Consider the following 56,359-nt stretch of genomic DNA (forward strand, 5'->3'; position numbering starts at 1 on the left):
ATGCCGCCGCCGTTGTCACCTGCGGTGTTGTTGGTGATGCGGGACTCGTGATCCCGCTCGTGGGAGAACTCGTTCTTGCCGTCGGCCTTGCCGTCGGCCTTGCCGTCGGCCTTGCCGTCGGCGGACCCGCCCTGGCCGTGGGAGGACCAGTCCTTGTCGTCGGAGGACCCCTTGACCTTGAGTACGCCGACGTTGAAAATGCCGCCGCCGTTCTCCCGGGCGTGGTTGTTCTCGACCTCGCTGTCGTCGAGGTCGACCCGGCCGAAGTTGGCGATGGCGCCGCCGTTGCCTTCGGCGTTGTTGCGGGTCAGTTCGACCTTCTCCAGGTGGGCGCTGCCGCCGCGCTCGACCAGCAGCGCACCGCCGTCGGCATCGCCGTCCTTCTTCATCGGCGGCGCGGGCTTCTCCGGGGCCGCCGAAGGAACGTCGGCAGCCTGCGGCACATCCGCAGCCTGCGGCGCATCGGCAACCTGCGGACCGCCGGGGCCCTGCGGTCCGCCGGGGCCCTGCGGTCCGCCGGGGCCCTGGGGACCGCCGGGGCCCTGGGGACCGCCGGGGCCCTGGGGACCGCCGGGGCCCTGGGGACCGCCGGGGCCCTGCGGCGCGCCGTACTTGAACTCGGCGGCGTTGCCGTCCTTGACGGTGAGGTCCTTCAGGGTCAGGTCGCCGCCGTCGGCGACCCGGAAGATCCGGAACGCGTCCTCGGAGTCCCGCTTGATCGTCGCGTCGTTGCCCTTGATCGTGATCTCCTGCCGGATCGTCGGCAGACCCGTACCGGACTTCTTGTCGGCGAAGCTCAACTCGTAGGTGCAGTGCGGGGCCAGCTTCAACGTGCCGCCCTGGTCCCGGTTCGCCAGATCGATCGCCTCGATCAGCTTCTCATCGTCACAAGGCACCTCCCGCACCCTGCCGTGCTCATCCCGGTCCTCGCCACGCCCGTCCCGGTCCTTGCCACGCTCATCCCGGTCCTTGCCACGCTCATCCCGGTCCTTGCCACGCTCATCCCGGTCCTTGCCACGCTCATCCCGGTCCTTACCGTCGTCCTGGCCTTCGGCCTGGCCGGCATCGCTGACGTTCTGCTTCGGCGCCGCCTGCGAGTCGCTGGCCCGCTGTGCGTCGTCGGGCTTGTGGTCACGGGCAGCCAGCCCGCCCAGTGCCGCCAGACCGACGACGCCGGTCAGGCCGGCCACGCCGGTGGCGACCCACAGCTTGCGTCGCCTAGTCGACGGCGCGGCCGCTGGGGCCCCGCCGTCGGGAGTCGTTACGTCGTTGGACATCAGAGCCTTCCGCCCTTTCCTGCTACCAGACGGGCTCGTACCACTTGAGCGGCACGAGCAGCTACAAATGGGTTGCAGCCTGTTATCCACACCGTATGAGAAGGATCCTCGCGAGGCGGACTTATCCGAAAAAAGCCCGCATTCGCCTCACGTCGGTCGGGTGGGTACACCGGGGCGCAGGGCGTGAAGAAAGGCCCTGGGCAGCGCAAACAGCGACGGGCCCCGCCACCGGTGTCAGGACGACGGAAAACGTCGCTGGCACCGGGGGCGGGGCCCGCCGGGGGTCGTACCGGGTCAGCCGGGCAGGCGCGGACCCGCCTCGCGCTGCTCGGCCAGCCAGGTCTCCACCTCGTCGGAGCGGCGCGGCAGGCCGGCCGAGAGGTTCACCGCGCCGGTCGCGGTGACCAGGATGTCGTCCTCGATCCGCACGCCGGTGCCGCGCAGCTCCTCGGGGACCAGCTCGTCCTCCGGCTGGAAGTACAGCCCCGGCTCGACGGTCAGCACATAGCCCTCGCCGAGCGCGCCGTCGCGGTAGTGCTCCTTGCGGGCGTTGGCGCAGTCGTGCACGTCGATGCCGAGCATGTGGCTGGTGCCGTGCAGCGTCCACCGGCGGTAGACCGTCGAGGCCGGGTCCATCGCCTCGTCCACGCTCACCGGGAGCAGCCCGAGGTCCTTGAGCGCCTCGGCGAGGACCCGCATGGCGGTCAGGTGGACGTCCTTGAACGCCACGCCGGGCTTGATGATGTCGATGCCGGCCTGCTGCGCGGCGTACACGGCGTCGTAGACCTGGCGCTGCAATGGGGTGAACCGGCCGTCGACCGGCAACACCCGGGTGACGTCGGCGGTGTAGAGGTTGTGCCCCTCGACGCCCATGTCCATCAGCAGCAGGTCACCCGGACGGGTGGTGCCGTGGTTGTGCACCCAGTGCAGGATCGTGGCGTGCTCGCCGGCGCCGACGATCGAGCCGTACCCGACGTCGTTGCCGTCGTGGCGGGCGCGCAGCGCGAAGATCCCCTCCAGCAGTCGCTCCGAGACGGCGCGGGCGGCGGGGAGGATCCGGGCCACGTCCTCGAAGCCGCGCACCGTGGCGTCGACGGCGTCCTGAAGCTGGCCGATCTCCCACTCGTCCTTGACCAGCTTCTGCTCCGAGATGGCGATCGCCAGCTCCCGGTCGCGGGGCGGCTGCCCCTCGGCGCGGACCCCGTCGTACGGGCGGACGGCCGCGTCGACCTGGGCGTCGAACCCGCGCAGCACCCGGGTGCGACCGGGTGCCAGGTCGGCCAGCGCCGCCTCCAGGCCGCTCAGGTCGGCGGTGGGTATGCCCAGCTCGGTGGACTTCTCGCCGAGGGTGTGTCGCCGGCCGACCCACAGTTCGCCGTGCCGGCTGCGGAAGAACTCGTCGGTCTCCCGGGACGAGCGGGGCCGCATGAACAGCGTCGCGTCGTGCCCCGAGCCGTTCGGGCGCAGCACCAGCACGCTGTCCGGGTCGTGGTCGCCGGTCAGGTAGGCGAAGTCGCTGCCCGGCCGGAACGGGTAGGTGGTGTCGTTGGCGCGGACCTTCTCGCCGCCGGTCGGGATGACCAGTGTCTCGCCGGGGAACGCCGCCGAGAGCGCGGCGCGGCGCTTGGCGTAGTTGGGTGCCTCGGGACGGGGCATGACCGGGAGTTCGGTGTCCCGCCAGCCCTGCCGCATGAAGGACAGGAACGCCTCCGGAAAGTCCGGATCGTGCGATTCCGTGCCGTCTGTCGGCGTACCGTCGGTGCGTTCCTCGGTCATTGCGCCGCTCCCTCCGCGTCGTTGCTGGTCCCGACGGTACCGCGTGCCCGGTTCGTGTTGGTGGCGGCCGGGAGCGCTCCGGATCGACGGACGGCTGCGACGGGCCGACGGACCGCGTGGAAAGATGACCACCATGTGCGGACTCCTGGCCTTCTTCAGCGCGAACGGCAACGCCGCCGCGCACCGCGACCACATCGCCGGAGCATTGGAATGCCTGCACCACCGCGGCCCCGACGAGACAGGGGTCGAGGTGGTCGGCGACGCCTCCGGCCGGTACGCGGACGGCGTGTTCGCCCACAAGCGGCTCGCCATCATCGACGTCGCGTCGAGTCACGAGCCGCTGCCCTACGCGAACGGCCGTTATCTGCTCACCTTCAACGGTGAGATCTACAACTACATCGAGCTGCGCGACGAGCTGGTCCGGAACTTCGGCGCGCAGTTCGCGACGGCCGGTGACGGCGAGGTGATCGTCGCCGGCTACCACTACTGGGGCGAGCAGGTGCTCACCCGCCTGCGTGGCATGTTCGCCTTCGTCATCTGGGACCGGCAGGAACGGCGCGCGTTCGGCGCCCGCGACTACTTCGGCATCAAGCCGCTGCACTACCTGGAGACCGCCGACGGCCTCTACCTGGCGTCGGAGAAGAAGGCGCTGCTGCCGTTCGCGCACAGCAACTACCAGGGCGACGCAGGTGTCGACGCGGCCAACCTGAGCCACTACCTGACGCTGCAGTACGTTCCCGAGCCCGGCACCCTGCACAAGGGCATCAGCCGCATCGGCTCGGGGGAGTACCTGACCTGGTCCCCGGGCGGGCGGATCGACGTGCGCCGGTGGTACCGGCCGGTGTTCCGGCCCGCGCCGGTCGACGACGAGCAGAAGCTCTACCACGAGATCCGCGAGACGCTGCGCGAGAGCGTACGCATGCACATGCGCTCCGACGTGCCGGTCGGGTCGTTCCTGTCCAGCGGCATCGACTCGACAGCGGTCGTCGCGCTGGCCCGCGAGTTCAACCCGAACATCCTCACCTTCACCGTCGGCTACGACGTGCCGGGATATTCGGAGATCGACGTCGCGCAGGAGTCGGCCCGGCACCTGGACGTCACCACCATCCCCACCAAGATCGGTCCGCAGGACATGATCGACGCGCTGCCGAAGATCGTCTGGCACCTCGACGACCCGGTGGCGGACCCGGCGCTGGTGCCGCTCTACTTCGTGGCGAAGAAGGCCGCCGAGCACGTCACGGTGGTGCTCTCCGGCGAGGGGGCCGACGAGTTCTTCGGCGGTTACACGATCTACCGGGAGCCGCTGTCGCTCGGCACCGTCAACGGCCTGCCCGGCGGTGTGCAGAAGGGCCTGCGGGCGGTCTCCAAGGCGATCCCGCAGGGGGTCAAGGGCAAGAGCTTCCTGGAGCGCGGCACCACCCCGATCGAGGAGCGCTACTACGGCAACGCCCGGATGTTCACCGAGGAGGAGAAGCAGCACCTGCTGCGCCGCTACGACCCCTCGGTGCGCTACACGGACGTGACCGCGCCGATCTACGCCGAGTGCACCGAGCTGGACGACGTCACCAAGATGCAGTACGTCGACCTCTACACCTGGCTGCGCGGCGACATCCTGGTCAAGGCCGACCGGATCTCGATGTCGCACTCGCTGGAGGTGCGGGTGCCGTTCCTCGACCGCGAGGTCTTCGACGTCGCGGCGAAGATCCCGGTGGATCTCAAGCTGCCGCCGCGCTCCGACGCCACCAAGTACGCGATGCGTCAGGCGTTGCAGGGTGTCGTGCCGCCGGCGATCGTCAACCGTAAGAAGCTGGGCTTCCCGACGCCCACCCGGGTCTGGCTGCGCGGCGAGATGTACGAGTGGGCCCGGCACGTGCTGAGCACCTCGGGCGCGGGTGACCTGCTCGACCTGTCGTACGCGCTGCGGCTGCTCGACGAGCACAAGCGGGAGGAGGCCGACCACTCCCGCAAGGTGTGGACGGTGCTGATCTTCTGCATCTGGCACGCCATCTTCGTGGCCAAGACGCTCGACCCGGGCATCCAGCGCAACCAGTCGGCTCTGCTGACGAAGCCGGTGGTCGGCTCCATGGTCCGCTGATCCAGCGACCCCACCCTGTCGATCAAGAGGTTTGCGTCACCCGAGTGACTCCGGGTGACGCAAACCTCTTGATCATTTCAGGGAACCTCAGCGGCGCGCGCAGGTCACCGTCGGGATGCCGTTCGTTCCTGTGCTGCTGGCCAGGAAGCCGAACGTGGTCGTGCCCTCGGGTGCGACCGTGCCGTTGTACGAGACGTTCGTCGCCGTCACCGAGGCGCCGGACGTCGTCTGAGTGGCGCTCCAGATCTGATTGATCACCTGCCCGTTGGGCCAGGTCCAGCTCGCGGTCCAGCCGGCGAACGGCGTACTGCCGTGGTTCATGATCGTGACTTCGCCCTGGAAACCGCCCTGCCAGGCGCTGGTCACCTTGTAGACGGCCATGCAGTCACCGGTCGACGGCGGCGGCGTGGTCGGCGGCGGGGTGGTCGGCGGCCGCGTCGTGGGCGGAGGCGTGGTCGGCGGCGGGGTGGTCGGCGGCGGCGTGGTGGGCGGAGCCGTGGTCGGCGGCGGGGTGGTGGGCGGGTTCGAGCCGCCCGGACCCACACCGGTCACCTGGCCGGTGCCGCCGTCGAAGGCCACGTCGGAGCAGCCGAAGAAGTTCTCCTGCGAGTCCGAGCGCACCCAGCGGGAGTAGATGATGTGCCGGCCGCTCTTGCCCGACGGCAGGTTGCCGCTGAAGTAGTAGTGACCGTCATTGGTGCCGACGCCGCCGCGCTGCGGCGGGTTGGTCACCGTCAGGAACGGCTGCTCCTCCAGGTCACTCCAGGCCAGCGCCCGGGTCGGGCTCCAGCTGTCCTTGGTGACGTAGAAGTAGAAGGTGCCCGGGTGGTGCGCCCAGTTGCTGTACCGGAAGTCCAGTCGCGCGCCGGAGGTCAGGTGGGTCAGCGGCCAGTCGGTGCGGGGCAGGTCGTAGCCCCGGTAGCCGGTGTTGCCACCACTGCACAGCTGCCCGTCCGGAATGAAGCCGGTGGTGCGACCACCGGCGTCCGAGCGCAGCACGCTGAACCAGTTGTAGAGCGAGTTCGTCCCGCTCTGCGCCACCGCGGAGGCGCACGCGGGGTTGTTCGGCTTGATCTCGCCGGTCTGGCTGAGGCCGTCCTGCCAGCAGAGGTAGGTCCGGGCGCCCGGCGTCATCGCCGCGCCGTGCGCGGCGGCCGGTTGCGGACTGGACGCCAGGGCTACGGCGCCCAGCGCGAGGGTAAGGGCCGCGGTGAGCAACGCGGCCGTACGGGAACGGTTCACGGGTTCTCCTGACTCGCGAGGCGTGCCGCCCGAGCCGCCCCGCCGCAATCGGGTGGGGTTGTGGTGTCGTCGCAGCGCCGTGCGGGCGGTTGCGGCGATCACAGTGACGTGCCCCGGCCGAAGAGCGGCCAGCGGACACACGCCATCAACGGTCCTGTCCTGGACCGGTGCCCTCGCGTCGAACCAACCCGGCAACCGGCGGCGCGGCAGCCCTCGCACCGCCCGGTACGCGTCATCCCACCACGCGACCGTCGCCGACGCAATAGTCGATCCTCGATGTGTGAAAACGCGGGTGACGCGGCCCGTCGTGCCGTCGTCGGCTCACCCGTCTCCGGATCGGATCGGCGGGATCTCTCCTATAGTGATGGTCTGCATCCCCACGGCGACGACGGCCGTCCGGGCAGATCTCCCGCGTCGGGGCGGCGCACCTCGCCCTGTCGGTCGTACGGCGGGACCGGACGGCGACGAGACGAAGGAGGCGGCAGCGCGTGTCCGACGTGTTCGACGACCTGCACCGCCGCTGCCGCGCCGGCGAGCCGGTCGCCCTGGCCACCGTCGTCGCCACCTGGCGATCGGCGCCCCAGCCGCCCGGCGCCGCCATGCTCGTGGCCGCCGACGGCACGGTCACCGGCAGCGTCTCCGGCGGCTGCGTCGAGGCCGACCTCTACGAGCGCGCCCGCCACGTGCTCGACACCGGCGTACCCGAGCTGGTCCACTACGGCGTCAGCGACGACGAGGCGTACGCCGTGGGCCTGACCTGCGGCGGGATGCTGGACGTGTTCGTGGAGCGGATCGACGGCGGCGCCCTCGCGCAGTTGGACGCGGTCGCCGCCGCGCGGCGGGCCGGCGAACCGGCCGCGGTCATCACCTGCGTGGCCGCCGACGCCGGCGACCCCCCGGGCGCGGCCCCGACCGACCCGGCGGGGCGACTGGGCCGACGGCTGGTGCTGACCGGTGGGCAGGTGACCGGCTCGCTCGGCGACGACCGGCTGGACGACGCCGCGACCGACGACGCGCTCGGACTGCTCGCCGCCGGGCACAGCGGCGTGCTCCGGTACGGCTACCACGGGCAGCGCCGGGGCGCCGGCCTCAGCCTCTTCGTGGCCGCGTACGCCACCGCGCCCCGGATGATCGTCTTCGGGGCGATCGACTTCGCGGCCGCGGTGGCCCGGATCGGCGCGTTCCTCGGCTACCAGGTGACCGTCTGCGACGCCCGGGCGGTCTTCGCCACCGGGCGGCGCTTCCCGGACGCGCACGAGGTGGTGGTGCAGTGGCCGCACCGCTACCTGCGGGCCGAGGTCGACGCCGGCCGGGTCGACGCGCGCACCGTCGTCTGCGTACTCACCCACGACCCGAAGTTCGACGTGCCGCTGCTGGCGCTGGCCCTGCGCCAACCGCTGGCGTACGTCGGCGCGATGGGGTCACGGCGCACCCACGACGAGCGGCACAAGCTGCTGCGCGAGGCCGGGCTCAGCCCGGAGCAGCTCGACCGGCTCGCCTCACCGATCGGGCTGGACCTCGGCGGTCGTACGCCCGAGGAGACCGCGGTGAGCGTCGCCGCGCAGATCGTCGCCGCCCGCTGGGGCGGCAGCGGCCGGCCCCTGTCCGCGCTCGACGGGCCGATCCACCACCCGGGCTGACGCCGCACCGGTACCGCGTCTTCGCCGCCCAGCAGGGCGTCCGTTGTGCCAGCCTGGTGCCAGCGGACCATGTCCGCCCGATCGTTCCCTCGGCGGGCCGGCGTGCGGCACGCCGGGACGCTGCCGGCTGACGACGAAGGGACTTCGATGGGGTACGCGGTGGTGTTCGGCGAGGCGCTCGTCGACCTGCTCGACACCGAGCGCGACGGGGAACGGGTCTACCGGCAGGCGATCGGCGGTGGGCCGCTCAACGTCGCCGTCGGGGTGACCCGGCTCGGCGGTGCGGCGCAGTTCGTCGGCTCGCTCGGCGACGACGTGCTGGGCGGGCGGATCCGCGGCTTCCTGACCGATGTCGGCGTCGGTCTCGCCGGTGCGGTCACGGTGCCGGCGTCGACCGCGCTCGCGGTGGTCACGTACGACGGGCCGGAACCCGACTTCCGCTTCTACGGCGAGCCGCCCTCCTACAGCCTGCTCGGCGCCGACGAGCTGGACCTGGCGCTGCTGGAGGGCGCGGACGTGCTCTACTGCGGCTCGGTCGTGCTGGTGCAACCGCGCACCCTGGCCGCCGCGCGCCGGGCCTGGTCGCTCGCCGCCGGGCTGCGCGTCTTCGACCCGAACGTACGCCCCCACCTGCTCGACGGGCCGGCCGCGCTGGAGGGGCTGCGCGAGGTGGTGGCCGAGTTCGCCGCGGGCGCGCACCTGGTCAAGCTGAGCACCGCCGACGCCGCGCTGCTCTACCCGCGCGAGCCGGTCGAGGGGGTGGCCGCGTACCTGCGTGAGCTGGGCGCGGCCACGGTGGTGGTGACGCTCGGTGCGGCCGGCGCGGTGCTGGCCGCCGCCGGTGCGGATCCGGTACGGGTGCGGGCCCCCAAGGTCAACGCCATCGACGCCACCGGCGCCGGCGACTCGGTCATGGCCGCGCTGATCGCCGACCTGCTTCTCGACGGCGAGCCCGACGACCCGGCGGGCTGGGTCGAGCGGATGGCCTTCGCGCTGCGGGTGGCGGGCCTCGTCTGCGAATCCCCGGGCGGCGCCACCGCCATGCCCACCCGCACCGACGTCGAGCGCCGCTTCGAACCCTGACCCGCGCCGGGGTGGGGGGTCAGACCGTGCCGTTGAGCTCGTTGTAGCCGCGGCGGGCGGCGATCAGGGCGGCGCGGGCACCAAAGGGCGCCTCGGCGGCCACCCGCTCCGGTGGCGCGTCGCCGGTGTGCGCGGCGCGGATCAGCCAGGCCAGTCGCGCCAGTTCGGCGTGCTGGGCGCGGACGAACCCGACGTCCACCGGGTCGCCGTGGCCCGGCACGACCACCGTGCGCGCGGTGGTCAGCCGCAGCAGGTCCGCGACCGCGTCCGGCCACTGCAGGGGGTACGAGTCCTCGAAGGCGGGCGGGCCGCTCTGCTCCACCAGGTCGCCGGCGACGAGCACGTCCGCGTCGGGCACGTGCACCACGACGTCGGCGTCGGTGTGCCCGCGCCCCGGGTGCCGCAGCAGCACCCGCCGGCCACCCAGGTCGAGTGCGGTCTCGGTGTGCACCGTGTGCGTCGGAGCGAGCAGCGGGGTGTCGGCCAGCTCGGCTGCCAGCTCCGGGTGCTCCGTGCGCACCTCCTCGTACGCCTCCCGGCGCAGCCGCTCCGGCTCGTCGCGCAGGGCCGCGGCGGCCCGCTCGTGCGCGTACACCGGGCGGGGTGGGTCGCCGGCCAGGACGGCGTTGCCGAAGCAGTGGTCGTAGTGGTGGTGGGTGTTGACAAGCGTCAGCGGACGGTCGGTGACCCGCCCGACGGCGGCGGCCAGCTCGGTGGCCTGCCCGGCCGAGGAGAGCGTGTCCACCAGCAGCGCCTCGTCGTCGCCGACGACCAGGGTGACGTTGACCCGCAGCAGGGGCTCGCGCAGCACGTACACCCGGTCGGCGACCTCGCTGAACCCGGCGCTCACGACGACCGTCCGGCCCGGTCGACGAAGCGTTGCCGGTCCACCAGGATCCGGTCGACCCGGCCCCGGGCCACCGTCTGGTCGCCGTCCGCGACGGTGACCTCGAACGACAACCGGCGACCGTCGACCGTCGCGAGCAGCGCCTGCGCCCGTACCGTGCGCCCGACCACCGTCGGCGCGAGGTGCTCCAACTCGACCCGGGTGCCGACAGTTGTCGACCCGGGCGGCAGCGTGGCCGCCGTGGCCGCGACGGTGGCCGCCTCGGCGAGTGCGAGCACCCGGGGTGTGCCCAGCACCGGTACGTCCCCCGAACCGACCGCCTGGGCGGTGTCCGTGTCGGTGACGGTCAGTTCGACCTGGGCGGTCAGACCCGGCGCGAAGGCCGGCTCGGGCTGCTCCTGCATGGTCGTCAGCCTAGGTGCTCGCCGAGCCCGTCGCGCACGCGCCCGACGATCCGCACACCGACCGCCGTCCACGTGTGCACGGCTTCGCCGGGTGGTCCCCGTCGGTCGATGCCGTACCCGTCGTTAACCTTGACCGCGATGGCCGTCGTGACTGACCCCCAACCCCCCGCCCGGACCGACCCGCCCGCGTCCCCGGACGGGGGCCGTCGCCGCATCGTCGCCATGACGATCTGGGCGGTCGCCTTCGTCGCCGCCTGGCTGGCGATCGGGCTGCCCACCGACCCCGCGTACGCCTTCGTGTGGATCTGGCTGGCGACCATCGCCTGGAACAGCGAGCGGCCGTGGCGCAGCCACCTGCGCTTCGCCCGGGACTGGGTGCCGGTGGTGCTGCTGTTCGTCGTCTACAACCTCTCGCGCGGGTTCGCCGACAACGGGGCCACCCCGCACGCCATGGAGCTGATCGTCGCCGACCGGTTCATGTTCGGCTGGGCCACCGGCGGGGAGGTGCCCACCATCTGGTTGCAGGAGCACCTCTACCGCCCGCAGGTGCACTGGTGGGACGTCGCGGCGAGCTGGGTGTACTTCTCGCACTTCGTGGTGGCGCTGACCGCCGCCGCGGTGCTCTGGCTGCGCGACCGGCGCCGCTGGGCCGCGTACATGCGGCGTTGGGGTTTCCTCTGCGCCGCCGGCCTGGTGACCTACTTCGTGTACCCGGCCGCCCCGCCGTGGTGGGCGGCGCAGAACGGCCTGCTCACCGAGGTCGCCCGGATCTCCACCCGGGGTTGGAAGGCGTTCGGCATGCACGGCGCCGGCAACGTGCTCAACGCCGGCCAGATCGCCTCGAACCCGGTCGCCGCGATGCCGTCTCTGCACACGGCGTGGGCGCTGTTCGTGGTGCTGTTCTTCCTGACCACCACCCGTCGCCGCTGGTGGCCGCTGCTGCTCGCGTACCCGCTGGCGATGACCTTCACCCTGGTCTACTCCGGTGAGCACTACGTGATCGACGTGCTGGTGGGCTGGACGTACGTCGGGCTCACCTACCTGGTCGTCGGCCTGGCCGAGCGTGGCTGGGCGGCGCTACGGGCCCGCCGAGCGGGGGCCGCCGACGAACCACCAGGGCAGACGGTCGCCCCCGACCCATCAGTCGACAGACACCCCACACCAAGCGACCAACCAGCGATACCCGCCGACCACTGACCGACCCCGCCCTGCCCCGCCCGCCCCTGCCCTGCCCCCGTCGATCATGAAGTTATTGGCCGTCCGCTCGGCGTGTCGGGGCAATAACTTCATGATCACCGGAGGGGTGGGGTGGGGTTAGGGCGTGCGGCGGGCTTTGGTTGCTCGGGTGGTCAGCTCGGCTGCCAGGGCCCACGCCTCGGTGAGGTCCCGGTCCTGGGCGGCCGCGCCTGAGCCGCCGGCGGTGTCCGCGTACACGGTCGCCAGCCCCAGTCGGCGCTGCACCGGCCCCTGCACCACCCGCACGCTCTGGATCCGCGCGTACGGCACGATCGCCAACTGCCGGGTGAGCAGCCCGGACCGGGTGGCGAAGACCCGCTCGAACAGACCCGCCCCGAGCGCGCCGCGCCCGAGCGGGTGCAGCCAGCGCGTCCGGGGCGGTGGTGGGCTCAGCGTCAGCGCGTCCAGGCGTACGCCCGGCAGCACCTCGGCGACGATCATCGTGGCGGTCGGCAGGTCGCCGACCGGCAGCAGCCGGTCCGGCCGGTTGCGGTCGTCGGCCTCCGCCACGGAGTAGCCGGCCACCTCCAACCGCAGCCGCAGCCAGTCGTTGACCCGCCACAGCAGCGGCCAGGTGGCCCGCACGGTCTGGACCCGGTCCAGCGGCACGGTCTGCGCGCGCGTCTCCAGCAGGCCGTTGTGCACCCGCAGGGTGCCGCCGTCGCGGGCCAGTCGGAAGTTCCAGTCGTCGAGCACCCGGCGGATCGGTTGCAGCAGCACACCGGCCATCGCGGTCAGCGTGCTCGCCACCGCGACGAAGGACCACGACCCGGCGGTGACGAACTGCACCACGACGAAGGCCACGCCGAACGGGAGCAGGAACGCCTGCGGGGTGAGCAACTGACTGACCAGCAGGTTCTGGTTGCGCACCGCGTGCAGCGGTCGTCCCGCCGCGGCCGTCGGCGTCCCGGGTTCCGTCAAAGACGCGGTGACGCCGGGCGGGGGCGGCGGGGTCGTCCGCCCGGCGAGCGTCAGCAGCCGCTCGCGCAGGCGGGCCGCGTCGGCCACTCCGAGGTACGCCAGCGGCGCCTCGGTCTTGCCTCCGCCGACCACCTCCAGGCGCAGCTCGGCCAGGCCGGTGAGCTGGGCGAGCAGCGGCCGGACCACCTCCACGGCCTGCAACCGCTCCAGCGGGATGGCGCGGGTACGCCGCCAGAGCAGCCCTTCGTGCACCCGCAGTTCGCGGCCCACCACGTGGTAGCCGGTGTTGTACCAGCTGATCACCGACAGCACGGTTGCGCCGAGCGCCAGCACCACCACCATGGCGGCGAACCAGCCGAAGCCCACCCGCGACAGCGTCGACCAGGACAAGCCCGCGATCACCACGACCAGCGACTTGGCGCCGTGCAGCAGCGGGCTGAGCGGGTGCAGCCGCTGCCGCGGCTCACCGTCACCGCCGCCCGGCGACGCCGGCCAGGGGTAGACCGCCCCGGGCGGCACCCCAGACGGCCCCGCGGGGTACGGCACCCCAGGCGGTCCCGCGGGGTACGGCGGAGCAGGCGGTCCCGCGGGGTACGGCGGAGCAGGCGGACCGGGATGTGGCGGAGTGGGCGGGCCAACGGGGTGCGGTGCGCCGGCGGCAGGCGCGCTGCCGGCGGCAGGCGGTGCGCCGGCAGGAGGCGCGCTGCCGGCGGCAGGCGGTGCGCCGGCGGGAGGCGCGCTGCCGGCGGGCAGCGGAGGCCGGGTGTCCGGCTCGGCGGGACCGTCGCTCATCGGGCCGGCTCCCGGCGGCGCCGACGGTCACCCGCGCGGGCGGTCACAGCCCCTCCGCCCGGTCCTCGCCCAGCGCGGTGAGCCGGTCGCGCAGCCGGGACGCCTCCGCCGGATGCAGCCCCGGCACCCGCGCGTCACTGGCGGCCGCCGCCGTGTGCAGCTGCACCGTGGCCAGGTCGAATGCGCGCTCCAGCGGACCGGCGCTCACGTCGACGAACTGCATGCGGGAGTACGGGACGATGGACAACCGCCGCACCAGCAGCCCGTGCCGCACCAGCAGGTCGTCGTCGCGCTCGGCGTAGCCCCAGGCGCGTACCGCGCGGACGATGGCCGTGGCCCGCCACGCGCCGAGCACCACCACGAGGGCGAGGGCGAGCCCGAACAGCCAGTGGCCGCTCAGCGCCCAGCCGATCGCGGTCACCGCCAGGCCGATGGCCACCACGACCCCGAGCCGGATCAGCTCCACCCAGATCAGGTTGGTGGAGATCGGCTGCCACCGGACGGTGTCCGGCCAGGGCTCCAGCGGCCCTCGCCCCGACGACTGCGGACCGGAGTGGGTCACCGGGCCCGTGCCCGACGGCAGGAGACCAGGCGACGGCAGGTCGGACGGGGGCGGACCGGCGTCGTACCCGCCGCGCGGAGGCGATGCGGCGTCGTACCCGCCGGGCGGGGGCAGGGCGCTCGGCGGCAGCGGGGCCGGCCACGACACGTCCGGTGGGGAAGGGTCCGGGCCGAGTGTGCCGGGCGCCGGGAACGCGCCGGGTGGCGGCGCGACGCCGGGCGGCGGCGGACTGGCCGGGGAGGTGGGGTCGGGGGAGGCCGGGCGGTCGACGCGGTCCTCCGCGCTCACCGGCGGGCGCCGTTCCGCACGCCGCGACGCCGCACGATCCGTGCGCCGTGTGCCGCCGCCTCGCCCTGCCCGTCGGCGGCGCGGAGCGCCCCGCTGCCGTGCCTCATCGGTCGCTCGCTGCGCTCGCTCACGTGTCGAGGGTAGGCGATCCGGGCACCGGAGTGACGGCACGAAGGAAGCCGCGAACGTTCAGGAATTCGCCGAGACTGCCGCGGTGCTCGGCGCAGGCCAGCCAGGTCTTGCGCCGATCGGCGGTGTGCAGGCGCGGATTGTTCCACTCCAGCGCCCAGACGGCGGGGGCGCGGCAGCCCCGGGCCGAGCAGACCAGGGGCTCGTCGGCAGGGGAGGGGAGGCTCATCCGGGCCAGTCTAGGGCGGCCGGACGGAAAGCTTGAGCGCCGGGCGGCCACGGGGGGAGCCGCCCGGCGACGGGGTGAATCGTACACACGGCGGGCCGGTCCCTGTCCACCCGTGACACGCGATTCGGGCATTGGACGCCGGCGGCGAAAATAGGCTTCTCCCCACCTCGGCACTCAGGAAGGCGTGCGAGGCTTGATACCGCACCAGCCGCGACGACCGACCAACGCTGTGGAGGACCGGTGGCCCAGCCGACCACGCCCGACGCCCCGACGCCGAACGGGACGGCACCGGACACACCCGCACCGGTGACCACACCCGCGCAGGACGCCAGCCTGCTGGAGAAGGCGCTCTTCGAGATCAAACGGGTGATCGTCGGGCAGGACCGGATGGTCGAGCGGATGTTCGTCGCGCTGCTCGCCCGGGGTCACTGCCTGCTCGAAGGCGTGCCCGGCGTGGCCAAGACCCTGGCCGTGGAGACCCTCGCCAAGGTCGTCGGCGGGTCCTTCGCCCGGGTGCAGTTCACCCCGGACCTGGTGCCGGCCGACATCATGGGCACCCGGATCTACCGGCAGTCGAGCGAGAAGTTCGACGTCGAGCTGGGCCCGGTCTTCGTCAACTTCCTGCTCGCCGACGAGATCAACCGCGCTCCGGCCAAGGTGCAGTCGGCGCTGCTGGAGGTCATGAGCGAGCGCCAGGTGTCGATCGGCGGGGAGAGCCACCGGGTGCCCGATCCGTTCCTGGTGATGGCCACCCAGAACCCGATCGAGCAGGAGGGCGTCTACCCGCTGCCGGAGGCGCAGCGGGACCGGTTCCTCATGAAGATCGTCGTGGGCTACCCGACCGACGCCGAGGAGCGGGAGATCGTCTACCGGATGGGCGTGACCGCCCCGGAGCCGACGGCGGTCTTCGACACCCCCGAGCTGATCGCCCTGCAACGCAAGGCCGACCAGGTCTTCGTGCACAACGCGCTGGTCGACTACGCGGTGCGCCTGGTGCTGGCCACCCGCGCACCCGCCGAGCACGGCATGCCGGACGTCGCCCAGCTGATCCAGTACGGGGCCAGCCCGCGCGCCTCGCTCGGTCTGGTCCGGGCCACCCGCGCGCTGGCGCTGCTGCGCGGGCGCGACTACGCCCTGCCGCAGGACGTGCAGGACATCGCCCCGGACATCCTGCGCCACCGGCTGGTGCTCAGCTACGACGCGCTCGCCGACGACGTGCCGGCCGACCACATCGTGCACCGGGTGATGTCGATCATCCCGCTCCCGGCCGTCGCGCCCCGACAGCAGGCCACCCCGCCGCCGAGTACCCCGCCGCCGGGCGCCGGCTGGCCCGGGCAGCGGCCGTGACCTCACCCACCCCTCGTCCCGCCCCCGACCGCAGCGAGGCCGTGCTGTCCCGACTCCAGTTGCTGGTCACTCGCAAGCTCGATGGTCTGCTCCAGGGTGACTACGCCGGCCTGCTCCCGGGGCCCGGCAGCGAGGCGGGCGAGTCGCGAGAGTACCGCCCCGGTGACGACGTACGCCGGATGGACTGGCCGGTGACCGCGCGGACCACGACCCCGCACGTGCGGCGCACGGTCGCGGACCGGGAGTTGGAGACGTGGCTGGCCCTGGACCTCTCGGCCAGCCTGGACTTCGGCACCGGGCAGTGGCTCAAGCGGGAGGTGGTGGTGGCCGCCGCTGCCGCCATCACCCATCTGACCGTGCGCGGCGGCAACCGGATCGGCGCGGTGATCGGCACCGGTGGCGGCGCGTCCGCACCGGCGCGACGGTGGCGCGGTGGCCCGCCGCCGGTCGGGCCGGGGGTGCTCACCCGACTGCCGGCCCGCTCCGGCCGCAAGGAGGCGCAGGGCCTGCTGCGGGCCGTCGCCGGCACCGCGATCCAGCCCGGCCGGGGCGATCTGGGCGCGCTGGTCGACATGCTCAACCGCCCGCCCCGGCGGCGCGGGGTGGCCGTGGTGGTCTCGGACTTCCTGGCGCCGACCGAGCAGTGGGCCCGGCCGATGCGCAAGCTGCGCGTCCGGCACGACGTGCTGGCGATCGAGGTGGTGGACCCGCGCGAGCTGGAGTTGCCCGACGTGGGGGTGCTGCCGGTGGTCGACCCGGAGAGCGGTGAGCTGCACGAGGTGCAGACCGCCGACCCGCGGCTGCGGCAGCGCTACGCCGAGGCCGCCGCCGCCCAACGGGCCACGATCGCCGCCGCGCTGCGTGGCGCCAGCGCGGCCCACCTGCGTCTGCGTACCGACCGAGACTGGCTGCTGGACATGGTGCGTTTCGTGGCCGCGCAGCGGCACGCCCGCACCCGGGGGACGACACGATGATCCGTTTTCTGCAACCGTGGTGGCTGCTGGCCGTGCTGCCGGTGCTCGCCCTCGCCGCGTTCTACATCTGGCGGCAGCTGCACCGCCGGGCGTACGCGATGCGGTTCACCAACGTGGACCTGCTGCGGACCGTCGCGCCGAAGGGTCTGGGCTGGCGGCGGCACGTGCCGGCGACCGCGTTCCTGCTCTGCCTGCTGGTGCTCGCCACGGCGCTGGCCCGTCCGGCGGTGGACACCAAGGAGCCGCTGGAGCGGGCCACGGTGATGCTCGCCATCGACGTGTCGCTGTCCATGCAGGCCGACGACGTGGCGCCGAACCGGCTGGAGGCCGCGCAGGAGGCGGCCAAGCAGTTCGTGGGCGAGCTACCGGAGAGCTACAACCTGGGTCTCGTCTCGTTCGCCAAGGCGGCCAACGTGCTCGTGCCGCCGGGCAAGGACCGGGACGCGGTGACCGCCGCGATCGACGGGCTGGTGCTGGCCGAGGCGACCGCGACGGGCGAGGCGGTGTTCACCTGCCTGGAGGCGATCCGGTCGGTGCCGGCCGACGGCGCGGCGGGTATCCCACCGGCGCGGATCGTGCTGCTGTCGGACGGGTTCCGCACCTCCGGCCGGTCGGTGGAGGAGGCGGCGGCTGCCGCGCAGGCGGCCAACGTGCCGGTCTCCACCATCGCGTTCGGCACCGACACCGGTCAGGTCGACATCGGTGGGCAGCTCCAGCGGGTGCCGGTGGACCGGCTCGCCCTCGCGGAGCTGGCCGAGACCACCGAGGGCTACTTCTACGAGGCGGCCTCGGTGAGCGAGCTGAAGCAGGTTTACCAGGACATGGGCAGCTCGATCGGGTTCCGCACCGAGCCGCGCGAGGTGACCCAGTGGTACGCGGGGTTGGCGCTGCTGCTGGCGCTCTGCGCCGGCGCGCTCAGCCTGCTCTGGTCGTCGCGGATGCTCTGAGGGCGGCCAGGGCAGCGGACGGCCAGGGAAGAGACAGGCAGCGAACGGCCAGCAAAGAGAACGGGCCGGCGGTGGTCAGTGACCGCCGCCGGCCAGGACGAAGACGACGGCCACCCAGACGGCGGCGAGGGTGAAGCCCAGCGGGGCGACGTAGCGGCTCATGGACGGCTCCGAGTGGCGGCTGGACGGTCCGCGTGCGGGGGGCGGACCGCAGGGGGTGGGGACGCGCACACGAAGTCGTGACCGGGCGGCTCCCGGCGACCGTCCGGTGACCGGACGGCGCGGCACACGCGCCCCGGCGTCAGCCGAGGCGGTGGGGGAGCGGAGCGGGGTCAGCTCGCCAGACTGAGTCGTGGCTCAGCGGGGCTGACCATCGGCCCGGCCACGACTAGGAGGATCGCTATCTCGCACAGCGATCACCTCCTGCAAGTCGGCCGGGCCGGAACGTCGATGAGCGTACACCTGAGCCGGCGCCGGCACGCACTCGGCCGACCGGTCGGCAACCGCTCCACCGCCCGGCCGACGCCACCGGTCCGGGCGGTCCGCCGACCCGTGTCGGCGGCCCGTGCGCACGACGGTGACCAGCACCGCGGCGAGCAGGGGCAGCCAGCAGAACCGGGCCAGCACCCACGCCGGACCGTCCGGCGCGGTGTGCAGCCCGGGCAGGGCCAGGCCACCCCGGGCGGTGAGCGCCGTCACCGTGACACGGGTCGCTGGCGTCGCCCCGGGGAGCCGTTTCCCGGCTGGCCCTGTGGGACTACTCGCCGGCGGCGACCAGACCCGTCTCGTACGCCAGCACCACGGCCTGGGCCCGGTCGCGCAGCCCCAGCTTGGCCAGGATCCGCCCCACGTGCGTCTTGACGGTCTGCTCCGCCACCACCAGGTCACCGGCGATCTCCGCGTTGTTGCGCCCCCGGGCGATCAACCGCAGCACCTCGGTCTCGCGGGGCGTGAGCCCGGCCAGGTCGGTGGGGCGGGGTCGGCGGCGGTCCGGGCGGGCCGCGAACTCGGCGATCAGTCGGCGGGTCACCGCCGGGGCGAGCAGCGCGTCCCCGGCCGCCACCACCCGCACCGCCTGCACCAGGTCGGCCGCCGGCGCGTCCTTGAGCAGGAATCCGCTGGCGCCGGCCCGCAGCGCCTCGTACACGTAGTCGTCCAGGTCGAACGTCGTGAGGATGAGCACCCGGGGGCGCTGCGCCGAGCGGTCGCCCAGCAGCTTGCGGGTGGCCTCCAGCCCGTCCATGACCGGCATCCGCACGTCCATCAGCACCACGTCCGGGTCGAGCCGGCGGGCGGCGGCGACGGCCTGCGTGCCGTCGGCGGCGTCGCCCACCACGAGCAGGTCCGGCTGGGCGGCGAGCAACGCGCCGAAGCCCTGCCGGACCATCGCCTGGTCGTCGGCGATCAGCACCTTGATCATGCGTCTCCGCTCTCCGGCTCGTACGGCAGTTCGGCCGCCACCGCGTAACCGCCGTCGGGCAGCGGCCCGGCGGTGAACGTACCGCCCAGTGAGGTGGCCCGCTCCCGCATGCCGGTCAGCCCGTGCCCCGGGCTGCCGTCGGCGGTCGGTCGGGCGTCGGTCGGGGAGTTCTCGACGCGTACTCCCAGACCGGATTGGCGGGCGCGGACGGTGACGCGCACCGCGGCGCCGGCCGCGTGCCGGGCCGCGTTCGCCAGCCCCTCCTGCACGATGCGGTACGCGGCCAGCCCGACCGGCGCGGGCATCCGCCCGTCGCCAAGCGGGTCGACGTCCAGGGTCACCGGCAGCCCGGCGCGACGGGCCGCGTCCACCATCGGGCCCAGGTCGGTCAGGTCGGGCTGCGGAGCGGTCTGCGGACCGGTGGCCTCGCTGCGCAGCACCCCCAGCAGCCGCCGCATGTCGGTCAGCGCGTCGCGGGCCGAGCCGGCGATGGCGGCGAACTCGGCGGCGGCCGGCGCCGGCACGTCGGTCAGCCGGTACGGCGCGGTCTCGGCCTGCACCGCGATCAGCGACATGTGGTGGGCCACCACGTCGTGCAGCTCGCGGGCGATCCGGGTGCGCTCCTCCAGCACCGCGCGGCGCTCCTGCTCCCGCTCGCTCAGCTCGGTCTGCGCGGCGAGCGCCCGCCGGGACAGCCGGTTGCGCCGGATCAGGTCACCGACGATCGCCAGCGCGCCGAGCAGCGCCAGGACGGCGGCCCGGTTCTGGGCGTGCACCAGGGTGAGTACCGGCACCGCGGTGATCGCCACCACCCAGGCCAGCACCGGCCGGTCGACCCGCGCGACGACCACCGCGACCACCGCGACCGAGCCGAGCGCCAGCGGCGGCGTCCACGGTCCGGGCAGGTCGGCCGGCGCGTTGAACGTGCACACCAGCAGGGCCAGCACCGTGAGCCGCCAGGCCAGCAGCGGACGCCGGGGCAGCGCCAGCAGCGGCGCCACGGTCAGCGCCGCGAACAGCACCGCGATCGGAACCGGCAGACCCCAGTTGCTCTCCACGGTGAGCGTGATCCAGAAGAGGCCGAGCGCGGCGAGCAGCCCGACCGGGGCGGCGGGTCGGGCGAGCCGGGGCCAGCGGGCCAGCAGCGGTCGACCGGGCGGGGCGTCCGGGCCCCACAGGGTCTGCCGCAACGCCCGCAGGGCCACGGCGATCGGTTGCCGGTTCACCACCCGGAGGCTACGGGCAGAGCCCATCACGGGGCGTGCCACCAGGGGTTGATCCCGGTGTCGTACCACGGTGTGACGCGGCTCCCGTTAGCGCTTACCTGCCGGTAACGCCTAGGCTCCGACGCGTCCGTGCTGACCATTCGCAAGGAGGAACCGTGGCCCGTACCGTGCTGGTGACCGGGGGTAACCGGGGGATCGGCCTGGCCATCGCGCAGGCCTTCGCCAAGCAGGGCGATCGGGTGGCGGTCACCCACCGCAGCGGCGATGCCCCCGACGGGCTGTTCGGCGTGCGGGCCGACGTCACCGACGCGGCCTCGATCGACGCGGCGTTCACCGCCGTCGAGGCCGAGCTGGGTCCGGTCGAGGTGGTGGTCGCCAACGCCGGCATGACCGACGACACCCTGCTGCTGCGGATGTCCGAGGAGCAGTTCACCGGTGTGCTGGACACCAACCTCACCGGCGCGTTCCGGGTCGCCAAGCGGGCCTCCGGCAAGATGCTGCGGGCCAAGTGGGGCCGGATGATCTTCATCTCCTCGGTGGTGGGTCTCTCCGGCGGCGCGGGTCAGGTCAACTACGCCGCCAGCAAGGCCGGCCTGGTCGGCGTGGCCCGCTCGATCACCCGGGAGTTGGGCAGCCGCAACATCACCGCGAACGTGGTGGCGCCCGGCTTCATCGACACCGACATGACCGCCAGCCTCAGCGACGACCGCAAGGCGGAGATTCGCAAGTCCATCCCGGCCGGCCGCATGGCCAGCCCGGACGAGGTGGCCGCCGTGGTCACCTGGCTGGCCTCGGACAGCGCCGGGTACGTCTCCGGCGCCGTGATCCCGGTCGACGGCGGCCTCGGCATGGGCCACTGACCAGCGCTTCGACTACGTACGGAGGAAACCCTGCATGTCCGGACTGCTCGCCGGTAAGCGGCTGCTCGTCACCGGTGTGATCACCGAGGCTTCGATCGCCTTCTCGGTGGCGAAACTCGCCCAGGAGAACGGCGCGCAGGTCGTGCTGACCGGCTTCGGACGGCTCTCCCTGGTCGAGCGGATCGCCAAGCGGCTGCCCGAGCCCGCGCCGGTGATCGAGGTCGACGTGACCAACACCGAGCACCTGGCCAGCCTCGCCGACCGGGTACGGGAGCACGTCGACGGTCTCGACGGCGTCGTGCACTCGATCGGCTTCGCCCCGCAGAGCTGCCTCGGCGGCGGCTTCCTCGACGCCCCCTGGGAGGACGTGGCGACCGCCCTGCACGTCTCCACCTTCTCGTACAAGTCGCTGGCCATGGCGGCGCTGCCGCTGATGTCGGCCGGCGGCGCGGTGGTCGGCCTGACCTTCGACGCGACGAAGGCGTGGCCGGTCTACGACTGGATGGGCGTGGCCAAGGCCGGCCTGGAGTCCGCGTCCCGCTACCTCGCCATGCACCTGGGCAAGCAGGGCATCCGCAGCAACCTGGTGGCCGCCGGGCCGCTGCGTACCATCGCCGCGAAGTCGATCCCCGGCTTCGACCAGTTCGAGGAGGCCTGGGCCGGGCGGGCTCCGCTGGGCTGGAGCCTCACCGACCAGGAGCCGGCCGCCCGGGCCTGCCTGGCGCTGCTCTCCGACTGGTTCCCGGCCACCACCGGCGAGATCGTGCACGTCGACGGCGGCTACCACGCCGTCGGTTCCTGACGCTGCGCCGCGACGCTCCCTGGTCGCCGTCCGCGTGATCTACGCGTCCGGACCAGGGGGCGTCGCCGGGCCGTCGCGGCCGAGGGGCGAGAATGACCCCATGGCGTACGACGCGGTGGTGCTGGTGTCCTTCGGCGGGCCCGAACGGCCCGAGGACGTGATGCCGTTCCTGCAGAACGTGACCCGCGGCCGAGGCGTGCCGCCCGAGCGGCTGGCCGAGGTCGCCGAGCACTACCAGCACTTCGGCGGGGTGTCCCCGATCAACCAGCAGAACCGCGAGCTGCTGGCCGCCGTCCGGGCCGACTTCGCCGCGCACGGCCTCGACCTGCCCATCTACTGGGGCAACCGCAACTGGGACCCGATGCTCGCCGACACCGTGACGCAGATGCGCGACGACGGGGTGACCCGGGCGCTGGCCTTCGTCACCAGCGCGTACGGCGGCTACTCGTCCTGCCGGCAGTACCAGGAGGACATCGCCGCCGCCCGCGCCGCCGTCGGCCCGGACGCCCCGGTGATCGAGAAGATCCGCCAGTTCTGGGACCACCCCGGTTTCATCGAGCCGCACATCGACGCCGTCCGTGCCGCGCTGGGCCAGCTCGACCAGGCGTTGCGGGACACCACCCGGCTGGTGTTCACCGCCCACTCCATCCCCACCTCGATGGCGGCCAACGCCGGCCCGCACGGCGGCCGGTACGAGGCGCAACTGCGGGAGGCCGCCGCGCTGGTGGCCGCTGCCGCCGCCCCCGACCTGGCGTACGACCTGGTCTGGCAGAGCCGTTCGGGCCCCCCGCACGTGCCGTGGCTGGACCCGGACATCAACGACCACCTGGGCACCCTCGCCGAGGGTGGCACCACCAGCGTGGTGGTCAGCCCGATCGGGTTCGTCTCCGACCACCTGGAAGTCGTGTGGGACCTCGACACCGAGGCGCTGGAGACGGCCAAGCAACTCGGCCTGGACTTCGTCCGGGCCGGCACCCCGGGCACCGACCCGCGCTTCGTGACCATGGTCCGGGAGCTGGTCACCGAGCGGACCGACCCGGACGGCGCGCAGCTGCGTCGTCGCCTCGGCGAGCTGCCGATGTGGGACACCTGCCCGACCGTGTGCTGCGTACCGACCCGCCGTCCGACGCCCGCTGGGAGCACCGATGCATGACCGCAAGCCCGTGCAGAGCTGGCTCACCGACATGGACGGCGTGCTCGTGCACGAGGGCCAGCCGGTGCCCGGCGCACCGGAGTTCGTCAACCGGCTGCGCGCCTCCGGCAAGCCGTTCCTGGTGCTGACCAACAACTCGATCTACACCCCGCGGGACCTCACGGCCCGGTTGAGCCGGATGGGTCTGGACGTGCCGGAGGAGTCGATCTGGTCTTCGGCCCTGGCCACCGGCCAGTTCCTCGCCGACCAGCGGCCGGGTGGCACCGCGTACGTCATCGGGGAGGCCGGCCTGACCACCGCGCTGCACGCGGTCGGCTACGTGCTCACCGACTTCGCCCCGGACTACGTGGTGCTCGGCGAGACCCGCACCTACAGCTTCGAGGCGATCACCAAGGCGGTGCGGCTGATCAACGACGGGGCCCGGTTCATCTGCACCAACCCCGACGTGACCGGCCCGTCGGTGGAGGGCGCGCTGCCCGCCGCCGGCTCGGTCGCCGCCATGATCTCCAAGGCGACCGGGGTGGAGCCGTACTTCGTCGGCAAGCCCAATCCGATGATGATGCGCTCCGCGCTGAACACCATCAACGCGCACTCGGAGACCACCGCGATGATCGGCGACCGGATGGACACCGACATCCTCTGTGGTCTGGAGGCCGGGCTGGAGACCATCCTGGTGCTCACCGGCATCAGCAGCCGTACCGAGGCGGAGCGCTACCCGTACCGACCGTCCCGGATCATCAACTCGGTGGCCGACCTGCTCGACGAGGTCTGACCGAGCGGCGCGCTGATGATCGCGCTCGAACATGGATGTAGTGGTCACGCGCGCGCCGGAGGCCACGACATCCTGGATCGAGCGCGATCATGCCCGGCGCGGGCGATGATCGCGGGCGGCGTGGGTCAGGGGCGTAGCGGGGCGTTGCAGGCGGCGACCAGCGCCTGCCGGCAGGCCGTGGTGAGCGGGCGCAGCGCGGCGTCGCGCTGCTGGGCCTCGTAGTTGTTGATCGCGCCACCGGGGGCGGCGTGCCCGGCCAGCGCGAGCACCCGGTCGAGCACCGCGGCCCGGGCGAAGAGCCGGCGGGCCCGCGGGTCGAAGCCGGGTGGCAGGTCGGTGGCGCCGTCCGGGCGGCGCAGCGCGGCCAGCGCTCCGGCCAACTCGGGCCGCCACTGGGCCACGTCGAGCCGGGTCAGCGCGGCGGTGGTCTCGGCCAGCGCGGCGGCCAGCTCGGCCTCCGCCTCGGCGGCGCCGGGCAGCGACAGCGAGGCGGCCGGGGCGTTGGCCGGCAGCGGGTACACCCGCCACAGCACCGTCTCGAAACAGTCCCCCGAGCCGGACGTGTGGCTGCGCACCTGCGGGATCAGACCCAGCCCACCGGCCACCACCGCCTCGCCCGCCACCAGGGCCGCCCCGGCGAAGTCCCCGGGACCGGGCAGACCCCGCGGGTCGCCCGGCGCGGGCAGCACCAGACGGATCTCGTCGGGGGAGAGCTTGGCCAGGGTGGGCAGCGCGGCGCCGAGCGGGACGTCGGTCCAGGTGCCGGGGGCGTCCGCAACGAGGTGCTCCTCGTCGCCGGCGATGGCGTCGGCGACCTCGTCGTACGGCACCAGCCCGGCGCGCCACGCGCGCACCCAGGCAACGAACCGGCTCGACCGGCGCGGCGCAAGCGTGGCCGCGCCCGTTGCGGGGGTGGACATGCCGAAAGGGTACGTGGTCATCGGTGGCCGTGTCTCGACTGCCGCTCCGGCCGCCCTGCCTGCCCCGAACTGCCCCCTTCGCCCGATCCGCGCCCGCAGCGCGGCCCGCTGATCCGCGGTTGACCGTCAGCCGCCGGGGCGCGGCGCTGCGACCCCGTCCCGCGTACCTCCCTGAGCGCTGGCGCAGCCGCAGACCTCGATGGGGTGGCGCGGTGTGTCGGGGGGCGGGGTGCTGGTGGGGGCGTTAGCGTGATCGACATGGCGGGGCGATACGGCGAGGACGTGCTGGCGGGGGACTGGCGGCGGCGAAAGGTCACCCCCGAGGTGGACGCCGAACCGGATCTCGTGGTGGAGGACGCCGACTCCGGGTTCTGCGGTGCGGTGGTGGGCTTCGAGGCCGGCGCGGTCGTGCTGGAGGACCGGCACGGCCGGCGGCGCAACTTCCCGCTGCTGCCCGCGGCGTTCCTGCTCGACGGCCGCCCGGTGACGTTGCGCCGCCCGAGCCGCGCGCCGGTGCCGGCGGCCCGCCGACGTACCGCCTCCGGTTCGGTGGCGGTGGACAATGTTCGCGCCCAGGTGGCCAAGGCCAGTCGGATCTGGGTGGAGGGCATCCACGACGCCGCCCTCGTCGAGCGGATCTGGGGCGACGACCTGCGTATCGAGGGCGTGGTGGTCGAGCCGTTGGACGGCATCGACGACCTGGACGCCGACGTACGCGACTTCGGCCCCGGCCCGACCCGACGACTCGGCGTGCTCGTCGACCACCTGGTGCCGGGCAGCAAGGAGAGCCGCATCGTGGCCCGGGTCAACTCGTCGTACGTGCTGGTGACCGGCCACCCGTACGTGGACGTCTGGCAGGCGGTCAAACCGGCGGCGCTGGGTATTGCGGCGTGGCCGGTCGTGCCGCCGGGGCAGCCGTGGAAGGAGGGGGTCTGCGCGGCCCTCGGGGTGGCCGAGCCGGCCGACATGTGGCGGCACATCCTGTCCCGGGTGAACAGCTTCGCCGACGTGGAGACCCCCCTGATCAACGCCATGGAACGCCTCATCGACTTCGTCACCGAGCCAGCCTGACCCGTCGCCCCGGCGGCGTGCCGGGGCGACGGGCGGGCGGTTCTCAGGGCTCCTGGTCGGGGCTGCGGGTGTAGACGAAGGTGGCGATGTCCAGCGCGACCGCGCGGCCCTGTCCGTCGCGGCGCACCGTGAGGATTTCGCCGTCCTGCCCACCGGCCCGACCCCGCCAGCGGTCCGGGCCCTCGGGAACGAACCGGAGGTTCGGTGCGCCGACCGGGCCGGCGTGCAGGTCGCCGGCTGCGTCCGCGTACACCTCGATGGTGGTGCCCATCCACCACCAGCGGCCGGTCAGCTCAGCGAGTTCGGCCGGCGGCGGGGCGGCGGCCGGAAGCCACGGGGTGACCGGGGCGGGTTCGGCGTCCAGCACCAGCGTGAGCAGTTGCCGGCCCAGCCCGCCGATGTGGCCGGTACGGAAACCGTAGGAGTTGGCGAAGCCGACGACAGCGGTGCGGCTGGGCCGGTGCACGGCCAGCGAGGCGACGTAGCCGGGCATGGAGCCGCCGTGTCCGACGTACACCCGGTCGCCTTCCCGGTGGAGCTCCACCCCGAGGCCGTGGCCGTGTCTCCAGGACTCCTGGTCGCTGATCACCACGGGCGAGCACATCTCGGTAAGCGTCTCGGCGGCCAGCACCGACGGGTCGGGGTCGGCCAGGAACGCCGCCCAGCGGCCCAGGTCCTCGATCGTCGACCAGAGCTGCCCGGCCGGGGCCATCGCCCCGGTGTCGGTACGCGGCTCCTCGCGCAGGGTGTCGTGCCAGGGGTGCACGACGTAGCCACGGGCGAACGGCTCGCTGGCCGCGTACGTGGTGCGGCGCAGGCCCAGCGGGGTGAGGATCCGCTCGTTGAGCAGGTCGGCCCAGGGCGTCCCGGTGAGTCGTTCGAGGATGCCGCCGAGCAACCCGTACGCCAGGTTGGAGTAGTGGTAGGTGAGGTGCGGCGGGTAGGCGATCTTGTCGGGGGTGACCCCGGCGAGCAGGGTGGTGAGGTCCACGCCGGCCGCCCGTTCCCACCAGTCGCCCTCGGGTTCGCGCTGGATGCCGCTGGCGTGCGCGAGCAGCTGGCGCAGGGTGAGCGCGCCGACGCTGGTGCCCGGCAGGTGGCGCTCCACCGGGTCGTCGACGGCGAGCCGGCCCGCGTCGCGCAACTGCATGATCAGGGTCGCGGTCATGGTCTTGCTGATCGAGCCCAACCGGTACTGGAGGTCGGCGTCCGGGCGGGGGTGCGCGCCGGCGGTGGCCAGGTGCGCCAGCGTGCCGTCGCACACCACGCCCAGCACCAGCGACGGGGTGTGGCCGTCGGCCTGGGCCTGCGCGACCCGGGCGTCGATCTGCCGGGCGGTCTCGGGCAGCAGCGTCAAGGGGATCTCCTGGGGTCGGGCCGCTGGTCGGTGGCGTTTCGGCGGGCCGGAAAGGGGCCTGGTCGAGCCTACTGATCTTCGGGGGGAGGTCGCGCGTGCGTTTGCGTGTCAGGATCGTGGTGTGGACGCCGTGGTGTGGATCGTTTTGGGTGTGGTGCTGGCGGTCGCCGAGATCTTCACGACGACCCTCTTTCTCATCATGTTCGGGCTCGGCGCCTTCGCCGCCGCCGGTGCCGCCGCTCTGGGTGCGCCGGTGGCCGTGCAGGCCCTGGTCTTCGCGGTGGTGTCCGCGTTGAGCCTGGTGGTGGCGCGACCGGTGATCAAGCGGCACCGCCGTTCGGCGCTGGAGAGCGGCGAACAGCCGTTCGGCGTGGAGGCGATCGAGGGCTCCACGGCGCTGGTGCTGGAGCGGGTGGACGCCGACAGTGGCCTCGTCAAGATCGACGGGGAGCTGTGGAGTGCCCGGCCGTACGACACGACGCAGACTTTCGAGCCCGGCGAGCGGGTTCGGGTGATTAAGGTCCGGGGCGCGACCGCCCTGGTCTGGCAGGACGATGTTTCTTCCGCCGGCGACTTGCCGGAAGCGAGAGGGTGAACGGGATGACAACAGTCGGGGTGCTGGTGATCGCGGTGGCGTTGATCGCCGTGATAACGCTGGCCAAGGCGGTGCGGATCGTGCCGCAGCAGCGCCAGGACGTGGTGGAACGACTCGGCAAGTACAAGCGCACCCTCAATCCCGGCCTCAACCTGCTGGTGCCGTTCATCGACGCGGTTCGCACCAAGGTCGACATGCGGGAGCAGGTGGTCAGCTTCCCGCCGCAGCCGGTGATCACCTCGGACAACCTGGTGGTCTCGATCGACACGGTTCTGTACTTCAAGGTGGTCGACTCGGTCCGGGCGACCTACGAGATCTCCAGCTTCCTCCAGGCCATCGAGCAGTTGACAGTCACCACGTTGCGTAACGTGATCGGTTCCCTGGACCTGGAGCGGGCACTGACCAGCCGGGACGAGATCAACCGGCACCTCTCGGGCGTGCTCGACGAGACCACCGGCCGGTGGGGCATCAAGGTGACCCGGGTCGAGATCAAGGCGATCGAGCCGCCGGCCAGCATCCGCGACTCGATGGAGAAGCAGATGCGCGCCGAGCGGGACCGCCGTGCGGCGATCCTGACCGCCGAGGGCCACAAGCAGTCGGTGATCCTCACCGCCGAGGGTGACAAGCAGTCGGCGGTGTTGCGGGCCGACGGTGACCGGCAGGCCCGGATCCTGCAGGCCGAAGGTCAGGCGAAGGCGATCCGGACGGTCTTCGACGCGATCCACCAGGCGAACCCGAGCCAGAAGGTGCTCGCCTACCAGTACCTGCAGGCTCTGCCGCAGATCGCCCAGGGCACCGCCAACAAGGTCTGGATCGTCCCGGCCGAGCTGACCAAGGCTCTGGAGGGGATGGGTGGCGCGCTCGGTGGGCTGAGCCAGATGGTGGGGGATCTGCCCGCACCGGAGGCCGCGGACCAGGCGAGCCAGGTCGAGCGCGAGGCCGCGGAGGCCGCGCAGGCCGCGGCGGACGCCGCCCAGCAGATCCACGACGAGGTACGCGTCGCCGAGGCGCAGGCCACCGGTAGCAAGGGGCCGAAGGGGCTCCCCGCTCCCGAGCCGGTCACCCCGGCCAGCCTGACCGAGGACCCGGCTGATCAGCGCGAGCGCGGCTGATCCCGTCAGGCCTTAATGCGAGAAAGACTCATGGGGCGCTCCGACGCCTGCCACGATCGGTCCTAGGACGGGTGGTGACCAGGCAATCGGGGCGCCCCGGCGCGTCTCGCACCGCTCGTGGACGAGCGAGGTGAACGCATGAAGGATCCCGCGAATCGGATGTGGTCCTCGGCCCCGGTGCCCGGCGCGCACGACCCCGCTGGCCCACTGGGCTCCCGAAGCAGCGGCGGCGGGTTCGGCGTACTGCCGTTCGTCGGCGAGCCGACCCCCGCCGGGCCGGCCACGAACGCCAGCTGGGCCTGGTCGGTGCGCAGGTTCGCACGGGCCGCGGTCTGGCTGTTGCCCGCGTACGCCATCCTCTACGGCGCGGTGGCGATGGCCAGCGACGGCGGGGTGGGCAACGACCCCTATCCGGCCAACGGGCGCGCCGTCTACCTGATCGGCTGGGTGGCCGCGGTCTGGCTCGGCCTGCTCGCGCTGCTGGCCCTCACAGGGCTGCTCGCCGCGACGCGCAGCCGCCGGGTGGCGGCGGCCGGGCTGCTGGTCAGCATCGCCGGCACCGTGCTGATGCTGCCCTTCGCCGGGCTCGCCGAGCAGACTCCGGTCTTCGGCGCCACGGCGCGGTCGCTTGTCCTGGTCGGCGCCACCTTCTACAGCGTGGGCTGGTTCCTCACCGGGTGGGCGGTGGCCCGCTCGGGCATGTTCAGCCTCGGCGACGGCGTCATGCTGGTCATCGCAGCGCCACTGCTCGGCCTGGGGGGTGCCCTGATCGGCTCGCTGCAGACCTTCGGCGCGATCTTCGTGCTGATCGCCGGCATCGGCATCGGCTACCGCTCCGGCCGCCTGATGCCCCGCGAAACCGCCCGAGACGCCGCCAACGCCAGCCTGAGCACCCCAAACCCCTGAAGCGCCCGCGCGGGCGTCCTCCCGCTGCCGTTGATCATGATGTTATTGCCTTCGGCCTCGGCGTGTCGTGGCAATAACTTCATGATCAACGCGGGCCGGGGGCTGGGTGGGGGCTGGGCGGGGGCCGTGAAGTTGGTGACAGTTGGGAGGCGGGGGTGGTCGGTTGGCGGTTTTTGTGGCAATCCTGGGGAGCATGGCCGCCTCTCGCTCGCCGCTGTCGCGGCTGTTCACCGTGCTGCTCGCCGGCGTGCTGGCCGGGCTCGCCCTGGCCGTCGCCGCGCTCCCGGGCAACCTGCTGGTCGGGTTCGCCGCGCGCGCCGCGATCGGGTCGTACGCCGCGTTGCCGGCCTCGCTGAAGACCCCGGCCACCCCGCAGCGCTCGTACCTCTACGCCAACGACGGCAAGACGCTGCTCACCACGTTCTACGACGTGAACCGCACCGACGTCGCGCTGGCGGACATCGCACCGGTGATGCGGCAGGCGATCGTGGCGGCCGAGGACCGGCGGTTCTACGACCACGGCGGCGCGGACCTGCGGGGCCTGGCCCGAGCGCTGGTCGCCAACGTCAAGGGCGGCGGCACCGAGCAGGGCGGCTCCACGCTGACCATGCAGTACGTCCGCAACGTGCTCAAGACCGACCCCACCCGCACGCCGCAGGAGCGCGCCGCCGCCACCGACCCGACCGTCGGTCGCAAGCTCCAGGAGATCCGGTACGCGGGCGCGCTGGAGAAGAGCCTCGGCAAGGACGAGATCCTCAACCGGTACCTGAACATCGCCTACTTCGGCTCCGGGGCGTACGGGATCGCGGCGGCCAGCCAGCGCTACTTCGGCAAGCCGCCGGCGAACCTGACCCTCGCCGAGTCGGCGTTGCTCGCCGGCCTGGTGCAGTCCCCGGACGCGTACAGCCCGATCAGCGGCGACAAGGACGAGGCGCTGGCCCGCCGGTCGTACGTGCTGGACTCGATGGCCGCCACCGGCGCGATCACCGCCGCGCAGGCCGCGCAGGCCAAGGCGGAGCCGCTGACCCTGCACCCGACCGCGCAGCCCAACGGCTGCACCGCCGTCGCCCAGGGCCACGACGACTGGGGCTACTTCTGTGACTACCTGCGCCAGTGGTGGCTGACCCAGCCGGCCTTCGGCGCCACCACCGCCGAGCGCGAGCAGGCCCTGCGCTCGGGCGGCTACACAGTCGTCACCTCGCTCGATCCGCAGGTCCAGGCCACCGCGCAGCAGCAGGCCACCAAGGTGTACGGGTACGACAACAAGCGCGCCCTGCCGATCGCGGCCGTGCAGCCGGGCACCGGTCGGGTGCTGGCGATGGCGGTCAACCGGCACTACAGCCTCGCCGACAACCCGGCCGGGCAGGCGAACTACCCGAACACCGTCAACCCGTTGATCTCTGGCGGGGCCAGTGTCGACGGCTACCAGGCGGGTTCGACGTTCAAGCTGTTCACCATGCTCGCCGCGCTGGAGTCGGGCCGTACCCTCTCCACCGGGTTCGACGCGCCCGCCAAGCTGCCCACCCGGTACGCCGCCGAGGGGCCGGGCAGTTGCGACGGCCGCTGGTGCCCGGCGAACGCCAACCCGGACTGGATGGACGGGTACCGGATGATGTGGGACGGCTTCGGCCGTTCGGTGAACACCTACTTCGTCTGGCTGGCCGAGCAGGTCGGCCAGGACAAGGTGGTGGAGATGGCGCAGCGGCTGGGCATCACCTTCCGCGCCGACACGGACGCCGCCTTCGCCAAGGACAACGCCGCGAACTGGGGGTCGTTCACCCTGGGCGTCGCCGCCACCACCCCGCTGGACCTGGCCAACGCGTACGCCACGGTGGCCGCCGAGGGCACCTACTGCACGCCGGTGCCGGTGGTCTCGGTGACCGACGCGAAGGGCGCGACGGTGCCGGTCGGCCAGCCGTCCTGCAAGCGGGTCCTCGACGCCGACGTGGCGCGCGCCGCGACCGATGCGGCCCGCTGCCCGGTGGGCCAGCAGTCGCCGTACGGGCAGTGCAACGGCGGCACCGCCACCGGCGTGAACGACATCCTCGGCGGTCGGCCGGTGGCCGGCAAGACGGGTAGCTCGGAGGAGAACGCCACCGAGACGTTCGTCGGCTTCACCCCGCAGGTGGCCGTCGCCGGCATCGCCGCCAACCCGGACGACCCCGCCGACTCGGTGGGTTCGGCGGTGCAGAGCAAGGTGATCGACGCGGTCGCCCGGGTCATCGCCACGGCGGTGAAGGGTCAGCCGGAGATGGCGTTCGTCGCGCCGAGCCGCGAGCTGGCCGGCGAGCCCCGCCGCCCGGTGGAGCGCCCCGCCGTCCCCGAGCGCCAGCAGCCCACCCAGGGCCAGGACCCGCGCTCGGCCCTGCAACGCTGGCTCGACCGCCGCGGCTGACCCGGCGGGGTCAGCGCTCGCGGCGGCGGGGGCGGTAGCTGGCGATCGTCGCGGGGAGGCCGCGGCGGATGATGCCGGCCCAGTCGGTGTCGCCCCGTAGCACCGCCGCTGCGGTCTTGCGGGCCTGCTCGGCGGTGAAGTGCGGCGGCAGCATCAGCTCGGCCGGGTCGACCAGCGCGTTGATGACGACCGGCCGGTCGGCGGTCAGCGCGCGCTCCCAGACGCCGGGCACCTGCTCCGGCGCGTCGATGAGCTCTCCGTGCAGCCCGAGCACCTGGGCCCACTGGTGGTAGCCGATGTCCGGCAGTTGCTGGCTGTCCGGGAACATCGGCGTCCCCTCGCTGGAGCGCTGTTCCCAGCTGACGAACGCCAGGTCCCGGTTGTTGAGCACCAGCACCACGAACCGCGGGTCGGCCCAGCCGCGCCAGTACTTCGCCACGGTGATCAGCTCGTTGACGCCGTTCATCTGCATCGCCCCGTCGCCGATCAGCGCGACCAGTGGCCGGTCCGGGTGGGCGAACTTGGCGCTCAGGGCGTACGGCATGGCGCCACCCATGGACAGCAGCGTGCCGGAGAGGCTGGCCAGCATCCCGGGCCGGACCTGCACGTGCCGGGAGTACCAGGCGGTCGCGGTGCCGCAGTCCACGGCGAGCATCACGTCGTCGGGGAGCCGGTCGCTGAGCGTGGTGAACAGCAGTTGCGGGTTGACCGGGTCGGCGGTCTGCGCGGCCAGGTCGCGCTGGACACGCCGCCAGGCCGAGGTGGTCTCGGCGATCTCGGCCCGCCAGGCGGTCGGCCCGGGGCCGGGGCCCAGCTCGTCCAGTAGCGCCCGCAGGGTCGGACGGGCGTCGCCGGTCAGGTTCACCTCGGTCGGGTAGCGCAGCCCGAGCTGGGTGCCGTCCAGGTCGATCTGCACCGCGCGGGCCTGACCGGGTGGCGGGTAGAACTCCGAGTACGGCATGTTGCTGCCCACGATCAGCAGCCGGTCGCAGCCGGTCATGAGCTGCCAGCTGGGCCGGGTGCCGAGCAGCCCGATCGCGCCGGTCACCCACGGCTCGCGATGGTCGACGACGGTGAAGCCGAGCAGCGCGGTGGCCACCCCGGCGCCGAGCCGGTGAGCGATCTCGCGGACCTCGTCCTGCGCGCCGAGCGCGCCCTGCCCGACCAGCATGGCCACCCGCTCGCCGCCGCGCAGCACCTCGGCGGCGCGGCGCAGGTCGGCCTGCGGCGGAATGGTCGGCGTGCTGCTCGGCACGTTGCTGGTGTGGTAGTAGCCGTGCGCGTGCGGCGGGTCCGGGATGGCCGGCTCGTCCTGCAGGTCCGACGGGAGCACCAGGGCGGTGACGGTACGCCGGGACAGCGCCGTGCGGCACGCCCGGTCGACGAGGTGACGCACCTGCGCCGGGTGGTCGAGCTGGGCCAGGAACGCCGCCGCGACGTCCTTGTAGAGGGCGAGGAGGTCGACCTCCTGGTAGTAGCCGCCGCCCTCGGCGGTCACCGCGGTGTGCCCGACGAGGGCGACCACCGGCTGGTGGTCGAGCTTGGCGTCGTACAGGCCGTTGAGCAGGTGGATGGCGCCGGGCCCGCTGGTCACCAGCGCGCAGCCCAGCGGCCCGCCGCCGTACTTGACGTGCGCGGAGGCGGCGAAGCCGGCGGTCTCCTCGTGCCGGACCTGGACGAACTGGGCGCGCTCTTTGGTGCGTTGCAGGGCGGAGGTGATGCCGTTGATGCCGTCGCCGGGATAGCCGAAGTAGCGCCGCACGCCCCAGCTGAACAGGCGGGAGACGATGTGGTCCGCGACGGTCGGTCGCCGGGGCAGCGCGCCCGCTTCGCCCGGTGCCATGTGGTCTGCGCTCACCTGGCTGGTCCTTCCCGTCGGGTCCGGTATTCCACCGGTCGTTCCCCGTCTCGACCGGACAAAACACCCCGTTGGGCGGCCATCCGGAGCGGGGGTCGGCCGTCCGGCAGAATCGGCGGGTGCCCGTCCACGAGATCACCGACCCCGACGACGACCGGATCGCCGACTACCGCGCGCTCACCGACGTCGAGCTACGCACCCGCTGGGAGCCTCCGCACGGCCTGTTCATCGCCGAGGGCGAGTTGGTGCTGCGCCGGGCGCTGCGCGCCGGCTATCCGGCCCGGTCGTACCTGGTCGACGCCAAGCGCGTCGACCAGCTCGCCGACCTGGACACCGGCGACGCGCCCGTCTACGCCGCCACCCAGGACGTGCTGCAACGGGCCACCGGTTTCCACGTACACCGGGGGGTGCTCGCGTCGTTCCACCGCCGCTCGCTGCCGACGGCGGCCGAGGTGCTCGCCGCCGCGCGCCGGGTGGTGATCCTGGAGGACGTCAACAACCACACGAACCTCGGCGCGATCTTCCGGGGCGCCGCCGCGCTGGGCATCGACGCCGTGCTGCTGTCGCCGTCCTGCGCCGATCCGCTCTACCGGCGCAGTGTGCGGGTCAGCATGGGCGAGGTCTTCGCGATGCCGTACGCCAAGCTCGAACGCTGGCCCACCGGCCTCGACGAGGTACGCGAGGCGGGCTTCACCGTGCTCGCCATGACGCCGGCGCCGGACGCCGTACCCATTCAGCGGTTGACCCCGGCGCAGCGCGCGCGGGCGGCGTTGCTGCTCGGCGCCGAGGGTCCCGGTCTCACCGCGGCGGCGCAGGCGGCCAGCGACGTGCGGGTGGTCGTCCCGATGCGGCGCGGCGTGGACTCGTTGAACGTCGCCGCCGCGGCGGCGGTGGCGTTCTGGGAACTGGGTCGCGACGATCCGCTTGCATGACCATGCGTCTTGCTGAATAATCTTCCCCGTGTCCAAGGTTCTCACCTCCCTGCCCATCGGCGAACGTGTCGGCATCGCCTTCTCCGGCGGCCTCGACACCTCGGTCGCGGTCGCGTGGATGCGCGACAAGGGCGCCGTCCCCTGCGCCTACACCGCCGACATCGGCCAGTACGACGAGCCCGACATCGGCTCCGTGCCCGGCCGTGCGCTCAGCTACGGCGCCGAGGTCGCCCGGCTGGTCGACTGCCGCGCCGCCCTGGTCGAGGAGGGCCTCGCGGCGCTGACCTGCGGCGCCTTCCACATCCGCTCCGGCGGGCGGGCGTACTTCAACACCACCCCGCTGGGCCGGGCCGTGACCGGCACCCTGCTGGTGCGGGCGATGATCTCCGACGACGTCCAGATCTGGGGCGACGGCTCGACCTTCAAGGGCAACGACATCGAGCGGTTCTACCGCTACGGCCTGCTGGCCAACCCGCAGCTGCGCATCTACAAGCCGTGGCTCGACACCGACTTCGTCACCGAACTGGGTGGGCGTAAGGAGATGTCGGAGTGGCTGCTGGAGCGCGGCCTGCCGTACCGGGACAGCACCGAGAAGGCATACTCCACCGACGCCAACATCTGGGGCGCGACGCACGAGGCGAAGACCCTGGAGCACCTCGACACCGGCATCGAGACGGTCAGCCCGATCATGGGTGTCCGGTTCTGGGACCCGTCGGTGGAGATCCCGACCGAGGACGTCACGATCGGGTTCGACCAGGGTCGCCCGGTGACGATCAACGGCAAGGAGTTCGGCAGCCCCGTCGACCTGGTGCTGGAGGCCAACGCCATCGGCGGCCGGCACGGCCTGGGCATGTCCGACCAGATCGAGAACCGGATCATCGAGGCCAAGAGCCGGGGCATCTACGAGGCGCCCGGCATGGCGCTGCTGCACGCCGCGTACGAGCGGCTGGTCAACGCCATCCACAACGAGGACACCCTGGCGAACTACCACAGCGAGGGCCGCCGCCTCGGTCGCCTGATGTACGAGGGCCGTTGGCTCGACCCGCAGGCGCTGATGCTGCGCGAGTCGTTGCAGCGCTGGGTCGGCACGGCGGTCACCGGCGAGGTGACGCTGCGGCTGCGCCGGGGCGAGGACTACTCGATCCTGGACACGACCGGCCCCGCGTTCAGCTACCACCCGGACAAGCTGTCGATGGAGCGCACCGAGGACTCGGCGTTCGGCCCGTCCGACCGGATCGGCCAGCTCACCATGCGCAACCTGGACATCGCCGACTCGCGGGCGAAGCTCGAGCAGTACGCCTCCCTCGGCATGGTCGGCGGCGCGGCACCCCAGCGGATGATCGGCGCCGCGCAGGCAGCCTCGACCGGGCTGATCGGCGCGATGCCCGAGGGCGGCGCGGAGGCCATCGCCTCCCGGGGCGTCGCCTCCGCCGCCGACGAGGCGCTCGACCGCGCCGCCATGGAGTTCGGCGTCGACTGAGCGGCCCCGGCACGTCGAGGTCCGGGGTCACGGACGGTAGCGTGGCGGCCGTGTTCCCTACCGTCCGTGAGGTCCTCGCCCTGGATCCCGTCCGCCACGGTGCTCCCCGCGTGGTCGCCGGGGACGCCGGGCTGGACCGGCCGGTCCGCTGGGTGCACGTCGCCGAGGTACCCGACATCGCCACCCTGCTCGGCGGCGGCGAGCTGGTGCTCACCACAGGCATCGGGTTGCCGGCCGATGACGCGGGCCTGCGCGCGTTCATCGGCGACCTCGCCGACGTCGGTGTCTCCGGGCTCGTCGTCGAACTGGGCCGCCGGTACGTCAGCGGCGTACCCCGGGTGATGGCCGCCGCCGCCGAGCGGCGCGGCCTGCCCCTGGTCGAGCTGCGCCGGGCCACCCCGTTCGTGCGGATCACCGAGGCGGTGCACGCGCTGATCGTCGACGCGCAGCTCACCGAGCTGCGGGCCGCCGAGGAGATCCACCAGCGGTTCACCGACCTCTCCGTCGAGGGCGCCGACGCGGCCGAGGTGATCCGGCAGGCTGCCGAGCTGTCCGGGTGCCCGGTCGTGCTGGAGAACCTGTCCCGGCAGGTCCTCGGGTACGACCCGGCGGGGGAGAGCGCCGAGCTGCTGCTGGACGGCTGGGAGCAGCACTCGCGGCGGATCCGGCCGGCCGGGCGCACCGCGTACGACCCGGACAGCGGCTGGCTGGTGACGGTCGTCGGCGCCCGCGGGCAGGACTGGGGGCGGTTGCTGCTGCGCTGGCCGGCCAGCGGAGACGCGCCCAGCGCCCGGCCTGGCGAGCCGACCGTCGCCCCGCCCACCCGGCTCACCATCCTCATCGAGCGGGCCGCGTCCACCCTCGCGCTGGGCCGGTTGATCCGCCGCGACGCCGAGGGGCTGGAACGGCAGCTGCACCGCACCCTGCTCACGGCGTTGCTCGACCACTCCCGACCGGTCGACGAGGTGGCGCTGCGCGCCAAGGCGCTCGGTGTGGCGCTGGACCGCCGGCACCTCGTCGGCGTGATGGTTCGCCACCGTGGCGACGACCCCGCCGGAGAGGGCGGCCCCGAGGCCGGCCAGGCCCGGCTGCGGGACCTGTCCGAGGCCGTCGGCCAGGCACTGCGGGAGGCGAAGCTGACCGCGCTCACCAGCGCGGTCGACGACAACTCGGTGGGCGCGCTGCTGGCCCTGCCCGACGCGGCCGCCGAGGACCGCGCGCTGACCGCGTTCGCCGGCGCACTTCGTCGGGTACGCCTCGACGCCGGCACGGGCCGGGCCACGTCCGCTGCCGATCCGTCCCGGCTGGGGTCGGGTGTCGACGCGCTGCGGGGCAGCGTCGGCGGCGCGTCGGCCGGACTGATCGTGGCCGCCGGGTCCGGGGTGAGCAGTCTGCGCGAGGCTCGACGGTCGCTCGTCGAGGCGCGGCAGATCGTCGAGGCGGCCCGACGGGACCGGCGTGACCTGCCGATCTTCCGACTGCCGCACGTGGGCCTCGCGGGGCTGCTGCACCTGCTGCGCGACGAGCCCCGGCTACAGACCTTCGTGGAGCGCGAACTCGGCCCACTGCTGGAGTACGACGCCCAGCACCCCCGGGAGCGGCTCCTCGACACCCTGCGCGCGTACCTGGAGCAGGGGCGCAACAAGTCCGCCGGCGCCGCGGCCGCCCACCTGTCCCGACCGGCCTTCTACGAACGCCTGGCCCGCATAGCCCGCATCCTCGACGTGGACCTCGACTCGGTAGAGGCAAGCCTCTCCCTGCACGTGGCCCTGCTGGCCCTGGAAGCAGTCCGCACCCCCTGACCCCCTCCCTCTCTGCCCCCCACCTCCCGCGTTGATCATGAAGTTATTGCCAAGACACGCCGATGAGAGTGGCAATAACTTCATGATCAACGGGGGTAGGAGCAGGGGGGCAGGGGGAGGGGGAGGGGGTTAGGACAGGGAGGTTAGGGCTTTTGCGTAGGTTGGGGGGATGTGGTTGGGGCCGCCGGGAGTGAAGACGTCCGACGTCGCCACCGCGGACCAGGCCGTTTCCGGTACGGCTTCGACCAGTGCCTTGATCACTGGGGCGTCGCGCCACTGGTCCTGTTCGGCGAGCAGGCCGAGAGCCACCACCGACTCCTCGACCTCGCCCACGCACTCGAACGGCTTGTGCCCGTCCACGCCCAGCAGCTCCCGGTAGCCGGGGATCTGCTCCGGGTCGGCCAGCAGGTCGCCGCCGAAGATGTGGGTGACCCGCTCGCGGGGCATGAACGGCGCCATCGCGAGGAAGACGAACCGGCACTTCGGGCAGTCCCGGCACCAGCGCTCGGACGCGTCGCGCAGCTTGAACGCCTGGTTGCAGCTCGTCACCACGTCGTCGTACCGGGTGAACTCGGCGAACAGCCGGGCGATGTGCAGCTCGGACAGCGAACGCAGCAGCGAGAAGTACGGTTCGGTCAGGCCGGCGTGCTCGGCCAGCGCCCCCCGCAGCAGCCCTTCGGCCTCGACGCCCTTGGACCACTGGTGGTTGATCTCGTGGCCGTTCCAGACCAGGTTCGGGTCGGACGCCGAGCGCTCGTTGGACATCACCACCGGGCCGAGCCCGTGCAGCACCGCCGTCGCCACTGCGATCAGCGAGTTGATGGCGGTGACCGGGATGTGCCCGTTCAGCGCGCCCGCCGCGTTCAGGTCGAACAGCACCGGGTCGATGCGCCGGCGGGCCGCGAGGGGGGTCAGCCCGGACGCCTCGTTGACCGAGACGATCACGTGGTTCGGGTTGACCGAGAACGGCACCGGGTCCAGCTCGGCGCGGCGCAGCGCCTCCAAGCTCACGATCGAGTCCTTGCCGCCGCCGACGGCGGAGAGGGGGCGACGATCGGAGTTGTCGTAGACGCGCGGCGACTCCGGTGAGCCGGCCGGCACCTGCGGGCGCACCTCGAGCACGTGCGGCAACTGGTTGCGGTACGCGTACTCCGCGAGGCCCTTGGTGTAGACGGCCGTGACGTAGTCGACGGTGGCCGCGCCCAGCGGCGCCGGCAGCACCAGCCGGGGCGGCGCGGCGACCTTGTAGTAGCTCACACCGGCGACGAGGTGCAGCACCTCCAGCACCCGGCCGAGGGTGGCCACGGTCTCGTCCGACGGCGGCTGCGCCGGCAACGGAAGGGTGATCACCTCGGTGAACCGTTGCTCACCGGCCGGGCCGGTCAGCGCGTAGTCGAACAACACCTCGCCGGTGGCGAAGTCGATCGAGTAGGACGGGAAGGTGAAGGCGTCCATCCGCCGGAGCTGCTCGTTGGGCACACGCCATACTAGGCCCTGGTTCGTCCGGCCGTGTCCGGACCGGCCCCCGCCCTGCCGCCGCCGTGACCCCGAGGAGAGCCCAGTGCGCCTGTCTGACCTGCGCGGACGTACCGTCGCCGTCTGGGGGACCGGCCGGGAGGGCCGGGCAGCTGTGACCGCGATCGCCGCGCACGGCCCCGCCGAGCTGGTCGCCGTCGACGACAGCGCCAACTTCCTGTCACTGCCCTGGGACGGGCCGCTGGCCGAGGCGGCCCCGCTGGTCACCGGCGAGGCGGGCTTCGCCCGGCTGGCCGCCGCCGACGTGGTGGTCCGCTCGCCCGGCGTGCCGCAGACCCATCCCTGGCTGGTCGAGCTGCGCCGACGCGGCGTGCCGGTCACCCAGGGCACCGCCCTGTGGATGGCCGACCACGCCGCGCGCACCGTCGGGGTGACCGGCAGCAAGGGCAAGAGCACCACCTCCAGCCTGATCAGCCACCTGCTCACCGCGATGGGCCGCCCGAACGTCTTCGGCGGCAACATCGGGGTGCCGACCCTCGACCTGCCCGACGCGGAGCTGTACGTGCTGGAGCTGTCGAGCTACCAGTGCAGCGACCTCACCGACTCGCCCCGGGTGGCCGTGGTCACCGCGCTGTTCCCCGAGCACCTGGACGCGCACGGCGGGGAGCGGGAGTACTACCGCGACAAGCTCAACCTGCTCGCCCACGATCCGCAGACGATCGTGGTCAACGGCGCCGACCCACGGCTCGCCGCCGAGCTGGGGGAGCTGCCGGCGGTGCGGGCCGGCCGCCCCGACACCACCAACGTCGCCACCGGCGCGGACGGCACCCCCTGGTTCCACCTCAGCGACCAGCCGCTCTTCCCCCGCGCCGTGCTGCCGCTGGTGGGCCGGCACAACGAGGGCAACCTGTGCGTCGCCCTCGCCGTGCTCGACGCGCTCGGCATCGACGTGGTGGCCGCCAAGGACCACCTGGCCGTCGCGGTGGCCGAGTTCCAGGGGCTGGCCCACCGGCTCACCGAGATCACCGACCCGTCCGGCCTGACCTTCGTCGACGACACCCTGGCCACCAGCCCGTACGCGGCCATGCACGCCATCGACGCGTACGACGGGCGACCGTTGACGGTGATCGTCGGCGGCACCGACCGAGGGCTGGACTACACGCCGCTGGCCGAGCACCTCGCCGAGCGGGAACTGACCGTGATCGGCATCCCGGACAGCGGCGCCCGCATCGTCGCGGCGCTCGACGGCCTGCCCAAGGTGCGGACGGAGCTGGTCGACGACCTGGTGGACGCGGTCCGGCTGTCCCGGGAGGTGACCCCGGCCGGCGGGGTGGTGCTGCTGTCCCCGGCCGCCCCGAGCTACGGCCGGTTCCGCAACTTCGAGCACCGCTCCGAGGTCTTCGCCCAGGCCGTCGCCGACACCGCCGGGGCGTAGGGCCCGGCGGATCGTCGGGTCACCGCCGGGCGACCTGGTGGTGCAGGGCGCGCAACGAGCGGATGGCCGAGCGGATCTCCTGCAGGTACCGCCCGGGGGTGAGGGTCTGCTCGGGCAGTACTGCCAGGTCGGCCAGCGTCGGGTCCACCCCGACGGTCTCGATGGCGCAGCCGTACGGCACGGCCAGGGTGCGTAGCGCGTCGCAGTGCTGGAACGGCACGTAGATCGGCGCGGTGACCATCAGCGCCTCGTCACCCGGGGCGAGCCGGACGTGTCCGGCCCAGAACCGCTGGGTGTCGGCGGTGTGGGCGCGTCGCCGGTCGGGTTCGCTGGACGGCGCGGCCAGCACCCGTACCGGTGGCAGGCCCGTCGGCCGGTAGGTCCGCGACGACCAGGAGTGGTGGGGGTGGCCGGCGTCGACGCCGTCCTGCTCGGTCGGGGCGGTCACCCCGAACACCTGCCGGACCGCCGTGTCCAGCACGTCCACCTCGGTCTCGTCCGGGGGCAGGCCCGCGTCGGCGAGGGTGGCGCGTTCCCACTCGGACAGTGGTCGGAAGCTGCCCAGCACGGCGACCTCGCCGGTCACCCGCAGGCCGGCGCGCAGCAGGTGCGCGGCGTACGCGACGCGACGCACGCAGGCGTGCGCCAGGCCGCCCAGCACGACCAGGTGGGCGTACGCCGGGCGGGCCGGCGGCACCGTACGCGCCATGCCGAGCGCGGCGGCCGCGTCGAGGACCAGCCTGGACGTGAGCGCGTCGAGGGTCGGCTCCCGCGCGTCCGGGCGTTCGCGCCCCTGCCGGAAGTCCCAGTGCCGGGCGGAGAAGTCGTCGAGGAACCGCAGCACGTCGGCGAGGTCGCCGGTCGGCCAGTCGCCGCCGAAGTGCCGGACCAGGCCGCGGAGCGCAGTGGAGTCGACCCAGGCCCGGACGTCCGCCGTGATCTGCTCGGCGACCGTGTCGGTCGACGGGGCCGCATCCGCGCTCTGCACGTGCCGGATGCTACCGCTCCGGTCCGGCGGGGCCGGCGGGTTGTGGCTGGCGTCTACCCTGGCGGCACCGGCGGATTGGGGGAGTTCGATGGTCCGTGACGTGGCCCGTCGGCGGCCCCGGGAGCGCGGCGGCGCCTCCGACGGCTTCGCGCGTCTGGTGGCGCACACCGACCCGGTGGCGTTGGTCGGCATCACGTTGTCGATCACCCTCAGCGTCATGCTCGACCTCACCAACGCCGCCTCCGGGGTGGAGTCGCTGCTGGCCGGCCTGATGGGCATCACCATCTCGCTGCTGGTGGACTCGCTGGCCCGCGCGGAGCGCCGGTTTCACCTGCGGACGTTGCTGGACGGTCCGCCGTGGCTCGTCCACACCACCACTGAGCTGGCCGCGGCCATGCGGGAGGCGGCCGAGCAGCACGCGGGCACGCGGGTCGCGGCCGAGGCGCAGCGGCGCTACGAGCAGTTCCGGCTGGAGGCCGAGCAGCTCGCGCAGGGGCGGATCATCCGCCGCGGCGACGAGGACGAGGACCTGGTCGGTGCGACCCGCGGCTGCGTGCACCGGCTCGACGCGCTGACGAACGTGATGCCCCGGGTGAGCGGGGAGCTGAGCTGGTGGCGCAGCGAGATCGGCCGACGGTACTGGGAGGCGAACGTCGCGGCCCTGCAACGGGGCGTCCGGATCACCCGGGTCTTCGTCTACGCCACGCTGACCGACGAGCTGTCCGCGCTCGTGCAGCGGCAGCGCGCGGCCGGGGCGCGGGTGGGTCTGCTGCCCTTCGGTGTGGTCAGTCCACAGCTCCTCGTCAATCTGACAGTCTGGGACGGGTCGAGCTGCTGGGAGGCCCGGATGACCGCGCACGGCGAGATCGGCGAGAACCAGTTCTCGGTGAACCGGACGGACGTCGAGCGCCTCACCCGCGTGTTCGACGTCTGCGTGAACGCCGCGACCTTCCAGGACTGACGGCCGAGACGGGGAAGCCATGACGCTGAGTGCGGTCCTGCTGGTGACGGCCGTGGTCTGGGCGGTCAGCGTGATCCGCTCGGTCCGGCTCCGGGCGCTGGTCTACAGCCTTCCGTTGCCGATGACGCTCGCCCTGGTCAGCACGCCGTACGGGGTGGGCGGTGCGCAGGTGCTCGGCGTGCTCGGGCTCAACCTCTTCTTCGTCACCGTGGCGGTCACCCATCAGCGGCTGCGCTGGCCCATCCTGCTCGCCGACGGCGCGGGGATCGCTGTCTACGTGGCGCTGAGCGCAGGTCTGTTGGCCGTCGACATCCCGTTCGAGGAGGCCCTCGGCGCCACGCTCGTGCTCTGGCTGGCGGCCATGCTCCTGCTGCGCCGTCGCGCCCGTACGCGGGTCGCCTCAGCAACCGCTGCCGGCGGAGCGGACGCTGCCGCTGCCGGCGAAGCGGACGCTGCCGCTGCCGGCGAAGCGGACGCTGCCGCTGCCGGCGACGCGGACTCCCGCGCGGAGACGCCGGCCGAAGGTCGTCCGGACGGTCTGCCGGCGCTGCTCAAGTTGCTGGTCATCTTCGTCGGGGCGATCCTCACCGCGGTGCTCGGCGCGGTGTTGCGCGGCATGGTGGTGACCTTCCCGTACTCGGGGGTGCTGGTCGCCGTCGAGGCTCGCCGTCAGTTGGTCGAGTTCAGCGGGCACTTCGCGCGCAACAGCCTCGCGCTGGTCGGTTTCCTCACCGCGTACCACTACCTGCAGGACGTCTCGTCGGCCGTCGCGGTGGGCAGCGGCTGGGCGGCCTTCGCGGTGGTCGCCACCGCCCTGCACCTGCCGCTGCGCCGCCACGGAGACGCCCGGGCCAGTCCACCGAGACGCGTGTCGAGACCGCTGCGGCCGGCGGCCGAGCCAGCCAGCCACCGTGCGGTGAGCCCGCCTAGCGGGCGCTCCTGACCAGGTCCGCGATCTGGGCGAGCGGTTCGGCGTACGCGGGCCAGTCGAGTCCGTCGACGCTGCGCGTGGGGCGGCGGCGTACCCCGTCCACCGCGCCCGCCGAGACGATCGCGGTCAGCAGGTCGGACGACCACGCGGGCTCCAGCAGCGTACGAAGCTCGGGCACCTCGGGGCGCAGCAGCGACAGCGCGCCGACGAGGGCTGCGGCGGCCCAGTTGGAGGTGCCGCCGACGAGCAGCGCGTCCGCGCCGACCACGCACCGGATCCGCTCGCCCGAGGCGACCACCCGGCCGACGAGTTCCGCCGGCAGGAGGCCCATCCCCAGTTCGTTGCCGCCGTCGCCGATGCCGATCCGAAACGCCGATCCGGCGTGGTAGAGCCGGTCCAGGGGGGCCGTGTGCGCGCCGATGTCCTCGCCGCGCATGTTGCGGGGTCGACCGTCCATCCCGGGCCCGACCCGTTCGCAGGCGATGAGGTGCGTCAGGCGGCCGTAGCGGGGCAGGAGGGCGTCGGCCCACTCGTCGCCGCGTGCCTCCCCGGCGACAGTGGACGGACTCAGGGTAACGGGGCCCGGCGAGGCTGCGGATCGAGTGGCGGTAGGCCGCTGACGCCGCGCGAAACAGCGGTGAAATGGCGGCATTGTCTCGGAAACCGTTGACGTGCTGTCAGGCCGGAACGGCCTTGCGCTACACCCTGACAGTTGTCCGCGCGGGCCGGCGGTGGGAGCGTGCGGTATCCACGAACGCCGCTGAAGGGTTGCCACCATGACCGACGACCTGCTGGCCCGCCACCGGGCCGTGCTCCCGTCCTGGATGCCCCTCTACTACGACGAGCCGATCGAGCTGGTCTCCGGCTCGGGCCGCCGGGTCACCGACGCGCAGGGCCGCACCTACCTGGACTTCTTCGGCGGCGTGCTGACCAACATGATCGGGTACGACATCCCGGAGATCCGGGAGGCGGTCGAGCGGCAGCTCGCCACCGGCATCGTGCACACCTCGACGCTCTACCTGATCCGCCAGCAGGTGGAGCTGGCCGAGAAGATCGCCCAGCGCTCCGGCATTCCGGACGCCCGGGTGTTCTTCACCAACTCCGGCACCGAGGCGAACGAGGCGGCGCTGCTGGTAGCCACCAACTACCGCCGCTCGCACCAGGTCCTGGCGGTGCGCAACAGCTACCACGGCCGGTCGTACGCGGCGATGGGTGTCACCGGCAACCGTAACTGGTCGGCCAGCGGCCTCAACCCGCTCCAGGTGGCCTGGCTGCACTCGGGTGACCGGGTGCGCGGTCTGCTGGCCCGGCTCAGCGCCGAGGAGCAGGTCGACGCGGCGGTGGAGGACCTGCGCGAGGTGCTGGCCACCCAGACCGCCGGTGACGTGGCCGCGCTGATCGCCGAGCCGATCCAGGGCGTGGGCGGTTTCGTGCACCCGCCGGACGGGCTCTTCGCCGGCTGGAAGAAGGTCCTCGACGAGCACGGCATCCTGTTCATCGCCGACGAGGTGCAGACCGGCTGGGGGCGTACCGGGGAGCACTTCTGGGGTTACCAGGCGCACGGCGTCACCCCGGACCTGCTCACCTTCGCCAAGGGTGTCGGCAACGGGTTCGCTCTCGCCGGGGTGGTCGGCCGGGCCGAGGTGCTCCAGGCGGTGCCGGGGATCAGCTTCTCCACCTTCGGCGGCAACCCGATCTCGACGGCGGCCGGCAACGCGGTGCTCGACTACCTCCTCGCGCACGACCTCCAGGCCAACGCGGCCCGCGTCGGCGCGATCCTCGCCGATGGCCTGCGGTCCGCGGTGGGCGGTCTCGACTGCGTCGCCGAGGTACGCGGAAAGGGGCTGATGCTCGGCGTCGAGTTCGTCCGGCCGGGCGGCAGCGAGCCGGATCCGGTGCTGACCAACCGGGTCTTCGAAGCCGCTCGGGACGGTGGCCTGCTGGCCGGCAAGGGCGGTCTGTACGGCAACGTGCTGCGGATGGGACCGCCGTTGACGTTGACCGAGGAGGAGGCCCGCGAGGGCCTGGCGATCCTGGTCGACGCGATCCGTTCGTCGGCGGAGGTGGCGGCATGAGCATCGGCCACTTCGTCGACGGCAAGCGGGTCGGCGGCACATCCGAGCGACGCGGTGACGTGTTCGACCCGGCGACGGGTCGGCGTACCGCCGAGGTGGAGCTGGCCTCGACCGCGGACGTCGACGTCGCGGTGCGGTCCGCCGCCCGCGCGGCCCGCGACTGGCGCGACGCGTCGCTGGCGAAGCGGTCGACCGTGCTGTTCGCGTTCCGCGAGCTGGTGCACGCGCGGCGGGACCGGCTCGCCGAGGTGATCACCGCCGAGCACGGCAAGGTGCTCGGCGACGCCGCCGGCGAGGTGCAGCGCGGCCTGGAGGTCATCGAGTACGCCTGCGGCCTGCCGTCGGCGCTGCGCGGCGCGTTCAGCGAGAACGTCTCCACCGAGGTCGACTCGTACACCATCCGGCAGCCGCTCGGGGTGGTCGCGGTGATCTCCCCGTTCAACTTCCCGGTGATGGTGCCGCTGTGGTTCGTGCCGGTGGCCGTGGCCTGCGGCAACGCGGTGGTGCTGAAGCCGAGCGAGAAGGACCCGAGCGCGGCGCTGCTGCTGGCCGAGTGGTTCGCCGAGGCGGGCCTGCCGGACGGGGTGCTCAACGTGGTCAACGGCGACGCCGAGGCGGTCGACGCGTTGCTGGAGCACCCGGAGGTGCGGGCGGTGTCGTTCGTCGGCTCCACCCCGATCGCCCGGTACGTCTACCAACGCGGCACGGCCGCCGGCAAGCGGGTGCAGGCGCTCGGTGGGGCGAAGAACCACATGGTGGTGCTCCCCGACGCCGACCTGGACCTGGCTGCCGACGCGGCGGTCAACGCCGGGTTCGGCTCGGCGGGGGAGCGGTGCATGGCCATCTCGGTGCTGGTGGCGGTGGAGCCGGTGGCGGACGCGCTCGTCGAGCGGATCGCCGCCCGGGTGACCGGGCTGCGCACCGGCGACGGCCGACGGGGCTGCGACATGGGTCCGTTGGTCACGGCCGCGCACGCGGCGAAGGTGCGCTCCTACGTGGACGCCGGGGTGACCGCCGGCGCGGTGCCGGTGGTGGACGGGCGGGACGTGACGCCGGACGGCCACCCGGACGGCTTCTGGCTCGGCCCGACCCTGTTCGACCGGGTGACCCCGGACATGTCGATCTACACCGACGAGATCTTCGGGCCGGTGCTCAGCGTGGTTCGGGTCGGCTCGTACGACGAGGCGGTGGAGCTGGTCAACGCCAGCCCGTACGGCAACGGCACGGCGATCTTCACCAACGACGGCGGCGCGGCCCGGCGCTACCAGCACGAGGTGGAGGTCGGCATGGTGGGGATCAACGTGCCGATCCCGGTGCCGATGGCGTACCACTCGTTCGGCGGCTGGAAGTCGTCGCTCTTCGGCGACCTGCACGCGCACGGCGAGGACGGGGTGCGGTTCTTCACCCGGGGCAAGGTGGTCACCAGCCGGTGGCTGGACCCGCGCCACGGTGGGGTCAACCTCGGGTTCCCCACCCAGACCTGAGCAACCGCAGGACGCCCGCCCCGGCCAGGTACGCCAGCAGCGCCGCGACGGGTGTGCCGAAGGGTTCCCGGGCGTGCGGCGAGGTCGTGCTGTTGATCAGCAGCGCGACCACCACGGCGATGTACCCGGCCACGGTCAGCGCCGCGCGGGCCGTGGTGCTGCGGCCAACCCGCCGTGCGGTGCGGTGCCGGGCGCTGCGCGCCTCGACCGGGCCGAAGATCGCGACCAGCACCGCCAGGACGGCCGCGAGCAGCAGCAGCCAGGGGACTCGCCACGCCCACCAGGCGCCTGAACCGGCGGCCGGAGTGGGCAGCGTCCCGGTCGTGTCGAGCAGCCCGATGAGCAGGATCGCGGCGGTCAGGTGCCAGAGGAAGATGGTCAGCACCACCAGGTTGACCCCGATCACCAGCTGCCACGGGCCGGTGCGGCGCAGCAGGCGTTCCGCTGGCCGGCGCAGCAGCAGGATCAGGCCGAGCTGGGCGGTGGCGACGGCCAGCAACGCGAGGCTGGGCGGGCTGAGGTTGTCCAGGCGCTCGCCGGGCACGTGCAGCATCGCCACCGGCCACGGGCCGGGCCCGGTGAGCAGCAGCAGAGCGGCCAGCCCGCTGGTCAGGAACACCAGCCCGGCCCGCCGGGAGGTGGGCAGCCGCCGCCGGCGTACCCCCGGGTGGTCGGGAGCCGACGGCCCGCCGGCGTCGTCGGCGGCGGCTGACGGTGGCGCGGTCTCGGTGGTCGGCGGCGCTGCGGGCGTGGTCTCGGTGGCGGTCGGCGGGGTGGCGCGGGTGTCGTACCAGGCGAAGCCGAGCTGGTGTATGGCCAGCCAGCCGAACAGGTAGCTGCCGTAGCTCAGCTCCACCGACCCGGTCAGCCGGGCCAGGTCCCCGAGGCCCACCAGGGCGACCAGCACCAGCGGGACGGCCAGGCCGAGACGGCGGTGCAGCGCGTACATGGCTGGGGTGAGCACGACGACCGCCAGGTAGGCGATCAGGAACCACAGGGGGATGGTGGCGAACCAGACCACCTCGCGAATTCGGGTCGGGTCGACGCCGCGCAGCCGGGCCACCGCCGCCGCCCCGGTGAGCACGAGCAGCAGCGCGCTCGTGGGGCGGACCAGTCGGGCACTGCGGTCGAGCAGCCAGTCCGCCGCATTGCCACCCCGGGCGCGCAGCCGGGTCAGCGAGGCCGCGTTGGCGTAGCCACCGACCAGGAAGAACACGGGCATCACCTGGGCCACCCAGGTCAGCGGGTACGCCCAGCGCAGGTCGCCGAGCGCGGAGTGCCCGGTGGGTTGGCCGGAGGCGTCCCGCCCGATCACCGTGACGCCCCAGTGTCCGAGAACGACCATGGTGATAGCGAGTGCACGGAGTAGATCGACGTACCGCTCCCGTCCGGCCGGGGTGCGGTCGGCGAGGTCGCGCAGACGGCGCATCACCTCAGGCTAGGCGACCGACGGCGGCCGGTGGTGATAACGGTTCGACAGTCAGGACTTGAAGTCCGGGCCGGCCTGTCGTAGAAATTCTTCAGCAGCAACGCGTTAACTGAAGAGAATCGACGTGCCTCGCGCGGCGGACGCCTCCCCCCACTTCCGGCGATCCGCCCGACCCGACCCGAGGAGATCTGATGAACAGGCGTGACATCCTGCGGCGCAGCGCCGCCGCCGGCCTGCTGGCCACCCCCGCCGCCGGTCTGCTGAGCGGTTGTGCGACCGGCGGCGGTGACAAGGGCGATGCCGAGACCTACCAGGGCACCAAGAGCGCCGAGAACCCGCTCGGCGTGAAAGAGGACGCCCCGCTCGAGGTGGTGATCTTCGGCGGCGGGTTCGGTGAGGAGTACGCCAAGGCCCACGAGGCCATGTACACCGAGAAGTACCCGAAGGCGAAGATCAAGCACTCCGCCACCCAGGAGATCAGCAAGACCCTTCAGCCGCGCTTCGTCGACGGCACGCCACCCGACGTGGTCAACAACTCCGGCGCCAGCCAGATCGACTTCAACGGCCTGGTCAGCCAGAACGCCATCGCCGACCTGGGCGAGCTGCTCGCCGCGCCGAGCCTCGACGTGCCCGGCAAGACCGTCAAGGACACCCTGCTGCCCGGCGCGGTGGAGGTCGGCTCGTACGACGGCACGTTCCTGGTGCTCAACTACACCTACACCGCCTACGGCATCTGGTACTCCGAGAAGCTGTTCACCGAACGCAAGTGGGAGTACGCCAAGACCTGGGACGACCACATCGCGCAGTGCAAGCAGATCAAGGCGGCCGGCATCGCCCCCTGGACGTACGCGGGCCTGCACCCGCGCTACATGAGCTGGCCGCTGATCGCCACCGCGATCAAGCTCGGCGGGCCGTCGGTGGCGACCGCGATCGACAACCTGGAGCCGAACGCCTGGAAGTCCGACTCGATGCGGACCGCCGCCGACGCGTGGCACCAGATCGTCAAGGACAAGTTCATCCTGGAGGGCTCGCCCGGCCTGGACCACAAGCAGTCGCAGACCGCCTGGTGCCAGGGCAAGGCCGCCTTCATCTCCTGCGGTTCCTGGTTGGAGAGCGAGCAGAAGGACGTCACCCCGGCCGGGTTCAACATGACCATCGCGCCCACCCCCAGCCTGGGCAGCGGCGACAAGCTGCCGTTCGAGGCGATCCGGGGCACCGCGGGCGAGCCGTTCATGGTGCCGGCCAAGGCCCGCAACGTCGCCGGTGGTCTGGAGTACTTCCGAACCATGCTGTCGCGCAGGGGCGCGCAAGACTTCACGAAGAAGGTCGCCAGCCTCACCGTGGTCGCCGGCGCCACCGAGGGCGTCGAGTTGCCGTACGGGCTCAAGACCGTGGTCAAGGCACTCGACGCGTCCGGGGCCAACGGCTTCAACTGGGTCTACAACAACTACTACCGCAAGCTGGAGCGCAACCTCGTCGACGCGGCGTGCGGCGAGTTCTTCAGCGGCCGGATCGGCCCGGCGGAGTTCCTCGACCAGTGCCAGAAGGGCGCCGACTCGATCGCCCAGGACAGCTCGATCAAGAAGTACAAGCGAGCGGCTTGACAGCCCGGCCGGTGGGGGCGAGCGCGCCCCCACCGGTCGCACTCCGGGAGAGGTCCACCGTGAAACATGGCAAGTGGCCGCTGATCGTCACGTTCCTGGTGCCGCCGGTGCTGCTGTACGTCTTCTTCGTCGTCTCGCCGTACCTCCAGGCGTTCCAGATCTCCACCACCGACTGGCTCGGCTACTCGGCCGACGCCAACCAGGTCGGGCTGGCGAACTTCACGGCGCTGTGGCACGACGACTACGTGTGGAACGCGCTGAAGAACAACGCGATCCTGCTGGCCCTGGTGCCCGTGCTGACCATCGGGTTCGGGCTCTTCTTCGCCACCATGCTCGCCCTGGGCGGGCGCCGGGGCCGCGCCGGAGTCACCGGGGTCCGCCGTGGCGCGTTCTACCGCACCGTGTACTTCTTCCCGCAGGTGCTCTCCGTGGTGATCATCGCGCTGCTGTTCAAGGAGGTCTACCACCCCAACAAGGGGCTGCTGACCAGCGCGCTGCACGCCGTCGGCCTGCCCGCGCCGACCTGGCTCGGCGACCCGGCGACCGCCTTCTGGTGTGTGCTGGCGGTGATGGTGTGGAGCAACGTCGGCTTCTACGTCGTCCTGTTCGGCGCCGCGATGTCGGCCGTGCCGAAGGAGATCTACGAGGCGGTGCTGCTCGACGGCGCGTCCCGGTTCACCACGCTGCGGCGGATCACCCTGCCGCTGCTCTGGGACACCGTGCAGGTCGCCTGGGTCTACCTGGCCATCTTCGCTCTGGACGGGTTCATCCTCGTGCAGCTGATGACCAACGGTGGGCCGAACTTCTCCACCGACGTGATCGGCGTACGGATGTACGACACCGCCTTCGGCAGCGAGACCAAGTTCGGCTACGCCTCGGCGATCGGCGTGGTGATGTTCTTCCTGACCCTCTCGGTGGCGGTGCTGTCGCTGCGGGTCGGCCGGCGCGATCGGATCGAGTACTCGTGACCACACTGGATCAGCCCACTGCCGCCGTGCCGACGCCGACCCCGGGTCGGGACCGTCCCGTCCGCCGGGAATTCGGCGTCGCCAACGCCCTCTCGCACGGCTTCCTGCTGCTCTGGGGCCTGCTCACCGTCCTGCCGCTGCTGTGGATGTTCCTCAGCTCGTTCAAGACCAACGGCGAGATCCTGGCCGACCCGTGGGGGCTGCCCGCGTCGCTGAGCTGGGACAACTGGGCGCGCGCGTGGACCGGGGCGCACATCGGCCGGTACTTCCTCAACAGCCTCGTGGTGGTCACCGGCTCGGTCAGCCTCACCATGCTGATGGGCGCCGCCGCCGCGTACGTCTTCGCCCGGTACGAGTTCCGCGGCCGGCAGATCGTCTACTACCTGTTCGTCGGCGGCCTCATGTTCCCGGTGTTCCTCGCCCTGGTGCCGCTGTTCTTCGTGGTCCGCAACGCCGGCCTCTTCGGCACCTGGACGGGACTGATCCTGGTGTACGCGGCCTACTCGCTGCCGTTCACGGTGTTCTTCCTGACCGCGTTCTTCCGGACCCTGCCGACCTCGGTGGCCGAGGCGGCCATGGTCGACGGCTGCGGTCACTTCCGGCTCTTCTTCCGGGTGATGCTCCCGATGGCGCGTCCGGGACTGATCAGCGTGGCGATCTTCAACTTCCTCAGCCACTGGAACCAGTTCCTGCTGCCGCAGGTGCTGATGCAGGGCGACGAGTCCAAGTGGATGCTCGCCCAGGGGCTGTTCGCGTTGTCGGTCAGTCAGGGCTACGCGGGGGACTACGCTCGGCTCTTCGCCGGGTTGAGTATCGCGGTGCTGCCGGTGCTGGCGATCTACGTGGCCTTCCAGCGGCAGGTCCAAGCCGGCCTGACCGCGGGCCAGCTCAAGTAGGGTCTCGCTTGACCGGTAGGAAATCTCCTACCTATTGTGGTCGGCATGACCGTGACCCACGTGCAACTACTCTCCGTACCCGTCACCGACCAGGATCGGGCCCGGGACTTCTACGTCGACGTCCTCGGGTTCGACCTGGTCCGGGACAACCCGATGGGCCCCGACGGCGGGCGCTGGGTGCAGGTGGCGCCCCCGGGCGCCGCCACCGCCCTCACCCTGGTCACCTGGTTCCCGACCATGCCGCCCGGGTCCCTCAAGGGCCTGGTGCTGGAGACCGACGACCTGGACGCGGACGTCGCCCGGCTACGGGAGCGGGGGGTCGACTTCGCCAACGGGGGCATCCAGTCCGCCCCCTGGGGCCGGTACGCCACCTTCGACGACCCCGACGGCAACGGCATCGTCCTCCAGGCGACCCGTGTCTGAGTCGGCCGTCTTCGCGGCGCTGGCCAACCCGACCCGGCGTGAGCTGCTGCGGCTGCTGCGCGACGGCGGGCAGCAGCCGGTGCAGCGGCTCGCCGAGCACTTCGACATGCGCCGGCCGAGCCTGTCCGAGCACCTCAAGGTGCTCAAGGAGGCCGGCCTGGTGGTCGAGCGGCCGGTCGGACGGCAGCGGCTGTACGCGCTCCGGCCGGAGCCGCTGCAGGAGGTCGCCGACTGGCTCAGCCCGTACGAAGCGTACTGGCGCGGTCGACTCGGGGCGCTGCGCGACGTGCTGGACGAGCTTGACGATGAGTGAGCGCGGCACCATCCGGGTGGACCAGTTCCTGCCGCACCCGCCGGCCAAGGTCTGGCGAGTGCTGACCGATCCTGATCTCATCGCGCGCTGGCTGATGCGGACCGACTTCGTGCCGGTCGTCGGCCACCGGTTCACCTTTCGCACCGACCCGCGCCCCGGGTTCGACGGCATCGTGCACTGCGAGGTGCTCGACCTGGACCCGCAACGCCTGCTGTGCTGGTCCTGGCGCGGCGGATCGCTGGACACCGTGGTGACCTGGACCCTCGTCGCCGAGGGGCGCGGCACCCGGCTGTTCCTCGAACACTCCGGCTTCGACCCGGACGACCCGCTCCAGCAGCGTACCTACGCCCTGCTCGACGGCGGCTGGCGCTCGCACGTCTGGCGCCGCCTCACCACGGTCCTCGACGCCCTCTAGCCCCGCGCCCGCATCGCGCCCCGCGCGGACATGTCGCGCTCGATCCTCGAACGAGTCCCTTCGTCGCGGCGGGAGGCCACTACCTCCTGGATCGGGCGCGATCTTGCCCGTCGCAGCGACGCGTCGTCGCCGGCGCGCGTCGCGGCGAGGTGGCGTGTGGCTGGGGCGCGGTGGGCGCCGGCGGGGCGCGATGGGGTGGTCAGGGAGCGGGGAAGAGGCGGGCGTGCAGGGCGGCCGGGTCGGTCAGCTCGGGCAGTTCGCGGGCGGCGAGCCAGGCCGCGGCGGCGGCCCCGTCACCGGCGGTGCGCAGGGGCGCGGACGGCCAGCGTCGGCCGATCTCGGCGCGGACGGCGGTGGCCAGCGGGGTGTCCGCGGTGAGCAGCCCGCCGCCGAGCACGACCGGCGTCGTCGCCCCGGCGAGACGGATCCGGCCGACGCTCCCGGCGAGGTGGGTGGCGGCCTCGGCGATCAGCGCGGTGGCGACCGGTTCGCCGTCGGTCGCGGCGGTGACGACCAGTGGCGCCAGCCGGGCCAGGTCGATCGGCGGCCGGCGGGTGACCGCCTGGATCGTGGCGTCGACGGTGTCGCGGGGGCGGGGAGCGACGTCGGCGCTGCCCACCAGGTCGGTGAGCACCGCCGCGCCCAGCGTGCCCGGCGCGTGGCCGGCGTCCAGGTCGGCGAGGAGCCGGCGGACCGCCTCGCGGCCGAGCCAGAAGCCCGACCCGGCGTCGCCGAGCAGCCAGCCGTGGCCGTCGGCGGTCCGGTCGAGTCGCAGGTCGACGACCTGCGCGGTGATCGCGCCGGTGCCGGCGATGAGCACCGTCCCGTCGGGCTCGGCGGTGCCGGAGGCGTAGGCGACCAGGGCGTCGCCGTGTACGGCGTACGGGCAGCGCAGGCCGGCGTCGTGCCAGGCCCGGTCGAAGGCGGCCCGTCCGGCGGGGTCGGCGAGCAGCCGGGCTGCGCCGGCCAGCCCGATGGTGCCGGCGGCCACCCGGCTCGGGTCGACGTCGGCGAGCGCGGCGCGCAGCGCGGTCGACAGTTCGGCTGCGGCCCGTTCGGCGCCGTGGCTGGTGGGGTTGCCGCCGCCGGCTCGGCCGGTGCCGAGGCGTTCGCCGGCGAGGGTCAGGGCGGTCGCCCGGGTGGACGTACCCCCGACGTCGAGACCGACCACGACGGTGTCGGACATCGGCACGGGCCTCCTTGCGCTGCGCGGTGCTGGGCCTGTTCATGCTGGTCGGCGCCGCCGCGGAGGGCAACTTCGGGCCGGCGCGGAGGGCTGTGCGCCAGGTAACAGTTTGAAAACTTCGCCCACAGTCTTGACACAGAGGGCCGTTCAGTAAGAACTTTTACCACTAACAGTTAACAGTCTTTTCGGAAAGGTGAGGCGACCCATGGTTGATCACGAGGTGGACACCGTCGCGGGGACCGCGGTGGTCGACGCCCACGTGACCGACCGGAGGAACTCACCCTCCGACGGGGTGCTGGCCCGGGTGCGCAACGGGCTCGCCGAGCTGACCGGCGCGCTGCGCCGCGTCGCCGAGCACGTCCTCAGCGACCCGGAGGCCGCCGCGCGCTCCACCATTGTGGAGCTTGCCGAGCGCAGTGGCACCTCGCCGGCGACCATCACCCGCTTCTGCCGGGCGATGGGCTTCGAGGGGTACGCCGACCTGCGGCTGGGCATCGCCGCTGAGACCGGCCGGGCCCGCCTGGCCGGCTGGACCGTCGACATCGGCCGCGAGATCCAGCCCACCGACCCCCTCGCGCGGGTGCTCGACCAGATCATGGCGGCCGACACCCGGGCCATGCACGACACCGCCGCGCTGCTCGACCTCGGCGAGGTGGAACGCGCCGCGGTGGCCATCGCCGGCGCCAGCCGGGTGAACATCTTCGGCGCCAGCGGCAGCGCCCTGGTCGGCGAGGAGATGCAGTTCAGCCTGCACCGCATCGGGGTGGCCGCCTGGGCCTGGAGCGACGTGCACGAGGGGCTGGCCAGTGCCGCGCTGCTCGGCGTCGGCGACGTCGCGCTCGGCATCTCGCACACCGGCCAGACCCGCGAGACGATCGAGATGCTCGCCGAGGCGGGCAGCCGGGGCGCCACCACTCTCGCCCTCACCGGTTTTCCCCGCTCACCGCTGGCCGAGCTGGCCGACATCGTGCTGCTCACCGCCAGCCAGGCCACCACCTTCCGGCCGGACGCCCTCTCCGCCCGCCACCCGCAACTGGTGGTGCTCGACCTGCTCTACATCGCCGTCGCCCAGCGCACCCACGACCGCGCCCACGCGGCCTTCCGGCGCACCGCGCAGGCCGTCGACGGGCACAAGGCCGCGAAAGGGGCCCTCTCATGATCAGTGCCCAGGGGTACGCGGACGCCGTCCGCCCGGTGCTCGACCGCCTGCTCGACTCGGAGGCCGACGGGATCACCCGGGCCGCCGACCTGATCGCCGACAGCCTGCGCGCCGGCGGCGTGCTCCAGGCGTTCGGCGCCGGGCACTCCGAGGCGTTCGCCGCCGA

At 72.8% G+C, this 56,359-nt stretch carries 52 protein-coding genes and 1 pseudogene (1 of these 53 running past the window's edge); 32 read left to right on the forward strand and 21 right to left on the reverse strand.

What is annotated here, in order from left to right:
• Both ACFYPR_RS12210 and ACFYPR_RS12215 read right to left on the reverse strand, forming a co-directional pair.
• Positions 1–1,190, reverse strand: a pseudogene (locus ACFYPR_RS12210) (hypothetical protein); the annotation flags it as partial.
• A 381-nt stretch (positions 1,191–1,571) separates the two neighbouring features.
• Complete coding sequence (locus ACFYPR_RS12215; RefSeq protein WP_387259792.1) at positions 1,572–3,053, reverse strand: aminopeptidase P family protein; 1,482 nt, start codon at positions 3,051–3,053, stop codon at positions 1,572–1,574.
• Positions 3,054–3,186: 133 nt separating this feature from the next.
• Here ACFYPR_RS12215 and asnB point away from each other — a divergent pair, with 133 nt between their 5' ends.
• Complete coding sequence (gene asnB, locus ACFYPR_RS12220) at positions 3,187–5,148, forward strand: asparagine synthase (glutamine-hydrolyzing) (RefSeq protein ID WP_354863278.1); 1,962 nt, start codon at positions 3,187–3,189, stop codon at positions 5,146–5,148.
• A gap of 87 nt (positions 5,149–5,235) precedes the next feature.
• Here the strand turns inward: asnB and ACFYPR_RS12225 are convergent, their stop codons facing one another.
• Positions 5,236–6,390, reverse strand: coding sequence for a lytic polysaccharide monooxygenase (locus ACFYPR_RS12225; protein WP_387259795.1), 1,155 nt, complete (start codon positions 6,388–6,390; stop codon positions 5,236–5,238).
• 488 nt (positions 6,391–6,878) lie between these two features.
• On the opposite strand from ACFYPR_RS12225, the gene ACFYPR_RS12230 reads away from it, so the two are divergent.
• Both ACFYPR_RS12230 and ACFYPR_RS12235 read left to right on the forward strand, forming a co-directional pair.
• Entirely contained in the window at positions 6,879–8,030 is a 1,152-nt protein-coding gene (locus tag ACFYPR_RS12230) for an XdhC family protein (protein WP_355139360.1), read from the forward strand.
• A 147-nt stretch (positions 8,031–8,177) separates the two neighbouring features.
• Positions 8,178–9,113: a carbohydrate kinase gene (locus ACFYPR_RS12235; protein ID WP_387260003.1), complete on the forward strand. Its 936-nt coding sequence runs from the start codon at positions 8,178–8,180 to the stop codon at positions 9,111–9,113.
• Between the two features lie 19 nt (positions 9,114–9,132).
• Here the strand turns inward: ACFYPR_RS12235 and ACFYPR_RS12240 are convergent, their stop codons facing one another.
• Together ACFYPR_RS12240 and ACFYPR_RS12245 are read right to left on the reverse strand one after the other, a co-directional pair.
• Positions 9,133–9,963 (reverse strand): MBL fold metallo-hydrolase, encoded by an 831-nt coding sequence (locus ACFYPR_RS12240; protein WP_355067137.1) that lies wholly within the window; start codon positions 9,961–9,963, stop codon positions 9,133–9,135.
• Positions 9,960–10,364: a hotdog domain-containing protein gene (locus tag ACFYPR_RS12245; RefSeq protein WP_354862978.1), complete on the reverse strand. Its 405-nt coding sequence runs from the start codon at positions 10,362–10,364 to the stop codon at positions 9,960–9,962. Before ACFYPR_RS12245 ends, ACFYPR_RS12240 begins: the two co-directional genes overlap by 4 nt.
• 138 nt (positions 10,365–10,502) lie before the next feature.
• Here ACFYPR_RS12245 and ACFYPR_RS12250 point away from each other — a divergent pair, with 138 nt between their 5' ends.
• Entirely contained in the window at positions 10,503–11,561 is a 1,059-nt protein-coding gene (locus ACFYPR_RS12250; protein ID WP_387259798.1) for a phosphatase PAP2 family protein, read from the forward strand.
• 117 nt (positions 11,562–11,678) lie between these two features.
• Here the strand turns inward: ACFYPR_RS12250 and ACFYPR_RS12255 are convergent, their stop codons facing one another.
• The 4 genes from ACFYPR_RS12255 to ACFYPR_RS12270 form a co-directional block, all read right to left on the reverse strand.
• Positions 11,679–13,313, reverse strand: a complete 1,635-nt coding sequence (locus tag ACFYPR_RS12255) for a PH domain-containing protein (protein ID WP_387259801.1) — start codon at positions 13,311–13,313, stop codon at positions 11,679–11,681.
• 43 nt (positions 13,314–13,356) lie between these two features.
• Positions 13,357–13,989: a PH domain-containing protein gene (locus ACFYPR_RS12260; RefSeq protein WP_387260005.1), complete on the reverse strand. Its 633-nt coding sequence runs from the start codon at positions 13,987–13,989 to the stop codon at positions 13,357–13,359.
• A gap of 170 nt (positions 13,990–14,159) precedes the next feature.
• Positions 14,160–14,294 carry a hypothetical protein gene (locus tag ACFYPR_RS12265; RefSeq protein WP_354861690.1) on the reverse strand — a complete coding sequence of 45 codons (135 nt, stop codon included), beginning with the start codon at positions 14,292–14,294 and terminating at the stop codon, positions 14,160–14,162.
• Entirely contained in the window at positions 14,291–14,521 is a 231-nt protein-coding gene (locus tag ACFYPR_RS12270; protein ID WP_354861692.1) for a hypothetical protein, read from the reverse strand. Before ACFYPR_RS12270 ends, ACFYPR_RS12265 begins: the two co-directional genes overlap by 4 nt.
• A gap of 240 nt (positions 14,522–14,761) precedes the next feature.
• On the opposite strand from ACFYPR_RS12270, the gene ACFYPR_RS12275 reads away from it, so the two are divergent.
• The 3 genes from ACFYPR_RS12275 to ACFYPR_RS12285 are packed head-to-tail and all read left to right on the forward strand — an operon-like array spanning position 14,762 to position 17,789.
• Positions 14,762–15,868: an AAA family ATPase gene (locus ACFYPR_RS12275; protein WP_387259804.1), complete on the forward strand. Its 1,107-nt coding sequence runs from the start codon at positions 14,762–14,764 to the stop codon at positions 15,866–15,868.
• Complete coding sequence (locus ACFYPR_RS12280) at positions 15,847–16,842, forward strand: DUF58 domain-containing protein (protein WP_387260008.1); 996 nt, start codon at positions 15,847–15,849, stop codon at positions 16,840–16,842. Before ACFYPR_RS12275 ends, ACFYPR_RS12280 begins: the two co-directional genes overlap by 22 nt.
• On the forward strand, positions 16,839–17,789 hold the full coding sequence (locus ACFYPR_RS12285) for a VWA domain-containing protein (RefSeq protein WP_354861695.1): 951 nt from the start codon (positions 16,839–16,841) through the stop codon (positions 17,787–17,789). Before ACFYPR_RS12280 ends, ACFYPR_RS12285 begins: the two co-directional genes overlap by 4 nt.
• 75 nt (positions 17,790–17,864) lie before the next feature.
• On the opposite strand, the gene ACFYPR_RS12290 is transcribed toward ACFYPR_RS12285, so the two are convergent.
• The 4 genes from ACFYPR_RS12290 to ACFYPR_RS12305 form a co-directional block, all read right to left on the reverse strand.
• A complete protein-coding gene (locus ACFYPR_RS12290) occupies positions 17,865–18,020 on the reverse strand; it encodes a hypothetical protein (protein ID WP_354861697.1) in 156 nt (51 codons plus the stop codon).
• A 126-nt stretch (positions 18,021–18,146) separates the two neighbouring features.
• Entirely contained in the window at positions 18,147–18,488 is a 342-nt protein-coding gene (locus ACFYPR_RS12295) for a hypothetical protein (RefSeq protein WP_355067140.1), read from the reverse strand.
• A 58-nt stretch (positions 18,489–18,546) separates the two neighbouring features.
• Positions 18,547–19,209, reverse strand: coding sequence for a response regulator (locus ACFYPR_RS12300; RefSeq protein ID WP_387259806.1), 663 nt, complete (start codon positions 19,207–19,209; stop codon positions 18,547–18,549).
• Complete coding sequence (locus ACFYPR_RS12305) at positions 19,206–20,435, reverse strand: sensor histidine kinase (RefSeq protein WP_387259808.1); 1,230 nt, start codon at positions 20,433–20,435, stop codon at positions 19,206–19,208. The genes ACFYPR_RS12300 and ACFYPR_RS12305 overlap by 4 nt, the downstream gene beginning before the upstream one ends.
• Positions 20,436–20,590: 155 nt before the next feature.
• Between ACFYPR_RS12305 and fabG the strand changes: the two genes are divergently transcribed.
• The 4 genes from fabG (at position 20,591) to ACFYPR_RS12325 (ending at position 24,022) form a co-directional block, all read left to right on the forward strand.
• Entirely contained in the window at positions 20,591–21,295 is a 705-nt protein-coding gene (gene fabG, locus ACFYPR_RS12310) for a 3-oxoacyl-ACP reductase FabG (protein ID WP_354861702.1), read from the forward strand.
• A gap of 34 nt (positions 21,296–21,329) precedes the next feature.
• The gene (gene fabI, locus ACFYPR_RS12315) at positions 21,330–22,097 is read left to right on the forward strand and encodes an enoyl-ACP reductase FabI (protein ID WP_355067142.1); all 768 of its coding nucleotides are present in this window, start codon (positions 21,330–21,332) and stop codon (positions 22,095–22,097) included.
• A 100-nt stretch (positions 22,098–22,197) separates the two neighbouring features.
• Entirely contained in the window at positions 22,198–23,250 is a 1,053-nt protein-coding gene (locus tag ACFYPR_RS12320) for a ferrochelatase (protein WP_354861706.1), read from the forward strand.
• A complete protein-coding gene (locus tag ACFYPR_RS12325) occupies positions 23,243–24,022 on the forward strand; it encodes an HAD-IIA family hydrolase (protein ID WP_354861708.1) in 780 nt (259 codons plus the stop codon). The genes ACFYPR_RS12320 and ACFYPR_RS12325 overlap by 8 nt, the downstream gene beginning before the upstream one ends.
• A gap of 125 nt (positions 24,023–24,147) precedes the next feature.
• On the opposite strand, the gene ACFYPR_RS12330 is transcribed toward ACFYPR_RS12325, so the two are convergent.
• Positions 24,148–24,942, reverse strand: coding sequence for a hypothetical protein (locus ACFYPR_RS12330; RefSeq protein ID WP_039908695.1), 795 nt, complete (start codon positions 24,940–24,942; stop codon positions 24,148–24,150).
• 258 nt (positions 24,943–25,200) lie between these two features.
• On the opposite strand from ACFYPR_RS12330, the gene ACFYPR_RS12335 reads away from it, so the two are divergent.
• Positions 25,201–26,013, forward strand: coding sequence for a DUF3097 domain-containing protein (locus tag ACFYPR_RS12335; protein WP_363940152.1), 813 nt, complete (start codon positions 25,201–25,203; stop codon positions 26,011–26,013).
• Positions 26,014–26,056: 43 nt separating this feature from the next.
• Here the strand turns inward: ACFYPR_RS12335 and ACFYPR_RS12340 are convergent, their stop codons facing one another.
• Positions 26,057–27,370, reverse strand: a complete 1,314-nt coding sequence (locus tag ACFYPR_RS12340; RefSeq protein ID WP_355067145.1) for a serine hydrolase domain-containing protein — start codon at positions 27,368–27,370, stop codon at positions 26,057–26,059.
• A 121-nt stretch (positions 27,371–27,491) separates the two neighbouring features.
• Between ACFYPR_RS12340 and ACFYPR_RS12345 the strand changes: the two genes are divergently transcribed.
• The 4 genes from ACFYPR_RS12345 to ACFYPR_RS12360 all read left to right on the forward strand — a co-directional run bounded on the left by ACFYPR_RS12345 (position 27,492) and on the right by ACFYPR_RS12360 (position 32,378).
• On the forward strand, positions 27,492–27,965 hold the full coding sequence (locus ACFYPR_RS12345) for an NfeD family protein (protein WP_354861713.1): 474 nt from the start codon (positions 27,492–27,494) through the stop codon (positions 27,963–27,965).
• 5 nt (positions 27,966–27,970) lie between these two features.
• Entirely contained in the window at positions 27,971–29,077 is a 1,107-nt protein-coding gene (locus ACFYPR_RS12350; protein ID WP_387259811.1) for an SPFH domain-containing protein, read from the forward strand.
• A 138-nt stretch (positions 29,078–29,215) separates the two neighbouring features.
• Positions 29,216–29,983 carry a hypothetical protein gene (locus tag ACFYPR_RS12355; RefSeq protein ID WP_387259813.1) on the forward strand — a complete coding sequence of 256 codons (768 nt, stop codon included), beginning with the start codon at positions 29,216–29,218 and terminating at the stop codon, positions 29,981–29,983.
• Between the two features lie 193 nt (positions 29,984–30,176).
• Positions 30,177–32,378 (forward strand): transglycosylase domain-containing protein, encoded by a 2,202-nt coding sequence (locus tag ACFYPR_RS12360; protein ID WP_387259816.1) that lies wholly within the window; start codon positions 30,177–30,179, stop codon positions 32,376–32,378.
• Positions 32,379–32,388: 10 nt separating this feature from the next.
• Here the strand turns inward: ACFYPR_RS12360 and ACFYPR_RS12365 are convergent, their stop codons facing one another.
• A complete protein-coding gene (locus tag ACFYPR_RS12365; RefSeq protein WP_387185562.1) occupies positions 32,389–34,221 on the reverse strand; it encodes a thiamine pyrophosphate-requiring protein in 1,833 nt (610 codons plus the stop codon).
• A gap of 86 nt (positions 34,222–34,307) precedes the next feature.
• Here ACFYPR_RS12365 and ACFYPR_RS12370 point away from each other — a divergent pair, with 86 nt between their 5' ends.
• Genes ACFYPR_RS12370 through ACFYPR_RS12380 form a run of 3 tightly spaced genes read left to right on the forward strand, consistent with a single transcriptional unit; the run spans position 34,308 to position 38,450 of the window.
• Positions 34,308–35,168, forward strand: a complete 861-nt coding sequence (locus ACFYPR_RS12370; RefSeq protein ID WP_354858433.1) for an RNA methyltransferase — start codon at positions 34,308–34,310, stop codon at positions 35,166–35,168.
• A gap of 28 nt (positions 35,169–35,196) precedes the next feature.
• Complete coding sequence (gene argG, locus ACFYPR_RS12375; protein ID WP_234588495.1) at positions 35,197–36,648, forward strand: argininosuccinate synthase; 1,452 nt, start codon at positions 35,197–35,199, stop codon at positions 36,646–36,648.
• Positions 36,645–38,450 carry a PucR family transcriptional regulator gene (locus ACFYPR_RS12380; RefSeq protein WP_387185565.1) on the forward strand — a complete coding sequence of 602 codons (1,806 nt, stop codon included), beginning with the start codon at positions 36,645–36,647 and terminating at the stop codon, positions 38,448–38,450. Before argG ends, ACFYPR_RS12380 begins: the two co-directional genes overlap by 4 nt.
• A 129-nt stretch (positions 38,451–38,579) precedes the next feature.
• On the opposite strand, the gene ACFYPR_RS12385 is transcribed toward ACFYPR_RS12380, so the two are convergent.
• On the reverse strand, positions 38,580–39,929 hold the full coding sequence (locus tag ACFYPR_RS12385) for a hypothetical protein (protein ID WP_354858427.1): 1,350 nt from the start codon (positions 39,927–39,929) through the stop codon (positions 38,580–38,582).
• Positions 39,930–40,011: 82 nt separating this feature from the next.
• Here ACFYPR_RS12385 and murD point away from each other — a divergent pair, with 82 nt between their 5' ends.
• Positions 40,012–41,361 carry a UDP-N-acetylmuramoyl-L-alanine--D-glutamate ligase gene (gene murD, locus ACFYPR_RS12390; RefSeq protein WP_387185445.1) on the forward strand — a complete coding sequence of 450 codons (1,350 nt, stop codon included), beginning with the start codon at positions 40,012–40,014 and terminating at the stop codon, positions 41,359–41,361.
• Positions 41,362–41,380: 19 nt separating this feature from the next.
• On the opposite strand, the gene ACFYPR_RS12395 is transcribed toward murD, so the two are convergent.
• Positions 41,381–42,349, reverse strand: coding sequence for a hypothetical protein (locus tag ACFYPR_RS12395; RefSeq protein ID WP_354858423.1), 969 nt, complete (start codon positions 42,347–42,349; stop codon positions 41,381–41,383).
• 88 nt (positions 42,350–42,437) lie between these two features.
• Here ACFYPR_RS12395 and ACFYPR_RS12400 point away from each other — a divergent pair, with 88 nt between their 5' ends.
• Positions 42,438–43,310 carry a hypothetical protein gene (locus ACFYPR_RS12400; RefSeq protein ID WP_355067152.1) on the forward strand — a complete coding sequence of 291 codons (873 nt, stop codon included), beginning with the start codon at positions 42,438–42,440 and terminating at the stop codon, positions 43,308–43,310.
• 19 nt (positions 43,311–43,329) lie between these two features.
• Positions 43,330–44,253 carry a hypothetical protein gene (locus ACFYPR_RS12405; protein WP_387259819.1) on the forward strand — a complete coding sequence of 308 codons (924 nt, stop codon included), beginning with the start codon at positions 43,330–43,332 and terminating at the stop codon, positions 44,251–44,253.
• Here ACFYPR_RS12405 and ACFYPR_RS12410 read toward each other — a convergent pair.
• Positions 44,237–45,019, reverse strand: a complete 783-nt coding sequence (locus ACFYPR_RS12410; RefSeq protein WP_387259822.1) for a glutamate cyclase domain-containing protein — start codon at positions 45,017–45,019, stop codon at positions 44,237–44,239. The two genes, ACFYPR_RS12405 and ACFYPR_RS12410, sit on opposite strands and share 17 nt — an antisense overlap.
• On the opposite strand from ACFYPR_RS12410, the gene ACFYPR_RS12415 reads away from it, so the two are divergent.
• Both ACFYPR_RS12415 and ACFYPR_RS12420 read left to right on the forward strand, forming a co-directional pair.
• Positions 45,018–46,316 carry an aspartate aminotransferase family protein gene (locus tag ACFYPR_RS12415; protein WP_355067155.1) on the forward strand — a complete coding sequence of 433 codons (1,299 nt, stop codon included), beginning with the start codon at positions 45,018–45,020 and terminating at the stop codon, positions 46,314–46,316. The genes ACFYPR_RS12410 and ACFYPR_RS12415 overlap by 2 nt on opposite strands.
• Entirely contained in the window at positions 46,313–47,800 is a 1,488-nt protein-coding gene (locus tag ACFYPR_RS12420; RefSeq protein WP_387259826.1) for a CoA-acylating methylmalonate-semialdehyde dehydrogenase, read from the forward strand. Before ACFYPR_RS12415 ends, ACFYPR_RS12420 begins: the two co-directional genes overlap by 4 nt.
• On the opposite strand, the gene ACFYPR_RS12425 is transcribed toward ACFYPR_RS12420, so the two are convergent.
• Complete coding sequence (locus ACFYPR_RS12425; RefSeq protein WP_355139392.1) at positions 47,772–49,229, reverse strand: acyltransferase; 1,458 nt, start codon at positions 49,227–49,229, stop codon at positions 47,772–47,774. The two genes, ACFYPR_RS12420 and ACFYPR_RS12425, sit on opposite strands and share 29 nt — an antisense overlap.
• A gap of 191 nt (positions 49,230–49,420) precedes the next feature.
• Here ACFYPR_RS12425 and ngcE point away from each other — a divergent pair, with 191 nt between their 5' ends.
• The 6 genes from ngcE to ACFYPR_RS12455 are packed head-to-tail and all read left to right on the forward strand — an operon-like array spanning position 49,421 to position 53,848.
• Entirely contained in the window at positions 49,421–50,833 is a 1,413-nt protein-coding gene (ngcE, locus tag ACFYPR_RS12430; RefSeq protein ID WP_387259829.1) for an N-acetylglucosamine/diacetylchitobiose ABC transporter substrate-binding protein, read from the forward strand.
• Between the two features lie 59 nt (positions 50,834–50,892).
• Positions 50,893–51,801, forward strand: a complete 909-nt coding sequence (locus tag ACFYPR_RS12435; protein ID WP_387259832.1) for a carbohydrate ABC transporter permease — start codon at positions 50,893–50,895, stop codon at positions 51,799–51,801.
• Positions 51,798–52,697: a carbohydrate ABC transporter permease gene (locus tag ACFYPR_RS12440; protein ID WP_355067159.1), complete on the forward strand. Its 900-nt coding sequence runs from the start codon at positions 51,798–51,800 to the stop codon at positions 52,695–52,697. The genes ACFYPR_RS12435 and ACFYPR_RS12440 overlap by 4 nt, the downstream gene beginning before the upstream one ends.
• Before the next feature lie 45 nt (positions 52,698–52,742).
• A complete protein-coding gene (locus ACFYPR_RS12445; protein WP_354858399.1) occupies positions 52,743–53,120 on the forward strand; it encodes a glyoxalase superfamily protein in 378 nt (125 codons plus the stop codon).
• Positions 53,113–53,433: a metalloregulator ArsR/SmtB family transcription factor gene (locus tag ACFYPR_RS12450; RefSeq protein WP_354858396.1), complete on the forward strand. Its 321-nt coding sequence runs from the start codon at positions 53,113–53,115 to the stop codon at positions 53,431–53,433. Before ACFYPR_RS12445 ends, ACFYPR_RS12450 begins: the two co-directional genes overlap by 8 nt.
• Positions 53,426–53,848 (forward strand): SRPBCC domain-containing protein, encoded by a 423-nt coding sequence (locus tag ACFYPR_RS12455; protein WP_354858394.1) that lies wholly within the window; start codon positions 53,426–53,428, stop codon positions 53,846–53,848. Before ACFYPR_RS12450 ends, ACFYPR_RS12455 begins: the two co-directional genes overlap by 8 nt.
• 199 nt (positions 53,849–54,047) lie before the next feature.
• On the opposite strand, the gene ACFYPR_RS12460 is transcribed toward ACFYPR_RS12455, so the two are convergent.
• On the reverse strand, positions 54,048–55,034 hold the full coding sequence (locus ACFYPR_RS12460; protein ID WP_387259835.1) for an N-acetylglucosamine kinase: 987 nt from the start codon (positions 55,032–55,034) through the stop codon (positions 54,048–54,050).
• A gap of 205 nt (positions 55,035–55,239) precedes the next feature.
• On the opposite strand from ACFYPR_RS12460, the gene ACFYPR_RS12465 reads away from it, so the two are divergent.
• Together ACFYPR_RS12465 and ACFYPR_RS12470 are read left to right on the forward strand one after the other, a co-directional pair.
• Positions 55,240–56,193, forward strand: coding sequence for a MurR/RpiR family transcriptional regulator (locus ACFYPR_RS12465; protein ID WP_354858390.1), 954 nt, complete (start codon positions 55,240–55,242; stop codon positions 56,191–56,193).
• Positions 56,190–56,359, forward strand: the 5' portion of a protein-coding gene (locus ACFYPR_RS12470) for an SIS domain-containing protein (RefSeq protein ID WP_354858387.1). The gene runs 580 nt beyond the window's last position; 170 of the gene's 750 nt are visible here — the first part of the coding sequence; its start codon is at positions 56,190–56,192; its stop codon lies off the right edge, out of view. The genes ACFYPR_RS12465 and ACFYPR_RS12470 overlap by 4 nt, the downstream gene beginning before the upstream one ends.

It is taken from the genome of Micromonospora sp. NPDC005254 (assembly GCF_042872525.1).
Taxonomy (GTDB): domain Bacteria; phylum Actinomycetota; class Actinomycetes; order Mycobacteriales; family Micromonosporaceae; genus Micromonospora.

Coding starts and splice junctions, on each gene's coding strand:
- ACFYPR_RS12270 (WP_354861692.1), bottom strand. CDS start 14,521: ATGAGCCTCCCCTCCCCTGCCGACGAGCCCCTGGTCTGCTCGGCCCGG.
- ACFYPR_RS12455 (WP_354858394.1), top strand. CDS start 53,426: ATGAGTGAGCGCGGCACCATCCGGGTGGACCAGTTCCTGCCGCACCCG.
- ACFYPR_RS12425 (WP_355139392.1), bottom strand. CDS start 49,229: ATGCGCCGTCTGCGCGACCTCGCCGACCGCACCCCGGCCGGACGGGAG.
- ACFYPR_RS12235 (WP_387260003.1), top strand. CDS start 8,178: ATGGGGTACGCGGTGGTGTTCGGCGAGGCGCTCGTCGACCTGCTCGAC.
- ACFYPR_RS12285 (WP_354861695.1), top strand. CDS start 16,839: ATGATCCGTTTTCTGCAACCGTGGTGGCTGCTGGCCGTGCTGCCGGTG.
- ACFYPR_RS12350 (WP_387259811.1), top strand. CDS start 27,971: ATGACAACAGTCGGGGTGCTGGTGATCGCGGTGGCGTTGATCGCCGTG.
- ACFYPR_RS12415 (WP_355067155.1), top strand. CDS start 45,018: ATGACCGACGACCTGCTGGCCCGCCACCGGGCCGTGCTCCCGTCCTGG.
- ACFYPR_RS12255 (WP_387259801.1), bottom strand. CDS start 13,313: ATGAGCGACGGTCCCGCCGAGCCGGACACCCGGCCTCCGCTGCCCGCC.
- ACFYPR_RS12335 (WP_363940152.1), top strand. CDS start 25,201: ATGGCGGGGCGATACGGCGAGGACGTGCTGGCGGGGGACTGGCGGCGG.
- ngcE (WP_387259829.1), top strand. CDS start 49,421: ATGAACAGGCGTGACATCCTGCGGCGCAGCGCCGCCGCCGGCCTGCTG.
- ACFYPR_RS12410 (WP_387259822.1), bottom strand. CDS start 45,019: ATGGTGGCAACCCTTCAGCGGCGTTCGTGGATACCGCACGCTCCCACC.
- fabI (WP_355067142.1), top strand. CDS start 21,330: ATGTCCGGACTGCTCGCCGGTAAGCGGCTGCTCGTCACCGGTGTGATC.
- ACFYPR_RS12400 (WP_355067152.1), top strand. CDS start 42,438: ATGGTCCGTGACGTGGCCCGTCGGCGGCCCCGGGAGCGCGGCGGCGCC.
- ACFYPR_RS12420 (WP_387259826.1), top strand. CDS start 46,313: ATGAGCATCGGCCACTTCGTCGACGGCAAGCGGGTCGGCGGCACATCC.
- ACFYPR_RS12325 (WP_354861708.1), top strand. CDS start 23,243: ATGCATGACCGCAAGCCCGTGCAGAGCTGGCTCACCGACATGGACGGC.
- ACFYPR_RS12365 (WP_387185562.1), bottom strand. CDS start 34,221: ATGGCACCGGGCGAAGCGGGCGCGCTGCCCCGGCGACCGACCGTCGCG.
- ACFYPR_RS12330 (WP_039908695.1), bottom strand. CDS start 24,942: ATGTCCACCCCCGCAACGGGCGCGGCCACGCTTGCGCCGCGCCGGTCG.
- ACFYPR_RS12460 (WP_387259835.1), bottom strand. CDS start 55,034: ATGTCCGACACCGTCGTGGTCGGTCTCGACGTCGGGGGTACGTCCACC.
- ACFYPR_RS12355 (WP_387259813.1), top strand. CDS start 29,216: ATGAAGGATCCCGCGAATCGGATGTGGTCCTCGGCCCCGGTGCCCGGC.
- ACFYPR_RS12300 (WP_387259806.1), bottom strand. CDS start 19,209: ATGATCAAGGTGCTGATCGCCGACGACCAGGCGATGGTCCGGCAGGGC.
- ACFYPR_RS12465 (WP_354858390.1), top strand. CDS start 55,240: ATGGTTGATCACGAGGTGGACACCGTCGCGGGGACCGCGGTGGTCGAC.
- ACFYPR_RS12360 (WP_387259816.1), top strand. CDS start 30,177: ATGGCCGCCTCTCGCTCGCCGCTGTCGCGGCTGTTCACCGTGCTGCTC.
- ACFYPR_RS12320 (WP_354861706.1), top strand. CDS start 22,198: ATGGCGTACGACGCGGTGGTGCTGGTGTCCTTCGGCGGGCCCGAACGG.
- ACFYPR_RS12250 (WP_387259798.1), top strand. CDS start 10,503: ATGGCCGTCGTGACTGACCCCCAACCCCCCGCCCGGACCGACCCGCCC.
- ACFYPR_RS12445 (WP_354858399.1), top strand. CDS start 52,743: ATGACCGTGACCCACGTGCAACTACTCTCCGTACCCGTCACCGACCAG.
- ACFYPR_RS12245 (WP_354862978.1), bottom strand. CDS start 10,364: ATGCAGGAGCAGCCCGAGCCGGCCTTCGCGCCGGGTCTGACCGCCCAG.
- ACFYPR_RS12405 (WP_387259819.1), top strand. CDS start 43,330: ATGACGCTGAGTGCGGTCCTGCTGGTGACGGCCGTGGTCTGGGCGGTC.
- ACFYPR_RS12215 (WP_387259792.1), bottom strand. CDS start 3,053: ATGACCGAGGAACGCACCGACGGTACGCCGACAGACGGCACGGAATCG.
- asnB (WP_354863278.1), top strand. CDS start 3,187: ATGTGCGGACTCCTGGCCTTCTTCAGCGCGAACGGCAACGCCGCCGCG.